Annotated in this window: 54 protein-coding genes (2 of these 54 cut by a window edge); 14 read left to right on the top strand and 40 right to left on the bottom strand. The window is 63.1% G+C overall.

The window, feature by feature from the left end:
• The 37 genes from AB5Y47_RS16110 to AB5Y47_RS16290 form a co-directional block, all read right to left on the bottom strand.
• A protein-coding gene (locus AB5Y47_RS16110) for a heme ABC transporter permease (protein ID WP_010673946.1) crosses the window boundary here: on the bottom strand, positions 1 to 66 show its beginning. Its footprint begins 675 nt before the window's first position; only the first 66 of its 741 coding nucleotides appear in the window; its start codon is at positions 64 to 66; the stop codon falls past the left edge of the window.
• 166 nt (positions 67 to 232) lie between these two features.
• Entirely contained in the window at positions 233 to 901 is a 669-nt protein-coding gene (ccmB, locus tag AB5Y47_RS16115) for a heme exporter protein CcmB (RefSeq protein WP_010673945.1), read from the bottom strand.
• Between the two features lie 3 nt (positions 902 to 904).
• A complete protein-coding gene (gene ccmA / locus AB5Y47_RS16120; RefSeq protein WP_323913343.1) occupies positions 905 to 1,540 on the bottom strand; it encodes a cytochrome c biogenesis heme-transporting ATPase CcmA in 636 nt (211 codons plus the stop codon).
• A 218-nt stretch (positions 1,541 to 1,758) separates the two neighbouring features.
• Positions 1,759 to 2,145 carry a DUF2802 domain-containing protein gene (locus AB5Y47_RS16125; protein WP_010673943.1) on the bottom strand — a complete coding sequence of 129 codons (387 nt, stop codon included), beginning with the start codon at positions 2,143 to 2,145 and terminating at the stop codon, positions 1,759 to 1,761.
• A 71-nt stretch (positions 2,146 to 2,216) separates the two neighbouring features.
• Complete coding sequence (locus tag AB5Y47_RS16130; protein ID WP_010673942.1) at positions 2,217 to 2,705, bottom strand: chemotaxis protein CheW; 489 nt, start codon at positions 2,703 to 2,705, stop codon at positions 2,217 to 2,219.
• A gap of 69 nt (positions 2,706 to 2,774) precedes the next feature.
• Entirely contained in the window at positions 2,775 to 3,641 is an 867-nt protein-coding gene (locus AB5Y47_RS16135) for a chemotaxis protein CheW (protein WP_134996663.1), read from the bottom strand.
• Positions 3,638 to 4,432, bottom strand: coding sequence for a ParA family protein (locus AB5Y47_RS16140; protein ID WP_010673940.1), 795 nt, complete (start codon positions 4,430 to 4,432; stop codon positions 3,638 to 3,640). The genes AB5Y47_RS16135 and AB5Y47_RS16140 overlap by 4 nt, the downstream gene beginning before the upstream one ends.
• A 4-nt stretch (positions 4,433 to 4,436) precedes the next feature.
• On the bottom strand, positions 4,437 to 5,345 hold the full coding sequence (locus AB5Y47_RS16145; RefSeq protein WP_368220385.1) for an OmpA family protein: 909 nt from the start codon (positions 5,343 to 5,345) through the stop codon (positions 4,437 to 4,439).
• Positions 5,346 to 5,347: 2 nt separating this feature from the next.
• Entirely contained in the window at positions 5,348 to 6,085 is a 738-nt protein-coding gene (locus AB5Y47_RS16150) for a flagellar motor protein (protein WP_042016381.1), read from the bottom strand.
• A 2-nt stretch (positions 6,086 to 6,087) separates the two neighbouring features.
• A complete protein-coding gene (locus tag AB5Y47_RS16155; protein ID WP_041215583.1) occupies positions 6,088 to 7,203 on the bottom strand; it encodes a chemotaxis response regulator protein-glutamate methylesterase in 1,116 nt (371 codons plus the stop codon).
• A 31-nt stretch (positions 7,204 to 7,234) separates the two neighbouring features.
• A complete protein-coding gene (locus AB5Y47_RS16160) occupies positions 7,235 to 9,385 on the bottom strand; it encodes a chemotaxis protein CheA (RefSeq protein ID WP_368220386.1) in 2,151 nt (716 codons plus the stop codon).
• Positions 9,386 to 9,396: 11 nt separating this feature from the next.
• A complete protein-coding gene (locus AB5Y47_RS16165) occupies positions 9,397 to 10,137 on the bottom strand; it encodes a protein phosphatase CheZ (RefSeq protein ID WP_010673935.1) in 741 nt (246 codons plus the stop codon).
• 12 nt (positions 10,138 to 10,149) lie between these two features.
• Positions 10,150 to 10,533 (bottom strand): chemotaxis response regulator CheY, encoded by a 384-nt coding sequence (cheY, locus tag AB5Y47_RS16170; RefSeq protein WP_010673934.1) that lies wholly within the window; start codon positions 10,531 to 10,533, stop codon positions 10,150 to 10,152.
• Between the two features lie 110 nt (positions 10,534 to 10,643).
• On the bottom strand, positions 10,644 to 11,363 hold the full coding sequence (locus AB5Y47_RS16175) for an RNA polymerase sigma factor FliA (protein ID WP_041212632.1): 720 nt from the start codon (positions 11,361 to 11,363) through the stop codon (positions 10,644 to 10,646).
• Complete coding sequence (locus tag AB5Y47_RS16180; protein WP_041212631.1) at positions 11,356 to 12,231, bottom strand: MinD/ParA family protein; 876 nt, start codon at positions 12,229 to 12,231, stop codon at positions 11,356 to 11,358. Before AB5Y47_RS16180 ends, AB5Y47_RS16175 begins: the two co-directional genes overlap by 8 nt.
• A gap of 1 nt (position 12,232) precedes the next feature.
• A complete protein-coding gene (gene flhF / locus AB5Y47_RS16185) occupies positions 12,233 to 13,732 on the bottom strand; it encodes a flagellar biosynthesis protein FlhF (RefSeq protein ID WP_045525209.1) in 1,500 nt (499 codons plus the stop codon).
• Positions 13,733 to 13,748: 16 nt separating this feature from the next.
• Positions 13,749 to 15,851 (bottom strand): flagellar biosynthesis protein FlhA, encoded by a 2,103-nt coding sequence (gene flhA, locus AB5Y47_RS16190; protein ID WP_010673930.1) that lies wholly within the window; start codon positions 15,849 to 15,851, stop codon positions 13,749 to 13,751.
• Between the two features lie 330 nt (positions 15,852 to 16,181).
• Entirely contained in the window at positions 16,182 to 17,312 is a 1,131-nt protein-coding gene (gene flhB, locus AB5Y47_RS16195; RefSeq protein ID WP_010673929.1) for a flagellar biosynthesis protein FlhB, read from the bottom strand.
• 74 nt (positions 17,313 to 17,386) lie between these two features.
• Complete coding sequence (gene fliR, locus AB5Y47_RS16200; protein WP_010673928.1) at positions 17,387 to 18,184, bottom strand: flagellar biosynthetic protein FliR; 798 nt, start codon at positions 18,182 to 18,184, stop codon at positions 17,387 to 17,389.
• A 91-nt stretch (positions 18,185 to 18,275) separates the two neighbouring features.
• On the bottom strand, positions 18,276 to 18,545 hold the full coding sequence (gene fliQ / locus AB5Y47_RS16205) for a flagellar biosynthesis protein FliQ (RefSeq protein WP_010673927.1): 270 nt from the start codon (positions 18,543 to 18,545) through the stop codon (positions 18,276 to 18,278).
• A gap of 123 nt (positions 18,546 to 18,668) precedes the next feature.
• On the bottom strand, positions 18,669 to 19,427 hold the full coding sequence (gene fliP, locus AB5Y47_RS16210; RefSeq protein WP_010673926.1) for a flagellar type III secretion system pore protein FliP: 759 nt from the start codon (positions 19,425 to 19,427) through the stop codon (positions 18,669 to 18,671).
• Entirely contained in the window at positions 19,414 to 19,797 is a 384-nt protein-coding gene (gene fliO / locus AB5Y47_RS16215; RefSeq protein ID WP_010673925.1) for a flagellar biosynthetic protein FliO, read from the bottom strand. Before fliO ends, fliP begins: the two co-directional genes overlap by 14 nt.
• Positions 19,794 to 20,189, bottom strand: coding sequence for a flagellar motor switch protein FliN (gene fliN / locus AB5Y47_RS16220; RefSeq protein ID WP_010673924.1), 396 nt, complete (start codon positions 20,187 to 20,189; stop codon positions 19,794 to 19,796). Before fliN ends, fliO begins: the two co-directional genes overlap by 4 nt.
• 41 nt (positions 20,190 to 20,230) lie before the next feature.
• Positions 20,231 to 21,304, bottom strand: a complete 1,074-nt coding sequence (gene fliM / locus AB5Y47_RS16225) for a flagellar motor switch protein FliM (protein ID WP_010673923.1) — start codon at positions 21,302 to 21,304, stop codon at positions 20,231 to 20,233.
• Between the two features lie 10 nt (positions 21,305 to 21,314).
• Complete coding sequence (fliL, locus tag AB5Y47_RS16230; protein WP_010673922.1) at positions 21,315 to 21,821, bottom strand: flagellar basal body-associated protein FliL; 507 nt, start codon at positions 21,819 to 21,821, stop codon at positions 21,315 to 21,317.
• Positions 21,822 to 21,878: 57 nt separating this feature from the next.
• Positions 21,879 to 23,780: a flagellar hook-length control protein FliK gene (locus tag AB5Y47_RS16235; RefSeq protein WP_368220387.1), complete on the bottom strand. Its 1,902-nt coding sequence runs from the start codon at positions 23,778 to 23,780 to the stop codon at positions 21,879 to 21,881.
• 87 nt (positions 23,781 to 23,867) lie between these two features.
• Positions 23,868 to 24,308, bottom strand: a complete 441-nt coding sequence (fliJ, locus tag AB5Y47_RS16240) for a flagellar export protein FliJ (protein WP_039039911.1) — start codon at positions 24,306 to 24,308, stop codon at positions 23,868 to 23,870.
• A gap of 16 nt (positions 24,309 to 24,324) precedes the next feature.
• Entirely contained in the window at positions 24,325 to 25,656 is a 1,332-nt protein-coding gene (fliI, locus tag AB5Y47_RS16245; protein ID WP_069652849.1) for a flagellar protein export ATPase FliI, read from the bottom strand.
• 74 nt (positions 25,657 to 25,730) lie between these two features.
• Complete coding sequence (fliH, locus tag AB5Y47_RS16250) at positions 25,731 to 26,534, bottom strand: flagellar assembly protein FliH (RefSeq protein ID WP_069652850.1); 804 nt, start codon at positions 26,532 to 26,534, stop codon at positions 25,731 to 25,733.
• A gap of 70 nt (positions 26,535 to 26,604) precedes the next feature.
• Positions 26,605 to 27,666, bottom strand: coding sequence for a flagellar motor switch protein FliG (gene fliG / locus AB5Y47_RS16255; RefSeq protein WP_010673917.1), 1,062 nt, complete (start codon positions 27,664 to 27,666; stop codon positions 26,605 to 26,607).
• Complete coding sequence (gene fliF, locus AB5Y47_RS16260) at positions 27,659 to 29,359, bottom strand: flagellar basal-body MS-ring/collar protein FliF (RefSeq protein WP_041212623.1); 1,701 nt, start codon at positions 29,357 to 29,359, stop codon at positions 27,659 to 27,661. Before fliF ends, fliG begins: the two co-directional genes overlap by 8 nt.
• Before the next feature lie 55 nt (positions 29,360 to 29,414).
• Positions 29,415 to 29,732 (bottom strand): flagellar hook-basal body complex protein FliE, encoded by a 318-nt coding sequence (gene fliE, locus AB5Y47_RS16265; protein ID WP_029314161.1) that lies wholly within the window; start codon positions 29,730 to 29,732, stop codon positions 29,415 to 29,417.
• A 378-nt stretch (positions 29,733 to 30,110) separates the two neighbouring features.
• Positions 30,111 to 30,887, bottom strand: a complete 777-nt coding sequence (locus AB5Y47_RS16270; protein WP_041212621.1) for a lipoprotein — start codon at positions 30,885 to 30,887, stop codon at positions 30,111 to 30,113.
• Between the two features lie 103 nt (positions 30,888 to 30,990).
• Positions 30,991 to 31,416, bottom strand: coding sequence for a glutaredoxin-dependent arsenate reductase (gene arsC, locus AB5Y47_RS16275; protein WP_368220388.1), 426 nt, complete (start codon positions 31,414 to 31,416; stop codon positions 30,991 to 30,993).
• A 51-nt stretch (positions 31,417 to 31,467) separates the two neighbouring features.
• A complete protein-coding gene (gene arsB, locus AB5Y47_RS16280) occupies positions 31,468 to 32,532 on the bottom strand; it encodes an ACR3 family arsenite efflux transporter (protein ID WP_368220389.1) in 1,065 nt (354 codons plus the stop codon).
• Between the two features lie 88 nt (positions 32,533 to 32,620).
• Positions 32,621 to 32,989, bottom strand: a complete 369-nt coding sequence (locus tag AB5Y47_RS16285; protein ID WP_151027467.1) for a helix-turn-helix transcriptional regulator — start codon at positions 32,987 to 32,989, stop codon at positions 32,621 to 32,623.
• A 395-nt stretch (positions 32,990 to 33,384) separates the two neighbouring features.
• Positions 33,385 to 34,476, bottom strand: coding sequence for an HD domain-containing phosphohydrolase (locus AB5Y47_RS16290; protein ID WP_039039918.1), 1,092 nt, complete (start codon positions 34,474 to 34,476; stop codon positions 33,385 to 33,387).
• Positions 34,477 to 34,743: 267 nt separating this feature from the next.
• Here AB5Y47_RS16290 and rimO point away from each other — a divergent pair, with 267 nt between their 5' ends.
• The 11 genes from rimO to AB5Y47_RS16345 all read left to right on the top strand — a co-directional run bounded on the left by rimO (position 34,744) and on the right by AB5Y47_RS16345 (position 49,236).
• Positions 34,744 to 36,072, top strand: a complete 1,329-nt coding sequence (rimO, locus tag AB5Y47_RS16295) for a 30S ribosomal protein S12 methylthiotransferase RimO (protein WP_010673908.1) — start codon at positions 34,744 to 34,746, stop codon at positions 36,070 to 36,072.
• A 545-nt stretch (positions 36,073 to 36,617) separates the two neighbouring features.
• Positions 36,618 to 38,300: an ABC transporter substrate-binding protein gene (locus AB5Y47_RS16300; RefSeq protein WP_039040531.1), complete on the top strand. Its 1,683-nt coding sequence runs from the start codon at positions 36,618 to 36,620 to the stop codon at positions 38,298 to 38,300.
• A gap of 117 nt (positions 38,301 to 38,417) precedes the next feature.
• Positions 38,418 to 39,401: an ABC transporter permease gene (locus tag AB5Y47_RS16305; protein ID WP_010673905.1), complete on the top strand. Its 984-nt coding sequence runs from the start codon at positions 38,418 to 38,420 to the stop codon at positions 39,399 to 39,401.
• A 1-nt stretch (position 39,402) separates the two neighbouring features.
• A complete protein-coding gene (locus AB5Y47_RS16310; protein ID WP_368220391.1) occupies positions 39,403 to 40,308 on the top strand; it encodes an ABC transporter permease in 906 nt (301 codons plus the stop codon).
• The gene (locus tag AB5Y47_RS16315; protein ID WP_109422553.1) at positions 40,305 to 41,327 is read left to right on the top strand and encodes an ABC transporter ATP-binding protein; all 1,023 of its coding nucleotides are present in this window, start codon (positions 40,305 to 40,307) and stop codon (positions 41,325 to 41,327) included. Before AB5Y47_RS16310 ends, AB5Y47_RS16315 begins: the two co-directional genes overlap by 4 nt.
• 11 nt (positions 41,328 to 41,338) lie before the next feature.
• Positions 41,339 to 42,337, top strand: a complete 999-nt coding sequence (locus AB5Y47_RS16320) for an ABC transporter ATP-binding protein (RefSeq protein ID WP_039040529.1) — start codon at positions 41,339 to 41,341, stop codon at positions 42,335 to 42,337.
• Between the two features lie 107 nt (positions 42,338 to 42,444).
• Positions 42,445 to 44,172: a glycoside hydrolase family 9 protein gene (locus AB5Y47_RS16325; protein WP_368220393.1), complete on the top strand. Its 1,728-nt coding sequence runs from the start codon at positions 42,445 to 42,447 to the stop codon at positions 44,170 to 44,172.
• Positions 44,173 to 44,276: 104 nt separating this feature from the next.
• Positions 44,277 to 45,149, top strand: coding sequence for a BadF/BadG/BcrA/BcrD ATPase family protein (locus tag AB5Y47_RS16330; RefSeq protein WP_010673900.1), 873 nt, complete (start codon positions 44,277 to 44,279; stop codon positions 45,147 to 45,149).
• A 67-nt stretch (positions 45,150 to 45,216) separates the two neighbouring features.
• The gene (locus AB5Y47_RS16335; protein WP_368220394.1) at positions 45,217 to 47,073 is read left to right on the top strand and encodes a beta-N-acetylhexosaminidase; all 1,857 of its coding nucleotides are present in this window, start codon (positions 45,217 to 45,219) and stop codon (positions 47,071 to 47,073) included.
• Positions 47,074 to 47,265: 192 nt separating this feature from the next.
• A complete protein-coding gene (locus AB5Y47_RS16340; RefSeq protein WP_368220396.1) occupies positions 47,266 to 48,819 on the top strand; it encodes a methyl-accepting chemotaxis protein in 1,554 nt (517 codons plus the stop codon).
• A 66-nt stretch (positions 48,820 to 48,885) separates the two neighbouring features.
• The gene (locus AB5Y47_RS16345; protein ID WP_368178986.1) at positions 48,886 to 49,236 is read left to right on the top strand and encodes an MGMT family protein; all 351 of its coding nucleotides are present in this window, start codon (positions 48,886 to 48,888) and stop codon (positions 49,234 to 49,236) included.
• Positions 49,237 to 49,318: 82 nt separating this feature from the next.
• Here the strand turns inward: AB5Y47_RS16345 and AB5Y47_RS16350 are convergent, their stop codons facing one another.
• Positions 49,319 to 49,489 carry a hypothetical protein gene (locus tag AB5Y47_RS16350; RefSeq protein WP_164882955.1) on the bottom strand — a complete coding sequence of 57 codons (171 nt, stop codon included), beginning with the start codon at positions 49,487 to 49,489 and terminating at the stop codon, positions 49,319 to 49,321.
• A 115-nt stretch (positions 49,490 to 49,604) separates the two neighbouring features.
• Positions 49,605 to 52,226, bottom strand: coding sequence for a type I DNA topoisomerase (gene topA, locus AB5Y47_RS16355; RefSeq protein ID WP_010673895.1), 2,622 nt, complete (start codon positions 52,224 to 52,226; stop codon positions 49,605 to 49,607).
• 360 nt (positions 52,227 to 52,586) lie between these two features.
• Between topA and astB the strand changes: the two genes are divergently transcribed.
• Positions 52,587 to 53,924 (top strand): N-succinylarginine dihydrolase, encoded by a 1,338-nt coding sequence (gene astB, locus AB5Y47_RS16360; RefSeq protein ID WP_049637263.1) that lies wholly within the window; start codon positions 52,587 to 52,589, stop codon positions 53,922 to 53,924.
• Positions 53,925 to 54,154: 230 nt separating this feature from the next.
• On the opposite strand, the gene sohB is transcribed toward astB, so the two are convergent.
• Complete coding sequence (gene sohB, locus AB5Y47_RS16365; RefSeq protein WP_279976054.1) at positions 54,155 to 55,162, bottom strand: protease SohB; 1,008 nt, start codon at positions 55,160 to 55,162, stop codon at positions 54,155 to 54,157.
• 224 nt (positions 55,163 to 55,386) lie between these two features.
• Here sohB and AB5Y47_RS16370 point away from each other — a divergent pair, with 224 nt between their 5' ends.
• Positions 55,387 to 56,142 carry a YciK family oxidoreductase gene (locus AB5Y47_RS16370; protein ID WP_049637265.1) on the top strand — a complete coding sequence of 252 codons (756 nt, stop codon included), beginning with the start codon at positions 55,387 to 55,389 and terminating at the stop codon, positions 56,140 to 56,142.
• Positions 56,143 to 56,231: 89 nt separating this feature from the next.
• Positions 56,232 to 57,053: the 5' portion of a LysR family transcriptional regulator gene (locus AB5Y47_RS16375; protein WP_049637266.1), read on the top strand. The gene runs 63 nt beyond the window's last position; the window shows 822 of its 885 coding nt (coding positions 1-822); it begins with the start codon at positions 56,232 to 56,234; its stop codon lies beyond the right edge, outside the window.

Below are 57,053 nucleotides of genomic sequence, written 5' to 3' on the forward strand. Positions count from 1 at the left end.
CAGCAGGGTGCCGGCCAGCCCATAGGCGCGCTCGGGTTTGGCATAAGGGTGCAACCATTTCCACATAGCTCACGAAACCTTTCAGTTATTAATTTTTAAGTGGCGAGGGCTACCATACCCATGGGGGAAAAACATCATATCCCCCGAAAGCAATAAGCAGCCATCCCCTTGATCTATCTCAACTATCTCGCCCCTAACAAGGCTTCAAACGAAAATCTTTTCGCCAAATCAATCAGTTGACACTCACCCGCAGCGCCGCCGAGATGGCCAGGGGCGTCAGGGTCAATGCCCCCACCAGCATGGCCCCCAGGATGGCGAGCTGACCGGCATAGGGCAGTCCCATGCTGGCCGCGTCGATGGCGGACGTGGCGAAGATAAGCACCGGAATATAGAGCGGCAGCAGCAGCAGGCTGAGCAGCACGCCCCCCTTGCGCAGCCCTGCGGTCAGCGCTACTCCGACCGCCCCGAGCAGGCTCAGCACCGGTGTACCGAGCGCCAGGGTGGCCACCACGGCCAGATAGGTCTTCAGCTCCAGGGAGAGCAGGATGGCGAGCAAGGGGGAGACCAGCAACAGCGGCAGACCGGTCAGCAACCAGTGAGCGATCACTTTGGCCAGGGCCAGCAACCCCAAGGGATGGGGCATCAGCATCATCTGCTCAAGGGCGCCGTCACTGAAGTCGTCACGAAACAGCCGCTCCAGGGAGAGCATGGCTGCCAGCAGGGCCGCCACCCAGATAATGCCGGGAGCGATGCGGGCCAGCAACTGGGGCTCGGGCCCGATCCCTAACGGAAACAGGGTGATGACGATGAGGAAGAACCAGAGCGGGTTGAAGATGTCGGCGCGCTGGCGCAGGGCCATCAGCAACTCGCGGTGAATAAGGTGTATGACGGCGCGCAGCATGGGCTACTCCTGCAACAGCGAGGTCAGAGAGAGGGTCTTGAGCCGTCCCTGCATCAGGGTCAGATCCTGGTGGGTCGTAAGGACCACCATGCCCCCCCTGTCCGCGTGGGCGAGGAACAACTGCTCCAGCACCCTGACCCCCTGCTTGTCGATGGCGGTGAAGGGCTCGTCCAGGATCCAGAGCGCCGGTCGCTCGCTCAGCCACAGCCTGGCCAGCGCCACCCGTCGCTGCTGCCCGGCGGAGAGCTGCCCCGCGGGATAGTCTTCGAAACCGGCGAGGCCGACCTGGGCCAGCACCCGCCAGAGATCCATGCCGTCCCCGGCAGGGCCATGAAGCTTCTGGTAGAAGGAGAGATGCTCAAGGGGGGTCAGGGTCGCCTTGACGCCGGGCTGATGGCCCAGGTAAAGCAGGCTGGCGTGGTATTCATCCCGGCAATGGCGGATATTCTCCCCATTCCAGCACACCTCGCCAGCAAAGGGCTGGGAGAGGCCGGTGAGCAGGCGCAACAGGCTGGTCTTGCCCACCCCGTTGGGACCCTCAATCTGCATCAAATCCCCGGCACGCACCGCGAAGGAGAGATGTTCAAACAGGGTGCGATCTTCACGCACGCAGCTCAGATTGTTCGCTTGAAGCAGCATGGGGATGTAATCGTTGAAAATGAGGCGGCCTGCATCTTAACACAGGATCCGGAGGCGTCTTTTCAAAGATGCCAATAATCAACAGGATTTGTGGGGAAGATCGCGCCCCCACCAAAGAGATTGATGCCAAAGGATTATCACCGTCCCGGCATCGAAAAAGAGGTGGCCACGGGTCGAACAGAAAGCGGGGAGGCACCGGCCTCCCCGCGACACATCCGTCAGCTGCGTCCTTTTCGCAGGGAAATAAGCAGCTCCGCTTCCGCCTGGGGCAATTCGCACTCGCTCATCACCTCGTCCAGATCGGCACCAAGCTCCACCATCTTGGCGGCGCGGCTGTAGAGGCGGCGCTCCGGATCCTGCAACGTCAGCTCCTGCTGGCTGTCGTGGATCTTCTGCATGGCCCCTTCTGCGGCTTGCAGACGCTGACCCATGCCGATGGCGCCCGTGTGCAACTCCATCATCTGCTTGCGCAGACTCTCGAGCTGCCCCTGCAGCGCTTCCACCCTGGCCTCGGACTCTCGCTGGCGACGACGGTGCCCCAGGATCCCGTAAAGGGCCAGCACCAGTGCGAGCAAGGACAACCCCAAGGCTGCAAATTCAATCATCAAACCATCACCTTACCGTCACAGGGAGGCGGACAGGTGCCATCGCCCCCGTCCGCACGTTCCCGTCCCTGTTACAGGGAACCAATGTCTTCCCACTCTTCGTCGGAGAGCAGCTTGTTGAGATCCACCAGGATCAGCAGTTGGCCGTCACGGTTGCTGACGCCCTGGATGAACTTGGCGCTCTCCTCGGTGCCCACCGCCGGGGCGGCATCGATCTCGGAGGAGCGCAGATAGACCACCTCGGCCACGCTGTCCACCATGATGCCGATCACCTGCTTCTCCGCCTCGATGATGACGATGCGGGAGTTCTCGCTCACGTCCCCGGCCGGCAGGCCGAAACGGGAGCGGGTATCGATGACGGTCACCACGTTGCCACGCAGGTTGATGATGCCCAGCACGTAGTCAGGTGCACCCGGGACCGGAGCGATCTCGGTGTAGCGCAACACTTCCTGAACCTGCATCACGTTGATGCCATAGGTCTCGTTTTCCAACTGGAAGGTCACCCACTGCAGCACTTCGTCTTCGGCCAGATTCTGTGCAATATTGCGCTTCTCTGTCATCTTCTTGATCCTTGTATGAACCCGTCAACGGGTAAAATTAGCAATAAAACCATGGCGATGCCGATGTTGTCAGCGGCCTTCGATGTTCACGCCCCGGCCAAGCAGCAGCAAGAGCTCCCTGACGTGCAGCAGGGCACACATCTTCTCCTTGACCATGCCGGCCAGCCAGGGGCGCTTGCCCTCCTGATGGCGCCACTTCACCTGGTCCCGGTGCAGCAGTTCTGTGCCCTTCAACTGGTGACAGGCCAATCCCCAGGGTGATTCTCCCAGCATAATCAGATATTTGTAATCGTCCATCTCCAGATGCTGGCCCGGCATGACCCACTGGGCCGTGTCCACCACGTTCATCTTCTGCTCGCGGGAGGTCATGATCCCCTTGTACCAGCCCGGTTGGCCGAAGAGAGAGGTCACCTCCCCCAGTTGATGGATGCCCCCCAACTCGGTCAGAGGCACCGCAAACGTCACCCCGGCCACATCGAAGAAGAGCGCCTGAAACTCGTTGCCGGTATCCAGGTTCTCCCAGGTCGACGGTGCGGGCGCCGCTTCGAGGGCGGGCGCAGGTTCCGCCACCGCGAGGGCGACGGGCTCGACCTCCTCCGCCACGGCTTCCACCACCGGCTCTGCCAGGGCGACCAGAGGCTCACTGTCAACTACCTCCGCCTCGAGCTGGAATGGCTCGACATGCACCTCTTCGTGGCTCAGGGCATCCATCTCGAACTGGACCTGTCCCACCTGGGCAAGCAGCTCGCTCAGCTGGGCCAGTCGGGTATCGGCTTCAAGATAGGGGGTGGCAGCCACCTCCGGCACGGCGACGGTCTGACGTTGCAACGCTGGGGCCGGTGCTTCGTCTTCGGGATCTTCCCGCAGCAGGGCATCGTCCAGCAGCAGGGAGTGGAAATAGTCGTCCATGGCCCGAACCTGGGTGGTCTCTCTCACGGCATCACCTCCTGGGTCCGTTGACGCTCCAGCGCGTCGAGATGGTTGAGCAGGGTCTCATAGGCATAGGTGCCCCGGCTGCCCGGTGCATAGATGGAGGGAGGAATGTGCACCAGACTGGCATCCCTGAATTTGGTGTCGATGGGAATGACCGCATTCCACACCGCCTCCCCATACTGCTCCTTGATGGACTGCAATGTCATCAGGGAGGCGCGGGTACGCTTGTCAAACATGGTCGGAATGATGGTGTAGCGGAACTTCTCCCGCTTGGAGCGCTGCATGATCTCGAAGGTCTTCATCATCCGCTCCAGCCCCTTGAGGGCCAGGAATTCGGTCTGCACCGGCACCAGGATGCGATCGCAGGCCGCCAGCGCGTTCACCATCATGACCCCCAGCACCGGCGGACAGTCGATGAGCACGTAGTCGAACTGATCCTGCACCCGCAGCAGAGCGCGCTTGAGCACCAGCCCCATCCCTTCCCGGTTGCCCATCACCCGATCCAGCGTGGCCAGGGTAATCGAGGCAGGCAGCAGGCTGATGTTCTCGAATCGGGTCTTGAGGGTCATCCGGTTGACCAGCTCGGCGCTGGGTTTGGCCGCCTGGAACAACTCGTACAGGGTGCCTTCCAGCCTGTCCGAGTCGAAATCGAGATAGGAGGTCAGGGAGGCGTGGGGGTCGGTGTCGATCAGCAGTACCCGCTGGCCACGCTGGGCCAGAATGCCCGCCAGGGAGACGACCGTGGTGGTTTTACCGACTCCACCTTTCTGATTGGCAACCGTCCAAACAATCACTGTATCAATCCTGCCTTGTTGTTATGCGTATGCCCCCACCGGGCAGCGCGATCACCCTGATCTTTTCACTGTCGACACTCTGCGGTGCGTCCTGCACCGGTTCCCCCGTCAGCGGTTTGACGGGGGCTGGCGGCACCCAGGCGAACCTGGATATGGCGACCACCACCTTGCGATTCTGTAATCGTCCCTGCTCGGTGCCATTGTCGACGAAGGGGGAGAACTCTCCGTACGCCTCGTAGGCGAGCCGACCGGGAGCCACCCCCTTGCCCACCAGGGCATTGAGCACTGCCTCGGCGCGGGCCGCTGACAATGTCCAGTTGGAGCGGAAAATTTCGTTGTTTATCGGTTGGTTATCCGTGTAGCCCCGCACCCTGACATAGTTATCGACCGGTTTGAGAATACCTGAAAGCGTATCGAGCACGGGTGCGGCATTGCTCCCCAGAAAAGCGCTGCCACTGTTGAACAGGAGACCTGAACTCAGCTCCACCGTCAGCCAGTTGTCATCCTGCGCAAGCTTCACCACCCCCGCATCGACCAGGGCGCCCATGGACTCCTGGATCTGCATGTCGATCTGCGCAAGAGCCGTGCCATCTTGCGAGACGGGCGTACCCGTGATGGGGGCCCGCGAAGGGGACGCAGAGGCCTGGCTCTCCAGCAGGCTGGGGGCGGCCGAGACCGGGTTGTCCAGCAAGGAATTGCCCCGCCCTTCCAGCAGACCATCGCTGCGCGGCGCCTGGTTGAAGGCCTGGGTCATGCCCTCGATGACGGCGCGGTACTCCTCCTTGTTGACGATGGCAACGGAGTAGAGCACCACGAAAAGGGCGAAGATGAGCGTCATGTAATCGGCATAGGAGACCAGCCAGCGATCGAGATGCTCTCGCCCTTGCAGGTGCAAACGATAGCGCTTGCGCATGGCTACTCCCCTTTCAGATAAGCCCGTAACCGCCTTTCAACCTGCGGGCCGTTCTCCCCGTGGGCGATGGCCAGAAGCCCCTCCAGGGTCATCTCCTGATAGAGGCCGTAATGGTAGTGGAAGGCGCGCAGCCGATTCGCAATCGGCAGATAGAGCAAGTTGGCAAAGCCCACCCCGTAGATGGTGGCGACGAAGGCCACGGCAATGCCCGCCCCCAGGGTGCCTGGCTCCTCCAGATGAAACATGGCCTGGATGAGGCCAATCACGGCCCCGATGATGCCGATGGTGGGGCTGTACCCCCCCATGGACTCGAACACCCTGGCCGAGTGCTCGTTGCGCTCCTGCTCGATGTCGATGTCCGCCTCCAGCAGGCTGCGGATATCCTCGATGGAGACGCCATCCACAATCATGGAAAGCCCCTGGCGGGTGAAGGGATCGGGCTCGGCCTCGGCCTGGTTTTCCAGCGCCAGCAAGCCTTGCTGGCGGGCGAACTGGGCCCACGCCTTCAGGCGCTCGGCCTGCTCCGCAAGATCCAGCTGCGGCGGAAACAGCATCCAGGTTGCCTGCCTCAGGGCACTGAGCAGGTACCTGCGGGGAGTCTGCAAGATCACCGCCCCCCAGGTTCCCCCGACGACGATGACAAAGGCCGGGCCATCCAGCAGGGTCAGCAGGCTCCCGCCATGCCACCACTGGGCGATGGCGACGGCCCCCAGCGCCAGCACCAGGCCGAGCATGCCCATGGTCAGCGACCCAACTCGACCAGAATGCGCTGGGCCACCCGATCCAGCGGCAGGGATTCGCTTGCTATGCCCGCCTTGGCAACGGCCTGGGGCATGCCATAGACCACGCAGGAGGCTTCATCCTGCGCCCAGATGGTCGCCCCCTGCTCCTTGAGCAGACGGGCACCGTCGCGGCCATCCGCACCCATGCCGGTCAGGACGATGGCCAGCACCTTGTCGCCATAGGTCTTGGCAGCGGAGGCGAAGGTGATGTCCACGCAGGGTTTGTAGTTGACCTTGTCATTGCCATCGATGATGCGAAGACGGGCACCGGGCCCGCGCCCTTCCAGCAACATCTGCTTGCCACCGGGGGCAAGATAGGCCTGACCCGGCTTGAGCACGTCGCCGTCCTGCGCCTCCTTGACCCCTATCTGGCACAGCCCGTTGAGGCGGGCGGCAAAGGCAGCGGTGAAGGTGGCTGGCATGTGCTGGATCAGCAGAATGGGATGAGGGAAATCCCCCGGCAGCTTGGTCAGCACGTTCTGCAGTGCCACCGGCCCGCCGGTGGAGGTACCGATGGCAACCAGCTGGTAACTCTTGCCACTGCGCTTGAACGCGGCGGGAGCCGCCGCTGCCCGCGCAGGCTCGGGCTGGCGTTCGGCCAAGGGACGATTCAGGGTCCCCGTGACGGCGGGCCGGACGGCAGGCTCGGGGGCACGGGGCCGGGTCGCCATCAGGAAGCGTTTGCGAGCGATCTCCTTGACCCGCTGCTGCAGCAGGTTGACGGCTTCGTCCTTGTCCCGGGCGATGTCTTCAAACTTCTTGGGCAGAAAATCGAGGGCGCCCGCATCCAGCGCATCCAGTGTTGCCTTGGCTCCCTCGTGGGTCAGGGAGGAGAACATCAGGATGGGGGTCGGACACTTGGCCATGATCTCGCGCACGGCGCTGATGCCGTCGAGCACCGGCATTTCAATGTCCATGGTAATGACGTCGGGCCGCAACTGCTGCGCCTTGTCTACCGCCTCCCGCCCGTTCTGGGCCGTGTCGATCACCGTCATCAGGGGATCCTGATTGATGATTTCGCTGACCCGACGGCGGAAGAAACTCGAATCGTCGACCACTAATACCTTGACTGCCATTGTTATTCTTTTAACTCCTTGAGCCTGGCGCTCAGTGGCGACGGGCATAGGCCTTGAGCAGGCTGGGCACATCCAGAATGAGGGCGATGCCGCCGTCGCTGGTAATCGTGGCGCCGGCCATGCCGGGGGTACCTTGCAGCAGGTTGTCCAGGGGCTTTATCACCACCTCTTCCTGACCGATGAGGTTGTCTACCACGAAGCCGACCTGCTGGGTCCCTATCTGGACGATGACCACGTGGCCCTGGTCCTGGCGGGCCGTCTTGCCGGCACCGCGTACCAGCCACTTGTGCAGGTAGAACAGCGGAATCGCCTTGTCACGGACGATGATGGTGAGCTGGCCATCCACCACGTTGGCCTTTTTCAGATCCAGGTGGAAAATTTCATTCACGCAACCGAGGGGCAGGGCGAAGGTCTGCTGACCCACCTCCACCATCAGGGTCGGCAGAATGGCCAGGGTCAGGGGAACCTTGATCTCGAGACGGGTGCCCTTGCCCCAGGTGGAATCGATGTGCACCGAGCCATTGAGGCTGACGATGCTGGTCTTCACCACGTCCATGCCCACTCCACGGCCTGAGATGTCGGAGATCTCCGACTTGGTGGAGAAGCCGGGGGCGAAGATCAGGTTGTAGGCATCGTTGTCGCTCATGCGCGCCGCGCTGTCAGCATCGAGCACGCCACGGCTGATGGCGATGGACTTGAGCTTCTCCGGGTCCATCCCTGCGCCGTCATCCTCGATGCAGAGCAGAATGTGGTCCCCTTGCTGGGAGGCGCTCAGGGTGATGGTACCCTGACGGGGTTTGCCCGCTTTCTCGCGCACGTCCGGCATCTCGACGCCATGGTCGCAGGAGTTGCGCACCAGGTGAACCAGGGGGTCGGCCAGGGCCTCCACCAGGTTCTTGTCCAGATCCGTGTCCTCACCCACCATCACCAGCTCGATCTCCTTCTTGAGGGTACGAGCCAGATCGCGCACCACGCGCGGGAAGCGGCCGAATACTTTCTTGATAGGCTGCATGCGGGTCTTCATGACCGCGCCCTGCAGATCGGCGGTCACGACGTCGAGGTTCGCGACAGCCTTGGACATCTCTTCGTCATTGCTGGCGATGCCGAGGCTCACCAGGCGGTTTCTCACCAGCACCAGTTCGCCCACCATGTTCATGATGACGTCCAGGGTCTTGGTATCCACCCGCACCGTGGTATCGCTCTGTACCGCACTGCTCTCGGCGGGAGCGGCCTGCTTGGCAGGGGCGGCCCTGGCTGGCGCTGTGGGCTCTGCCGGCGCAGGTTTGGCGGCCACTGGCGCCTTGGGCGGCGTCACCGGGGCTGCGGGGGCAGCGGGTGCCGGGGCCTTGGGTTCGGGCGCAGGAGCAGGTGCCAGACTGTGCTGGGGCGCCTGGCCACGGCCGTGCAGTTCATCCAGCAGGCGCTCGAACTCATCGTCGTCGATGAGCTCGTCCACCTCTTTCTGGACCGACTGCAGGGGGGCCAGATCGGGGGCACCACCGTGCTGGCCCTGACCATGGAGCTGGTCGAGCAGAGCCTCGAATTCGTCGTCTGTGATGTCACCTGAACCGCTCAGCACGGGGGCGGCAGAGACCGTCGGCGCTTTGCCGACACCGTGCAGCTCATCGAGCAGGCGTTCAAATTCGTCGGCGGAGATCTCGTCGATGGAGCCACCGCCATTGACGGCGACAGGCGCCACCTCGGCGATGACCTCGGGTTCTGGTACGGGTTCGGGCTCAGGCTCGGGTGCTGGCTGGGCCGCCACGCTGGCGGTACGCAGCTGCTCCTGCCCTTCCGGCTTGCACAGCTCGTGCAGATCGTGCAGCAGATCGGGAGAAGCGGGGCTTATCTCTTCGCGGTTCTGGACCTGGGCAAACATGACGTTGATGGCATCCAGCGCCTGCAAGATGACATCCATCAGCTCGGCACTGAGGGTCCGCTTGCCGTTGCGCAGCATGTCGAACAGGTTCTCGGCACCGTGACAGACATCCACCAGTTCGGTGAGGGAGAGGAAGCCCGCTCCCCCCTTGACGGTGTGGAAGCCGCGGAAGATGGCGTTCAACAGGTTCTTGTCATCGGGCCGCTTTTCCAAGTCGACCAGTTGTTCAGACAACTGTTCCAATATTTCTGATGCTTCGACCAAAAAGTCTTGCAGTATGTCTTCATCAACTTCGAAGGCCATGCGTCACTCCATTAGAATCCCAGGCTAGACAGCAGATCGTCCACATCATCTTGACCATTGACCACATCTGAGCGGGTCTGCGGGTTCATGATGGGGCCTTCCGCCTCGATGCCGCTCGCTGGCAGGCTACGTGCCGAATTGTCGCTAACGCCCTCACCGAACATGGTCAGCATCTCTATCAACTTCGTTTCAACTTCCTGCACCAGTTTGATCACCTTGCGGATCATCTGACCGGTCAGGTCCTGGAAATCCTGAGCCATCAGAATTTCCGTCAGCAGTTGTCGTAACTTATCGGCATCCGTCTCAGAAGCCTTAATAAAATCATTCAGTTGATGGCACAGCGCCTTGAATTGACCCAGCTCGAGATCCCGGCTCATCAGGGCATTCCAGTTGGGCATGACCAGCTGAATGTTGTCGTTGAGTCGATCGGCGATGGGAAGGCTTGCCTCGACCGCATCCATGGTGCGATTGGCCGCCTTGTCCGTCATGTCGATGACATAGCTCAGACGCTCCCGGGCATCCGGGATCTCATGGGTGGCCAGGTCGGGGATCCTGGGATCCAGGCGAAAATCCTGCAATGAGTTGTGCAATTGGCGGGTCAGCTGCCCCACCTTGTCAAACAGGGCCGCCGCATTGGGGGCGCACACATCGGCGAGGATGGTATCGGCCTGTTCAAACTCTTCCCGCTCCAGGTGGGCAACCAGCATCCTTGCCTGGTCAAGCGAGATCATGGCACTCGTTTTGGCCTTCATCCCTGCCGCTCCTTAGCCGATACGTTCAAAGATTTTGTCGAGCTTCTCTTTGAGGGTGGCAGCGGTGAACGGCTTGACGATATAGCCATTGACCCCGGCCTGGGCGGCTTCGATGATCTGCTCGCGTTTGGCTTCGGCAGTGACCATCAGAACCGGCAGGTGCTTGAGCTTGTCGTCGAGGCGAATCGCCTTGAGCAGGTCGATGCCCTGCATGCCGGGCATGTTCCAGTCGGTGACCACGAACTGGAAGTCGCCATTTTTCAGCATCGGCAACGCCGTGTTGCCATCGTCTGCTTCATGGGTATTGTTGTATCCCAGGTCACGCAGCAAGTTCTTGATAATCCGGCGCATCGTTGAAAAGTCATCGACGATGAGGATTTTCATGTTCTTGTCCAAAGTTCCTCCTAAATAGCCGCCAAGACGGCTCACTTACATGATGCAGATCGCAGGTTTTATGGTGCGGATTATGCCTTAGAGTTGTGCTCCAGTGTAGCCAGTACAACCACTTATAAATTCCAATCTCGCAAACGGGCGCGCAGCCTGTGCATGGCCTGACTATGAATCTGGCTCACCCGAGACTCACTCACACTCAATACTTCACCGATCTCGCGCAGATTCAGCTCTTCATCGTAATAAAGGGACAGCACCAGCGCCTCCCGCTCCGGCAGGCGGGCGATGTGCTCCGCCAGGGCCCCCTGGAAGCGCTCGGCCGCCAGATCGTCGAATCCTCCCTGACCGTTGCCGTCATCGGGATGACCGATGACATCTTCGCTGACGCCCAGATCCTCGATGCCGATGATCTTGCCGCAGGAAACATCCTGCAGCATGGCATGGTACTCCCCGAGGGACACCCCCATATTGGCGGCCACCTCGGTGTCTCTGGCATCCCGGCCATGGGCCTGCTCCACGTTCTCGATCGCTTCTGCGATGGCACGGCTGTTGCGGTGCACCGAACGGGGCACCCAGTCCCCACGGCGGATCTCGTCGAGCATGGCACCACGGATGCGGATGCCGGCATAGGTTTCAAAGCTGGCGCCCTTGCTGCCGTCAAAGTTGCGGGAAGCTTCGAGCAGCCCAATCATACCTGCCTGGATCAGGTCATCCAGCAAGACACTGCTTGGCAGGCGAGCCAATAAATGCTGGGCAATCCGCTTGACCAGCGGAGCGTGTCGCTCAACCAGCACGTAGGAATCCTGATGACGCAAGTATGCTTGGGCTTTATTCACGGGAGTCTTCCTGTGTTATGACCGGCTTTTGCAACAAGTTTTCCAGGAAAAATTCGAGGTGGCCGCCCGGCTGATTCGGGATGGGCCAGCTCGCCGCCTTGTTCGCCAGGGCACGAAATGCCAGGGCGGCAGGGGATTTTGGAAACGCTTCAACTATCAGTTTCTGCTTGCGCACCGCGGCCCGCAGGTTGGTGTCGTAAGGCACGCAGGCCACCAGTTCCAGGGAGGTATCCAGGAAGCGGTCGGTGACCCGGGTCAGCTTGGCGAACAACTCCTGCCCCTCGCGCAGGGAGCGGACCATGTTGGCCACCACCTTGAAGCGGAACACACCGTGATCCTTGGAGAGGATCTTGATGAGCGCGTAGGCATCCGTGATGGAGGTGGGTTCATCGCACACCACCACCATGATGTCCTGGGCGGCACGGGTGAAACTCAGCACCATGTCGGAAATCCCCGCCGCCGTGTCCACCAGCAACACGTCCACCTGGGTCTTCATCTCGCTGAAGGCGCGGATGAGCTCGGCATGTTGTACCGGGGAGAGCTCGACCATGGACTGAGTGCCCGAGGTGGCCGGCACTATCATCATGCCGTAGGGCCCCTCGACGATGATGTCGTCTATGGTGCACTCCCCGGCCAGCACATGGGAGAGGTTGCGATGCACCCTCAGCCCCAGCATGACGTCGACGTTGGCCAGACCAAGGTCGGCGTCCAGCACCAACACCCGCTTGCCCTGGGCGGCCATGGCTCCCGCCACGTTCAGGGTCACGTTGGTCTTGCCGACGCCCCCCTTGCCTCCGGACACGGCGATCACTTTCACTCGATTGTTTTGACGCATTTTGCGCAGACCACTCGCCTGATCCATATACATGTTACTCATAAAACTCCGAATCTTCGGATTCGCCAAAACCCGATCCCCAGAAATAGGGATCTTCTGCTTCCCGTTCCAGCGACCCCATGGCGGCACCGACCAGCAGCGCCGCGTTGGCAACTTGAATATCTTCCGGCACCCGTTGCCCGTCGGTGATGTAACTGATGGGCAGGGCGTTTTGAATGCACACGTTGATCACTTCACCCAGATTCAGGCTCTCGTCGAGCTTGGTCAGAATGCAGCCAGAGAGCGGAATGCGCCGGAAGTGATCCACCGCCTCCTGCATCACCCGTCGCTGGGAGGTGGCCGACATGACCAGATAACTGCGGATGCGCACCTTGGCATTCTTCACCAGGGTGTCGAGCTGTTCGGTCAGGCGGATATCCCGCTGACCCACCCCGGCGGTGTCGATGAGCACCAGCCGGCGATGGCGGAACTGATAGAGGGCACTGGCCAGCTCTTCGGCGTCCCGCACCTGACGCACCGGGCAACCCATGATGCGACCATAGGTCTGCAGCTGTTCGTGGGCCCCGATCCGGTAGTTGTCCGTGGTAATGAGCGCCACCTGCTCGGCGCCATACTTCATGGCAAAGCGGGCCGCCAGCTTGGCGATGGTGGTAGTCTTGCCCACCCCGGTCGGTCCGAGCAGGGCCACCGCCCCCCCCTGACGCAGGATCTCGTCCTCGCTGATCTTGAGCTGGGCCGTCAGCACCTCGGCCAGCTGGGCCATGGCCTGATGGATCGGCATGTCTTCAGGGATGAGGCCCGCCAGTTGATCGGCGAAGGCATCGTCGAACCCCATCTTCTTGAGTTCTTTGATGAGCAGGGCGCGCATGGGTTCGCGGCGCTCCACCTCCTGCCACATCAGGCCGGAGATCTGGTGCTCCAGCAGCTTGCGGATGCTGGCCATCTCCTTGCGCATCCCCTCCATCTCCTGATCCCGCTGGGCGGACTGGGCCTGGCGCGGGGCGGCGGCAGGACGGGCCTTGGGCTTGGCGGGCTCGGGAGCGGCGCCCCACTGGCCCTGTTCGGCCAGGGTTCTGGGAGCACTGGCCGCGCCCGCCAGTCCGGCGGACTGGGTGCCGGCAGCGCCATTGGCGGGCCAGGAGGCCGAGGCTGGCTGACCGTTGCCCGCTCCGCTGCCAGACCATGATCCCGGGGCGCCATTGCCACCCGCCGGGTTGGCCGGATTGAGCTTCTGCTGGCGTGCCAGCAGGGCCGCCAGGGTATCGGCGTAGTATTCGTTCTGTTCCTTGGGTGGCGCCGACCTCGTCATCTGTTTGCCCGCAGACGAGATATTGACGCTCTCTTCATTCAACTGACGGCGAACCGGCGCGTCTTTGGGCCCCGGTACCTGGGATTGATAATCGACGGCCGCGACTATCTCCACCCCACCGGTGACCTTTTTGTTGGACATGATGACGGCATCGGGTCCGAGAGTCTCCTTGACCTCGGCCAGCGCCGTGCGCATGTCTTTGGCAAAAAACCGCTTAATCTTCACCCGTCATCTCCGCTAACTAGCCCTGTCCCACCGCACTGACGATGCGGATCTGCTTGTCGTCAGGCACTTCCTGATAGGACAGCACGCGTAATCCAGGAATGGCATTCTTGACAAATTTCGCCAGGGTATTGCGCAATATCCCCGATGTCAGAAGCACGGCCGGCTGGCCTTCCAGTTCTTGTCGTTGAGTGGCTTCCACCAGGGAGCGTTGCATCCGCTCCGCCAGTCCCGGTTCGATACCGGCGCCATCTCCCCCACCTGCTTGCAGGGATTGATGCAATATACGTTCCAGTTCTGGTGACAAGGTGATCACCGGCAGCTCGGGCTCGGGGCCGGCAATCTCCTGCACAATCAATCTGCGCAGGGCGATCCGGCAGGCTGCGGTCAGCACTTCCGGGTCCGGGCTGCGGGGCGCATATTCCACGAGGGTCTGCAGGATAGTGCGCATATCGCGAATTGGCACGCCTTCATTGAGCAAATTCTGCAATACCTTCACCAGGTTGCCCATGCTGATCACCTCGGGAACCAGTCCTTCCACCAGCTTGCTCTGATGCTTCCCTATCATGTCGAGCAGTTGTTGCACCTCGTCATGACCCAGCAGCAGCGCCGCATGGTTGGAGAGGATCTGGCTCAGGTGGGTAGCCACCACGGTGGCCGCATCGACCACGGTGTAGCCAAGGGTCTGGGCCTGGGAGACCTGCTCCTTGGCGACCCAGACCGCCTCCAGCCCGAACGCCGGGTCCTGGGTGGCGATACCGTGGATCTGGCCGAACACCTGCCCCGGGTTGATGGCCATCTCCTTGTCGTGATAGACGGTGGCTTCCCCCGTGCTCACGCCCATCAGGGTGATGCGGTACTGGTTGGGGGCAAGATCCAGGTTGTCGCGAATGTGGACGGCAGGCACCAGAAAGCCCAGCTCCTGGGAGAGCTTCTTGCGCACCCCCTTGATCCGGTTGAGCAGCTCGCCCCCCTGATTCTTGTCCACCAGAGGTATCAGCTGATAACCCACCTCCAGGCCGATGATGTCCACCGGCATGACGTCGTCCCAGCTGAGATCCTTCTGCTCCACCGGGGCATCCCCCTGGGCCGGCATGAGTTCGCCGCTCGCCGCCTTCGCCTTGTTCTGCTTCTCGCGGCGCAGCAGCCACCAGGCGCCCGCCGCCGCCACCGCCCCCAGGCTCAGGAAAGCCAGGTGCGGCATGCCGGGTACGCTGCCCATCATCAGCAGGATGCCGGCGGAGATCACCAGCGCCTTGGGATTTTCGAACAGTTGGCCGAGTACCGCTGTCCCCATGTCCTGGTCGGTATTCTGACGGGTAACGATGATGGCCGCGGCAATGGAGAGCAGGAGCGAGGGGATCTGGGCGACCAGACCGTCACCGATGGCGAGCAGGGTATAGACCTGGGCCGCTTCGCCGAAGGTGAGCTGGTGCTGCATCATGCCGATGATGAAGCCGCCGATGATGTTGATGAAGAGGATCATGATGCCGGCGATGGCATCCCCCTTCACGAATTTGGAGGCACCGTCCATGGAGCCGTAGAAGTCCGCTTCCTGAGTCACGTCCTGACGGCGCTTCTTGGCCTCTTCCTGGTTGATGAGACCGGCGTTCAGGTCCGCATCGATGGCCATCTGCTTGCCGGGCATGGCGTCAAGGGTGAAGCGGGCGCTCACCTCGGAGATCCGGCCCGCACCCTTGGTGACCACCACGAAGTTGATGATCACCAGGATCATGAAGACGATGATGCCCACGGCATAGTTGCCGCCGATCACCACGTTGCCGAACGCCTCGATCACATGGCCTGCCGCCGCGCTGCCGTTGTGGCCTTCCAGCAACACCACCCGGGTGGAGGCGACGTTGAGGGCGAGCCGCAGCAGGGTCGCTATCAGCAGGACTGTGGGGAAGGCGGCAAACTCCAGCGGCCGACGGGTATAGACCGCCACCAGCAGCACCACGATGGAGAGGGCGATGTTGAAGGAGAACAGAATGTCCAGCATCAGGGGCGGAATGGGGAGTACCACCATCCCCAGAGAGGCCAATACCAGCAGCGGCGTCCCTACCCCTCTGCTGAGCAGCCACTTGTACTCTTTGAAACGGCCCAGTCCCGCTTTGAATCCCATCGTGCATCTCAATGATAAACTGCCAATAGCGGATTAAAGCAAATATCAAGCCAAGGATTCAATGTATTGATTTATATGGCTTTTATTTTAACGCTGTCAGAAGTCCGTCGTTGGCGTCACGGGGAATGGTGACAGAGGGAAGCTGCCTTCACCAAGCAGGCCAAAGGCCAGCCCAGGCCATGGGGCGAGGCGACGCGCCTCGACAGGGAGATTGCGGCCTTGTTTGCGACACAAGGGAGAGATCGGATGGTGGGGCCATCCTACCGCTTTATTTGCGAAACGCGGGGGGGCACAAGGGAGAGCACCCGGGATCAGGCTGCCTCCACTGCGTTATTTGCGAAACTCGGGTGGAATGGGCAGATCCGTGGCGATGGGGGTCGGGCGCCGGCCGCGGCCACGGCGGAACTTCTTGAGCTGATAGACATAGGCCAGCACCTGGGCGACGGCGGCGAAGAGCCCCTCCGGGATCTCCTGGCCAATCTCGGTGGCGTGGTAAAGGGCCCGGGTGAGCGGCGGGGAGGACATGACGGGGATGTCGTATTCGCGCCCGATCTCCCGGATCTTCATCGCCACCTCGTCGACCCCCTTGGCCAGTACCTTGGGCGCTGCCCCCGGCTTGCCCGCATCGTATTTGAGCGCCACCGAGTAGTGGGTCGGGTTGGTGATGATCACATCGGCCTTGGGGACATCCCCCATCATGCGGCGCATGGCCATCTGCATCTGCAACTGGCGTATCCGCCCCTTGACCTCGGGCTTGCCTTCGCTGTCCTTGAACTCGTCCTTGATCTCCTGCTTGGTCATCTTGAGCTGGCGATTGTGGTTCCAACTCTGGAACGGCACGTCGATGGCGACAATGGGGATCAGGGCGCAGCAGAGGATGATCAGCATCCAGAGCAGAAGGTCCAGGGCATCGACGATGCCGCCGGGAAAGCCCTCGAGAGAGAGATTCAGCAGATGGTTGAACTGGCTTGATAGCATCCACCAGGCGAACAGACTGATAAACACCACTTTCGCGATGGATTTGACAAGTTCCACCAGGGATTGCACCCCGAACATCCTTTTGATGCCGCTCAGGGGGCTCAGCTTGCTCCACTTGGGCAGCATGGCCTCGGAGGAGAAGTTCATCCCGCCGAGCAGGGTGTTGCCGACGAAGGCGGCGATGATCACCAGCATGAACAGCAGCCCCAGAGGCTGGATCAGCTCCCCCAGCAGGGCGGGCACCATGGCCCCCATGGCATTGGGGTCGAACGCCTGATCCCGGTCCAGGGTAAAGCCCATGGTGAGCACCTTGATCATGGCCCCTGCCAGACTCTCCTTGATCATCAGGAGGCCGAACACGGTCGCCAGCAGGACGCTGGCGGTACCCAACTCCTTGGAACGTGCAATCTGCCCTTTTTCCCGGGCCTGTTGCAGTCGTTTGCCCGTGGGTTGTTCTGTGCGTTCCTGATCGGTATCAGCCATGCTGGCCTCCTGCCGGCATCAGCCGGCTGGCGGCCCGCCAGACTGGCGGCAAAAGGGCCGCAACCCGGAGGGCCTCAGTCATGCTGGCCCCCGAAGCACTGGACGTTGATGAGCTCGCAGCTGGTCTCCTGCACCCGCTCCCAGAGCGCGTCGAAGTGCCCCATGAAGCCACCTATGGTGAGCCAGAGGATGAACAGGCCCGACATCATGCTGACCGCAAAGCCGATGCTGAAGATGTTGAGCTGGGGGGCCGCACGGGTCATCACCCCGAACGCGAAGTTGATCAGCAGCAGGGCGATGATGGCCGAAAGCGCCATCACCAGAGAAGCCTGATACATGACCCCGAGAAAGCTCACCAGGCTGCGGATGGCAGGCAGGGTGAGCCCGCTGTCAGATACCGGCAGGGTTTCGAAACTCAGCACCACCATGCGCAGCATCAGCAGGTGGCCGTCCACCGCGAGAAACACCAGGGTCGCCAGCATCAGGTAGAACTGGCCCACCACGGGAGCCGACTGGCCGTTCATGGGATCCACCAGGGTGGCAAAGCCCAGGCTGGTCTGCATGGCGATGACCTGACCCGCCATCACGAAGGTCTCCAGCAGGAACTGGGTCATGAGGCCGAGCGCGATGCCGATGAGCAGTTGCTGCCCCAGCACCAGGAAGCTGCCGAGGGAGAAGAGCTCGATCTTCGGCATGGGGGGCAGCAGGGGGGCGATGATGAGGGTGATCGCCAGCGCCAGGCCGATACGGATATGGGCGGGGGCGAGCCGACTGCCAAAGACCGCCATCACCATCAGGAGACTGCTCACCCGGGCCAGGGGCCAGAGGATGGAGGAGAGCCACTCCATGATGAGCGCCGTGGTGTAGGTCATGACAGCGGCACTCCCGGCAGGGGCAAGCCAACGGGAGGACGCAGGCCCCGGTCTGCCTCGGCCAGAGCGAAAGGGTGGCCCTTGGCTGGCATCAGCCCACCACCTCGGGGATCTGGCTCACCATCAGCTGGAAGAAGTCCATCAGACTCTGCAATCCCCAGTGAGCACCCGCTCCCAGGGCCAGCAGGGTGACCACCAGACGGGGCAGGAAGCTCAAGGTCTGTTCGTTGATGGAGGTGGCGGCCTGGAAGATGGCGACCACCAACCCCACCATCAGGCTCGGCAGGATCACGGCGCACACCATGATGGTCACCAGCCAAAGCGCCTCGCGAAAGACGTCGACGAAGGTTTCAGGACTCATTGCTCGCTCCTTTTGATGGGTTTGCCCAGGGCCGCATCCTCCTGGCCTCCTCCTTCGAGAGGAAGAGAGGCCTCGCGCCCTCCCCGAGTGAAGGGGAGAGCCGGGGGGAGGGTCTGCCCTCCCCTAACCACCCGAGCCCAGCCCGAAGCTGGTGGCCAGGGAGCCCAGAATGAGGTTCCAGCCATCCACCATGACGAACAGCATCAGCTTGAACGGCAGGGAGACCAGCATGGGGGAGAGCATCATCATCCCCATGGCCATCAGGATACTGGCGACCACCAGATCGATGACCAGGAAGGGCAGAAACAACATGAAGCCTATCTGGAAGGCGGTCTTGAGCTCGCTGGTGACAAAGGCCGGGATCAGCACCCGCAGCGGCACGTCCGCAGGCTCGGCCACCTGCACGTTCGCTATCTCCATGAAAGTATTGAGATCCTTGACCCGGGTCTGGGCCAGCATGAACTGGTGAATGGGCAGCTCCGCCTTCTCCAGGGCCTCCTTGGCCCCGATGGTCTCGGCCAGATAGGGCTGCAGCGCCTCGTTGTTGATGCGATCCAGCACCGGCGACATGATGAAAAACGACATGAAGAGGGCGATGCCGATCAGCACCTGGTTGGAGGGGCTCTGCTGCAGACCGATGGCCTGGCGCAGGATGCCGAGCACCACGATGATCCGGGTGAAGGAGGTCATCATGATCACCATGGCCGGCAGGAAGGAGAGCGCGGTCATCAGCGCCAGCACCTGCAGGGTCAGGCTGTACTCCTGACTGCCATCCGCCATGGTCTTGACGGTGAGTGCCGACATGCCGTCCTGGGCCATCGCCAGGGGCGAGAGCACCAGGGAGAGCAGTGCCAGCCACCGGGTCCAGTTAACGTTTTTCATGCTTGCCCATCAGTTTGCCCAGTTGCTCGGAGAACGCCTGAGGCTGGCTCTCGTCCAGCGGCTCCTCCAGGCGATAGAGGAAGTTGACCTGCTGCGGCGTCACCCCGACCAGCAGCTGCTGGCCGCCCACCTTGACCACCATCAGCTTCTCCTTGTAGCCAAGGGGCAGGGTGGCGATGACCTTCATCTGGCCCCCTCCCATCACCTGGGAAAGCTTGCTCTTCTTGAGCAGGAAGCCGAGCACCAGGATGAGGCCGATCACCATCAGGCTGGAGAGCAGCCAGGAGGTGAGGCTGGGGGGATTCGCCCCTACCCCCGGGTTGGCCAGGGCTGGCAGGGAAAACAGCCACAACGGGAGCACACGGATCATTTGAGCTTCTTGATCCTTTCAATCTGGCTGATGACGTCGGTGAGACGGATACCGAACTTGTCGTTCACCACCACCACCTCGCCGTGGGCGATCAGGGTGCCGTTGACCAGCACGTCCAGGGGTTCACCCGCCACCCGATCCAGCTCCACCACCGAGCCCTGGTTCAGTTGCAGCAGGTTGCGAATGCTGATCTGGCTGCGGCCCACTTCCATGGCGATGGTCACCGGGATGTCCAGAATGGTGTCCAGCTTGCGCCGCTCTTCGGCACTGATGGGGGCTTCGTCCTTCAACTCCTCCAGGGGGGCAGGCTTGGCTTCGGCCGTGACCTGCTCCTCCAGTGCGGCCGCCCAGGCGTCAGCCATCAAATCCTGCTCGTCATCGGTTCCGCTCATCTTCAATTCCTCAGTGTTGCAACACCTCCCCGGGGGGAGGATCAATCAGGGTGTTTGTCAGAGATGCTTCGTTCGAGCTCTTCCAGCTCGGCTTCGCCATCAATGCGCACGCCCCCGCGGGTCACCAGATGCATCTCTGTCTTGACCCCGTCAGGGCGCTTGATTTTGTCGGTGATCTTGAGCGCCACGTTCTCCTTGGTGCGCCCCATCTTGGCGTGGAAGGTGGGCAGATCCTCCACAAAGACCAGCAGGTTCTCCGGCATCTCCACCGGGATGATGTCCCCGGGTCTGAGCTCCATCAGCTCACGCAAGGAGAGCTCGGTCTCCAGCAGCTTGGCCTTGAGCTCCACCTTGACGTCCATGATCTCGTCGCGCAGGGCCTTGCTCCAGCGCACGTCGGTATCCCCCTTGTCGCTCTGCACCCCCGCATCCAGCAGTTCGCGGATGGGTTCCAGCATGGAGTAGGGCATGGCCACGTGGAAGTCACCGCCGCCGCCGTCCAGCTCGATGTGGAAGGAGCTCACCACGATCACCTCGGTGGGGCTGACGATGTTCGCCATGGCCGGGTTCACTTCGGAGTCGAGGTATTCAAAGCCCACGTCCATCACCGGCGCCCAGGCATCTTTGTAGTCCTCGAACACCAGCTTGAGCAGCATCTGGATGATGCGCCGCTCGGTGGGGGTGAATTCCCGCCCCTCGATCTTGGCGTGGTAGCGGCCATCACCGCCAAAGAAGTTCTCCACCAGGATGAAGACGAGCCGCGCCTCCATGGTGATGAGCGCCGTCCCCTTGAGGGGGCGGAAACGCACCATGTTCAGGCTGGTGGGCACGAACAGGGTGTGGACATATTCGCCAAACTTGAGCATCTGCACGCCGTTGATGGAGACCTCGGCGGTGCGTCGCATCATGTTGAACAGGCTGATGCGCATGTGGCGGGCAAACCGTTCGTTCACCAGCTCCAGGGTCGGCATGCGGCCGCGGACGATGCGGTCCTGGGAGGAGAAGTCGAACTGGGCGATACCGGGATCCCCGGCAGCTCCCAGCTCCTCCTCCTCGACATCGTCGACGCCGTGCAGCAGGGCATCAATCTCGTCCTGACTTAACAGATCGCTCACGCTTCACCTTTCATTGCATGACAAAGCCGGTAAACAGCACTTGTTCGATTACGGGAGAAGAGACCAGGTCGTTCAGCACCCGGCGGCACTCTTCCAGCGAATCCTGACGCAGCTTCTCCTTGCCCTCGAAGGTCATCAGCTGTTCGGCGGTCGCCGAGCTGAAGACCCGCAGCAAGGTGCCTTCGATCAGGGGAATGTTCTGTTTGGCCAGGGTTTCGTCGGCGGTGCCGCGCACCATCAGCTGGATCTTGATCTGCACCAGTCGATCCCGCTGGCCTCCCGCCACGTTGAACACGAAGGGACGGGGCATGCCCACATAGAGCGAGGGCTGGGGCGTGTTCGCCTCCGGCTTGGCCTCGCTCTTTTCGGCGGCGGGCTCATCCCCACCGGCGAGCATGAACCAGGCGCCGGCGCCGCCCCCGCCAAGGAGCACGACGGCCAGGGCGACTATCATGATCAGCTTCTTTTTCTTGCCTGCCGCCGGATCCTTCAGCGTCAGTTCGTTATCGTCTGCCATCCCTTGTCCACCCTAGTCTCAAACTTGTTCGGTATCATAAACTTACTTAAGAATGCATCAAGCATAGAAATCGATTCCGGCATCGTTTGCCGATTCCACCAGCAGCGTGAGGTTGCGAGCGCTCCCCTCGGCCTCTCTGCCATCGCTGCCGCCGCCATTTCCCCCCTGTCGCCCCTGGTCACCGAAACCGGACTGCCCCTGGGAGGATGAGTGCCCCTGCTGCTGGAAGGCTTGCTGCTGCGCCTGTTGTTGCACCACGGTCTGGCCGAGCTGGATCCCCTGCCCTGCCAGCATGTCGCGCAGGCGCGGCATGGCCTGCTCCAGCATCTCACGGGTCTGGCCATGCTGCACCACGAAGTGCACGCTGGCCTGGCTGGAGGCATCCATCTGGATTTGGATCTTCATCTTGCCAAGCCCCAGGGGGTCTAGCTGGATCTCCGCCTGTTGCAGCTTGTCCGCCAGCATCAGGTTCACCTTGTGGTGCAGCTGCTCGGGGGCCTCAGGGGTCGCCAGCTTGAGGTGGGGCAGGCTCTGGGGCTCCCGTCTGACGGCCGACTCGGCCAGCGGTCTGTTCTCGCCGACCTGGCTCTGTGCCTGATGCAAAGGCTGGCTCCCCTCGGCGGGTTCACTGCCATTGACCTCCATCCCCGACTGTTTGCCCAGCTCTTCGAGCCGAGACTTGTCCACCGCGGGCTTCACCGACACGGCAACGCCGGCGGCCACCACGGGGGCGCTCTCCATCTGGTCCAGGCCCGCCGAGAGAGCCGTCAGGGGGGCCTGTGCCCCCTGGGATTCATGACGAGCCAGGATCTGCGGCGCCGCCTGCACGGGGGCCGGGTCCTCCGTCGTCACGGGCTGGCTGCTCCCTGCATTCACCGCAGGCTCGGCCCCTGCACGGGCTCCCTGCCCGCTCGCGGCCTCAGCCTGTCTGGCCTCACCGACGACAGGGGCCTCCTTCTCTGCCCCTGCCGCCGTCGCGGGCGGAGCGGACTCCGGTGTGGCCGCAGGGGCAGGCCCCTGCGCCACCGTCCGGATCACGCCATCGCCATAGGCGCTGGTGGCACGGGAAGTGGTTGTCCCCTGTCCGGCCGACGCCAGGGGATCGGTCATCTGTGCCTCTTGCGATGAGTCAGCCCGGGTGACAGTGGGAGCCTGGGCGTTTTCTCCTGCCACCACTTTGGCGAGCAGGGCGGCACGCTCCTGACCCGAGAGAGGGGGCTCAACCCCCTTGGCATCCGGCTCCGCTCCCTTGCCTGCCATGGGCTGGCGGGTCGCTCCGCCCTGGTCGGCCACGGCGGTGTCATCGGCCAAGGGGGGCTCTTCGGCCCCCAGCGGCAGAGCCCCCTGACCGCTCGGCACGGCGCTGGCGCCTTGGGCCGCACCGGGAGCTGCTTTCGTTTTGTTCCCTTCATGCTGACGCTCTGGCGCCATCTGCGGCAGGGAGGCGCTCCCCTCTGCCGCCTCCACGCTCTCTGCCATTCCCACCCCCTCTGCCACCCTAGGCGCAGCGGCGCCAGGCGGCAAGGGGTTGCCGTCCACAGGCACCGCCGCCTCACCGGCCATGGCGGGCGATGTCGGGGGCACCACCAGGCTCACATCCTGGCGCAGGGAGGCTTGCAACTGTTGCAGGAAGTCGTCGGGAGGCTGCTCGCCCTCGTCGTCCGCCCCCTTCGAGGAAGACGCGGACTCGGTGGCGGGCTCGTCAGACGCCAAAGATTTGGCAGCCGGGGCAAGCCCCTCCCGGGCGCCCTCGGCGGGCCCCTGGAGCGCTGGATTTCCCTGGCTGACTGGCGCCTTGCCCATCAGCTGGGCCATGGCCATGGCTTGCGAGAAGGCGGCCTTGCCCTCGCCTGACGGCTGCACGCCCCCTTCGCCCCCGACGGTGGGAGCCAGCAGGGTGGCGCTGCCATCGACAGAAGGCGCCTGGGGGAGAGTGCTAATCAAGGGGGTCTGTATCATGCTGGGATCCCTGACGACGATTCGGTGACGGCCGCACGTGCGGTCATGGCTTGGCCCATCGGCCTCGCATGACCGGAAGAAAGCAAATTACAGGCCAGATTGGTGATAACGACGCAGGATGGCGTAGTCATCCAGCATCTTCTGCTCCTGGCGCTGGGCCTTCTGGCGCACCTTGTCCGCCTTCTTCTCCAGCAGCAGCTCGACCGCCTTGCGCCGCTGCTGGGCTTCGAGCCACTGGGTGCGGCACTCGGCCAGTGCTTCGCGCACCTGCAACACCCCTTGGTACTGCTGGGTCGCCGCGTTTTCGAGCTTGTTGATGAAGGCGTGATACTGGCTGTTCTGCTGGGGGCTGATCCCCTGCAGACCGCGCTCCGTCCACTGCTGGTGGTAGATCTGGCGGTACTGGTTGAGGGCGTTTTGCTGATCCATGAACAGCTTGAGATCCTGCTGGGCCTTGGCCAGCGCCATGGCGGCCTGCTGTTCGGCCTCCTCCAGCCGACTCGCCAGCAACGTCAATCCTTTACTCATAAGGGCTCTCCACCGGTCAACGCATCAGGGGCATGGCCACCAGTTGCAGGGATTGCAGGCCTTCATCGTAGTGAATGACCTCGCGCATTTTCTGCTGCAAGAACTGATCCAGATAGGGTTTCTGGATGATGGCCCGGTCGATGCGCGGATCCGATCCCTGACTGTAGGCGCCGATGGTGATGAGGTCCCGGTTCTGCTGGTAGAGGGAGTAGAACTGCTTGAAGGTGCGCGCCAGCTCCATGTGCTCCGGTGAGGTCACCATGGGCATGACCCGGCTGATGGATTTTTCGATGTCGATGGCAGGATAGTGCCCCGCATCCGCCAGCTCCCGCGCCAGCACGATGTGGCCGTCAAGGATGGCCCGGGCCGCGTCGGCGATGGGATCCTGCAGATCGTCCCCCTCCGTCAGCACGGTGAAAAAGGCGGTGATGGAGCCCTGGCCGTCGCTGCCGTTGCCGGCCCGCTCCACCAGCGCCGGCAATTTGGCAAACACCGAGGGGGGATAGCCCTTGGTGGCCGGCGGCTCCCCCACCGCCAGTGCAATTTCCCGCTGTGCCTGGGCGTAGCGGGTGAGGGAGTCCATCAGCAGCAGCACGTTGAGCCCCTGCTCGCGGAAATACTCGGCGATGGCGAGCGCCGTCTCGCACCCCTTGAGGCGCATCAGCGGCGAGGCATCCGCAGGGGCGGCCACCACCACGGCGCGCTCGCGTCCCTCGGCGCCGAGGATCTCCTCGATGAACTCCTTCACCTCCCGGCCCCGCTCGCCGATGAGGCCCACCACGACGACATCCGCCACCGAGCCCCGGGTCATCATGCCAAGCAGCACGGATTTGCCGACACCGGAGCCGGCGAACAGCCCCATTCGCTGACCCCGGCCCACGGTGAGCACGGCATTGATGGCCCGTACCCCCACGTCCATGGGTTGATGGATGGGGCGACGGGCCAGGGGATTGATGCGGTGCTGGGCGAACTGCACCGTCTGGGACGAGAGGATGGGGCCGAGCCCGTCCAGGGGCTGGCCGATGCCATCGATGACCCGGCCAAGCAGACTCATGCCCACCGGAATGCCGTGATCTTCGGTGACGGGCACCACCCGGGCGCCGGGAATAACCCCCTTGAGCTGCTCGCTCGGCATCAAGAACAGGCGATCCCCGGCAAACCCCACCACCTCGGCCTCCAGGGCCCCATCCTGGGTATCGATGCGGCACAGGGAGCCGATGGCGGCGCGGCAGCCAATGGCTTCCAGGGTCAACCCCACCACCCGGGTGAGCTTGCCTGCCACCGGTGGTATGGGGGCCTGCTCGCGAACCCGGTAGCCTTTAAGCCGCTCAAGAAGGGGTGCCGTCATGTCGCCTCCGACGATGAGTGCCTGATGATGCCGTCAGCAGGGCGCTGCACGACGGGTTCGAACCGGGCCATGGCTCAGCTCGCGTTGTCACGCAGGAAATTGCGCAGCAGCTGATCGATGCGCCCGGAGAGGGTAAGATCGATGCTGGAAAGCTCGGTGGCCAGTTGCAGATCGCCGGGGGAGAAGGTGGGCTCGCTTTGCAGCCGCCAGTGGCGCCTGGCGCACTCCTCGGCGCCAAAAGCGGCCTCTACCCGGGTCACATCCTCCGGGTGCAGCATCAGGGTGACCCCCTGCTCGGCGGCTGGGAGCAGGGCCAACCCCTGCTTGAGGGCCTCCAGCAGCAGCGTGGGGGAGGTTTGCGCCTCATGGCGGATGAGGGCGCGGGCGAGCTGTTGTACCAGGGCGATGAGCTGCTGCTCCACCGCCTCGTCCATCTCGCCAAGGGGAGTGGCCAGGCGTGAGACCAGGGCTTGCCAGCGGGCTATCTCCAGCTCCACCTGCTCCCGCCCCATGGCGAGGCCCTCTTCCTTGCCCTGCTCCAGCCCGGCCTGGTGGCCCTGCTGCAAGCCTTCAAGCTTGCCCTCTTCCAGCCCCTTGGCAAAACCGGCCTCGCGCCCATCGCGCATCCCCTCTTCCCAGGCGGCCTGACGAATCGCCTCCACCTCTTCGGCGGTGATGCTGGGGGCGGGTTCTTCGGGTTGTTCTTCCGGCAGGGCCGCATCGGCCTGCTCCTGACGATACCAGTCAGGAGCCAGCCCCAGGGCATTGGTCTCGACCTCGGCTTCGGTCTCCATCTCTGGCCAGCCCCAGGTCTCAATCTGCGCCGTGTCGGACTCGGGCCTCAGATAGCCGCGCAGTTTGCTGTTCTTGTCATTCATGTGCCGAAGAGACTCCTATCGAGGGCCGGGTACAGGGGCCGACATCATCGCACATTCCATGGCCCATGGCTTAGAGGAACTCTTCGCCACCACCCGCCCCCAGCATGATCTCGCCCGCATCCGCCAGGCGGCGCGCCGTGGAGAGGATCTCCTTCTGGGCGGCCTCCACCTCGGAGACCCGGATCGGCCCCATGGCCTCGAGGTCGTCCGCCAGCATCTCGGCGGCCCGCTTGGACATGTTCTTGAATACTTTTTCCCGCATCTGGTCGTCCGACCCCTTGAGGGCCCGTTGCAGCAGATCCCCGGGCACTTCCCGCAACAGGGTCTGGATGCCCCGATCGTCCACGTCGATGAGGTTTTCGAACACGAACATCAGATCCTGGATCTGTTGGCTCATCTCCTCGTCCGACTCGCGGATGGAGTCCATCAGCTGCCCTTCGATGTTGGTGTCCAGGTAGTTCATGATGTTGGCCGCCGCCTTCAGGCCGCCCATCTTGGCCGCCTGGGCACCGGCCGCACCGGCGAACTGTTTCTCCATGATGTCGTTGAGCTCCTGCAGCGCCGCCGGTTGCACCTCTTCGAGGTTGGCGATGCGCATCACCAGATCCAGGCGCACCTGCTCCGGGAACTGGCTCAGGATCTCGGCGGACTGCTCCGGCTCCAGATAGGAGAGGACGATGGTCTGGATCTGCGGGTGCTCGTTCTGGATGATGCTGGCCACCTGGCGGGCATCCATCCATTTGAGGGAGTCGAGGCCGCGGGCGCCTGATCCCAGGATGATCTGATCCACCAGGTTGCTGGCCTTGTCCTCCCCGAGCGCCGCCACCAGGGCCTTGCGCACGAAGTCTTCACTGCCGATGCCGATGTTGGTGTACTTCTGGATGTCGTCGATAAATTGACGATGCACCGCCGCCACCCGATCGTGGCTGAAATCCGACATGGAGGCCATGGACATGCCGAGCCGCTGCACCTGCTTGGGCTCGAGGTGACGGAAAATCTGGGCCGCGTCCTCCTCGTTGAGGCTCAGCATCAGCACCGCCGCCATCTCCATGCCGCCCATCTGATCCAGGATCAGGCGCTGGCTTTCGGTGATGTCGTTGCCGGTGACCTGGCTTTTATTCTCTTCAGGCATCTTTGGTTACCCATTCTTTGATGACCTGGGCGGCCAGGTCAGGTTCGTTCGCTACCAGGGCTCGCACGGCCTTGAGCAGATCCTCGTCACGGTGCAGGTCAGGCAGCTTGAGCTGACCATCCCGCAGACCGAATACCGGTTCGGCCTCGGCCTGGGCGGCCAGCAGGCTCAGTTCGTCGTCGCCACCCAGCACGGTGTGGTTGTCGAAGTCCAGCTCCCCTTCCGGCTTGGCGTCCGGGTAGAGCAGGCGCTTGAGCATGGGCCGCACCACGGTGACGATGAGCACTATGATGACCAGCACGGAGGCGGCGATGCGCACCGCGCGCCAGAACCAGGGCTGCTCGTAGAGGGGAATGTCGGCCACGGTCTCGAGTTCCGGGCGGTTGAACGGAATGGCGACCACCTCCAGGGTATCCCCCCGGGTCACATCAAAGCCCAGACCGCCGCTCAGCAGACGGCGCAGGGTATCGAGCTCGGCCTGGCTGCGGGCTTCCCGGGTCACGGCACCGTCGGCGCCGGGGATGGCCTTGTAATCCACCGCCACCGACACCGTCATGCGGCGAATGCCGCCCTGCTGGCGCCGGATGTGGCTGACGGTGGTGTCCAGTTCGAAGTTGCGGGTCGCTTCCTTGCGGGAACGGCCGGAAGAGGCGGTTCCTTCCCCGCCGGCTGCCTGCTCGGGAATGTTGGACGCGGCGGGCGGCTGGTTGGAGAGGGCGCCGGGCACCCCGCCGTTGCTGCCGCTGGCGCTGTTCTCTTCCATGGTCATTTCGGAGCGCACCGCCGGCAGGTCCGGGTTGTAGGTCTTGCGGGTCTGCTCCTGCTGGGAGAAGTCGAGGGAGAGATCCACCTCCGCCGTATAGTTGTCGGCCCCCAGCACCGGGATCAGGATGGCGTCAATTTTTTGTTTGTATTCGAGCTCCTGCTTCTGCTGCATCGCAAACTCCTTGCGGGTCTGGGCAGAGAGGGGATCCTGGGAGCCGGAGTTGAGCAGGCGACCGTTCTGGTCGGTCACGGTGACGCGGGTCGGCTCCAGACCGTGAACGGCGGAGGCGACCATGTCGACGATGGAGTCCACCTCACCCTGGCCCAGAGCGTTACCCTTGAGGCTCAGGACCACGGTGGCGCTGGGCTTGCGTTCGTTGCGAGCGAACACGTTGTCTTTCGGGATGGCCAGCAGCACCTGGGCCTTGGCGACGTTCTGGAACTGCTCGATGGCGCTCGCCAGCTGGCGCTCGCGGCTCAGTTTCAGGCGCTCGCTCTCCATGCGCTGGCTGACGCCGAAGCTGGAGTCCTTGAGCAGGATGGCTTCGCCGTCGTTGCTGGCGTCGCTGTTGTTGGCCAGACCGGCGCGGGTCAGGCGCAACCGGATGTCCGCATAGTTTTCGGCACTGACCAGCACGCTCTTGCCATCCACCTGATAGGGGATCTTCTGCTGATCCAGGTAATCCAGGGTGGAGACCAGCTCCTGGGTGGTGAAGGTGCCGAGGGGACGCATCTCCGGCTCCTTGCCCCACAAGAGGATGAAGACAGCGATGGCCAGACAGATGGTCAGCCCCAGGATCAGGGTGATCTGGCGCAACACATCGGTGTTGGACAGGAAGCCCAGCGCCGAGCTCTTCTGCTCGTGCTCGTCGAGGGCGGCCGCCCCCTCGTTGTTGATCAGCAGATCGCCGTTTTGATCAGTTGCCACGGTTTATGTCCTTGTTGCTGACATCTTCATGATGCTCGGTCGCCATGGGCCCGAGTTACACCGGCATGTTCATGATGGTCTTGTAGGCATCGACCATCTTGTTGCGCACCTGTACCGTCGCCTCGAAGGCGATGGAGGATTTCTGGCCGGCGATCATCACCTGGGAGAGATCCACCGACTTGTCGCCGAGATCGAAGCGGGTACGCAGATCGTTGGCGGTGCCCTGCAACTCGTTGACGTTGTCCAGGGCCTGTTGCAGCATCTGGCCGAAATCCGAGCTGACCGGACGACCGGGCTGGGTCAACGGCGTGGCACCGGCTTCCACCTTGAGGGCCTGCATCTCTTGCATCAGGCTGCTTGCGCTAATTTCCATCTTCCCTTCCCAGACAAATCATTGACACTGACTGGCTTGAAGCAATAAAGGTGCCAACCAGAGCGAGATCTCGAGATCAGGGATAAAAGCGGGGCGCGATCAGGCCGGCGGGCACCGGCCATCCGGGGATCAGGTCGCAGATCCGGGGGGATCGCCCAGCAGCAGCCGCAGGTAGATGCTCTGCTTGTCCCACTCCCGGCGCTGGGCAGCCATCCGATCCTGCTCGGCCTCATGGGTCATCTTGCTCTCCTGGTCGCCGGACTCTGTGCGGCGCCCATGAAAAAGAGGGCCTTGGGCCCTCTTTTTACTGCAAATCCCGACAAGTAAACAGGGTGCATCTCTAGCCATCCATGAAATGCCGGGTCAGATTGGCAGGGATCACTTGTTCAGGTCATCATCCAGCCAGTACTTGGAGCCCGAGATGTTGGCGTCAAGCAACAGCCCCTTCTCGCCAATCTGATAGATGGCCATGCCGCCATTGTACTTGGCGGTGAGCTCGGCGCTCTCCTTGCCCGCCACGGCGCCCACCTCGGAGGTGGCTTCCCACCCCTTGCTGACGAAGGCATCGAACCTCGCCTTGTCCTCGAACAGGATCACCTGCTGGTAGAACTTGCCGCCGATCCCGGCCGCAAGACCGGCACCGAACATCTTCATGTAGGTGTGCTTGCCACTGGTGCGATTGACGGCCACCCCGGCCCCCTGATTGGTATGGATCATCAGGGAGAACTTGCGCGAGTCGAACACCGCATAGCCATAAGCCTTGTCAAACAGCAACTTGGCCGAGGGCTGCTCGTTGAACAGCCGCACCAGGGCGGTATCGGCCATGGTATCGAGGGCGGTTCTCGCCTCCTCCGGGGTCTTGGGCTCGAGCATGGTGTCGAGCTTCTTGTCGGCGGCGGTCAGCCACTCCTTGCCGGTGGCCGCGCTCTCTGCCGTCCAGGCCCCCGCCTTGTTGTAGGCCTCGGCCCCCCAGCTGGACACCGACTCCCAGGTCTCCTTGGAAAAATCGGTGATCCCCTTCCACGCCTCCTTGCTGGTATCGCTCACCGCGGTACCGAGTTCGGAGGCGGCCTCCTTCAGCTTTGCCCAGTCGGCCAGACCGGGGGTTGAGGCCAGCGCCAGTGCCGTGGCTATCACCAGGAATCGAATCTTCATTGTTTCCACCCTCTGTGATGAGTCGAAGGTCACAGTAGCAGATCTGGCGACTGCCCGTTAAGGGCATCCCCCCGGCGCGGGTCAGACGCTGACGCGCAGGGTCTCAACGAAGCCGTTTGCCCTGGCCGTCCACCACCTGCTCGCCATCCTCCTTGGCAAACGCCCCTTGCTGCGGGTCGGGCAGGATATCGAGCACCACCTCCGACGGGCGGCACAGCCGGGTGCCGAGGGGGGTGACCACGATGGGCCGGTTGATGAGGATGGGATGGGCCAGCATGGCGTCGATAAGCTCATCGTCGCTGAAGCGATCTTCTGCCAGCCCCAGCGCCTCGTAGGGGGGCACGTTCTTGCGCAGCAGATCGCGCACTGGCATCCCCATGGCGGCGATCAGGGCCACCAGCTCGTCGCGGGAGGGGGGCGTCTCCAGATAGTAAATGATGGTGGGCTCCACGCCGCTGTTGCGAATAAGCTCCAGGGTGTTGCGGGAGGTGCCGCACTCCGGGTTGTGATAGAGGGTGATTGCACTCATTTGCCTGTCTCTCATGACTCAAGTGAATAGAAATGGGTTCGCGGCCATCCGTTAGCGCCTTAGTCCCGCCTCGTACCAGGGTTTGCTGGCGTTGACCACGCGCACCACCAGCAGCATGACCGGCACCTCGATGAGCACCCCGACCACGGTGGCGAGCGCCGCACCGGAATGAAAGCCGAACAGGCTGATGGCGGCGGCCACCGCCAGCTCGAAGAAGTTGGAGGCCCCGATCAGGGCGGAAGGGCAGGCCACCGAGTGCTTCTCCCCCACCTTGCGGTTGAGCCAGTAGGCGAGCCCGGAGTTGAACAGCACCTGGATCAGGATGGGCACCGCCAGAAGGACGATGACCAGCGGCTGCTCGATGATGGCGTTGCCCTGGAAGGCGAACAGCAGCACCAGGGTGAGCAGCAGGGCCGCCACCGACCAGGGCTGGATGCACGTCATGACGCCTTCAAAATGGGCCTGCCCCTTTCTCAGCAAGGCCTTGCGCAGCAGCTGGGCGAGGATGACAGGGATGACGATGTAGAGCACCACCGAGGTGAGCAGGGTATCCCAGGGCACGACTATGCTGGAGACCCCGAGCAGCAGCGCCACCAGCGGGACAAAGGCAAACACCATGATGAGGTCGTTCACCGCCACCTGCGACAGGGTGAAGTAGGGATCGCCGTTGGTGAGGCGACTCCAGACAAACACCATGGCGGTGCAGGGGGCTGCCGCCAGCAGGATGAGGCCCGCCACGTAGCTGTCCAGCTGATCCGCCGGCAGCCAGTCGGCAAACAGCACGCGGATGAAGAGCCAACCGAGGAAGGCCATGGAGAAGGGCTTGACCAGCCAGTTGATGAAGAGGGTGACCCCGATTCCCTTGAGGTGCCCCTTCACCTGGTGCAGGGCGCCAAAATCTATCTTGAGCAGCATGGGGATGATCATCACCCAGATAAGCAGCCCCACCGGCAGGTTGACCCTGGCCACCTCCATGGCGCCGATGGCCTTGAAGAGACTCGGCAACCCCTGCCCCAGACCAATGCCCACCAGGATGCAGAGGGCGACCCAGGCGGTCAGATAACGTTCAAAAAAGCCGATGGCAGGGGCTGCCTTGGCCTCACAGCTTGCAGACATGATGACTCCCGGTGCGATCCACGCTCGCACCCCAGGTTGAATAGATGAATGGCACGGCACATGGGCATAGACAGCCCGGCATGGCCCGTTACGACTCGCCGCAGCAGGGCGACGACGCCTCGGCGCGGGAAGCGCTGCCGGGCCCGGCGGGCAGCAGGCCGCACGCCTCGGGATGACCGGCGCAGCACTCCTCGGTGAGGTAGGCGATCACCCCCAGCATCAGGGGGATGTTGGCGCGATAGCGCAGAAAGCGCCCCTCCTGCTCCACCGACAGCAACCCGGCATTGAGCATCCCCTTGAGGTGAAACGAGAGGGTATTGGGGGCGATGTCGAGCTCGCCAGCCAGCTCCCCCGCGACCCGCCCCTCCAGCCCGGCCTTGACCAGCAGCCGCCACACCTCGAGCCGGATGCCGGAAGCCAGCGATTCAAAGACCTTGGTAGCCATCTCTTTGTTCATGGGTCTCCCCCCTTGGATGCTTCATTTCAACTATACAGGAATTATTGAAATGATCATAACACCACCACCGAGCCGGCATCGCGACAGGACGGGCCGCCAGAGGCGCCGCTCCGGCCATGTCGTGCCCGCCAGCGGCCTCATGCCAGTCATACGGCTAATATCCAGCCTCTCTATATAAGACACTCTTATGACCATAACCCGGATAATCCCCCCGTTGGCCGCCCCGCCCACCGCAGCGCCCTGCCTCGCCGCAAAGCCGCAATACCGCAGAGCCCCCCCCCCGGCGCCGGATGCACCTCAAGGCGATGAAACGAGAGAGGGCCCCAGGGCCCCGCCATCAGATGACGGGGCCTGGGGAATCCGGGAGAAGCCGGGAAGGAGAGAGGGGGGCGCAATCAGGTGATCACGGGATCCCGATATTGCCGATGGATGGCACAAAACGCCTCCCGGCTTTGCAGCGCCGCCGCGACGCAGACAGGGTCGAACTGGCTGCCGGCATGGGTCTTGAGGTATTCGAAGGCCGTTTCGAGGGGCCAGGCCTGCTTGTAGGGGCGCTCGCTGGTGAGGGCGTCAAACACATCCGCCACCGCGACGATGCGGGCTTCCAGGGGGATCGCCTCCCCCGCCAGGCCTTCCGGGTAGCCCTGACCGTCGAAACGCTCGTGGTGGTAGGCGATGATGTTCTTCAGCATGTCGGTGTGATGGATGCCGTCGAGGCCGAACTCGCGGATCATCAGGGCGATCATCTCCCGCCCCTTGAAGGGGTGGGTCTTCATCACCCCGTACTCCTCGGCCGTGAGCTTGCCCGGCTTGAGCAGGATGGCGTCGGGCACCGCAATCTTGCCGATATCGTGCAGCTCGGAAAAAAGGTGAATGAACTCCACCTCCTCGTCACTCAAGGGGTAATGGGCCGCCACCTCCCGGGCGATGAGCCGCGAATAGGCCGACATGCGGTGCAGGTGATTAGCGGTCTCCTCGTCCCGGTAGCGGCTGAACTCCCGCACCGTGGTCAGGGCCCCGTTCAGGGTCTGGATGGAGAAGAACTCCACCGCGATGATGGCCGCCAGGATCTGGGCATAGGCCGCCAGCTCACCGCAAATGGCGCCATCGAAGTAACCGGGCTCTTTGGCATCGCAAAACAGAAAGCCGAACAAGCGACTGTTGAGCAGCAGCGGCTCGGTATAGCTCGACGCGTACCCGGCAGCCAGCACTTTGCGGCTGTGCTCGGAGGGGGAGCCCAGCAGGGAATCCAGGGTGTCGAGCACCCTGGGCTGCTGGTGCTCGGCCAGGTAGCGCAGGGAAGGCACCTCGCTCAGCCTGACCTCGTACTGCAACAGCGGCGAGCCCCCGTCCGTGCTGTGGGCAAAGGTCTTGAGCTGGTCCGTCTGCGGGTCGTAGATGGCGATCGCCACCCGGCTCAACTTGTCAAACCGCTGCCTGAGGGTGGCGTGCACATTCTGCACTTTCTCACCAAATGAACTCTCCATCCCGCACATCCTTCTGATAGGCCTGTTGGGAGTATAGTGACACCCGTTTTGCCCCTCCTGCCAAATGGTGACGGCGCACAGGGATCGTGATCCCGCCCGCACCGGCGACGGCCCCCTCCCTGCCCGTGGTCATGTCACGCCCGCCCCACCCCGCGTCCCCGGGCAAAGAGATTGTTCGCTTCCGACGTGTCGGCTGTATAGTTTTTGGTTAGCCATTCCGGTAAAATCCGCGCCCTTGAATAAGAGCCACCTAAGAGTGATTGAGCGATGTCCAACACAAAACAGGCCCCCAAAGTAGGATTCGTCTCCTTGGGTTGCCCCAAAAACCTGGTTGATTCCGAACGCATCCTGACCCAGCTGCGTACCGAAGGGTACGACGTGGTGCCCAGCTATGACGATGCGGAGCTGGTGGTGGTCAACACCTGCGGCTTCATCGACAGCGCGGTGCAGGAGTCCCTGGAAGCCATCGGTGAGGCCCTGGCCGAGAACGGCAAGGTGATCGTCACCGGCTGTCTGGGTGCCAAAGAGAACCAGATCCGCGAGATCCACCCCAAGGTGCTCGAAATAACCGGTCCCCACGCCTATGAAGAGGTGCTGGGCCACGTCCACAAATACGTGGAAAAACCCACCCACAACCCCTTCACCAGCCTGGTGCCGGCCCAGGGCGTCAAGCTGACCCCGCGCCACTACGCCTATCTCAAGATTTCCGAAGGCTGCAACCACCGCTGCACCTTCTGCATCATTCCCTCCATGCGCGGGGATCTGGTGAGCCGCCCCATCGGCGAAGTACTGGCCGAGGCCAAGCGCCTGAAAGAGGCTGGCGTGAAGGAGATCCTGGTGATCTCCCAGGACACCTCCGCCTACGGCGTGGACGTCAAGCACCGCACCGGTTTCTACGACGGCATGCCGGTCAAGACCAGCATGGTGGCCCTGTGCGAAGAGCTGGCCAAGCTCGGCATGTGGGTGCGCCTGCACTACGTCTACCCGTACCCGCACGTAGATGACGTCATCCCCCTGATGCGCGACGGCAAGATCCTCCCCTACCTCGACATCCCGCTGCAGCACGCCAGCCCGCGCATCCTCAAATTGATGAAGCGCCCCGGCTCCGTCGAGCGCACCCTGGAGCGCATCCAGAAGTGGCGCGAGATCTGCCCCGAGATCACCCTGCGCTCCACCTTCATCGTCGGCTTCCCCGGCGAGACCGAGGAAGAGTTCCAGATGCTGCTGGACTTCATCGACAAGGCGGAACTGGACAGGGTTGGCTGCTTCAAATACAGCCCGGTCGAGGGTGCCAAGGCCAACGAGCTGCCGGATCCGGTGCCGGCCGAGGTGCAGGAAGAGCGCTTCCAGCGCTTCATGGAACTGCAACAGCAGGTCTCCATCCGCAAGCTGGCCCGTAAAGTGGGCAAAGAGATGCTGGTGCTGATCGACGAGGTGGACGAAGAGGGTGCCACCGGCCGCTCCGCCGCCGATGCCCCCGAGATCGACGGACTGGTCTACCTGAACGGTGAAACCGGCCTCAAGCCCGGCGACATGGTCAAGGTCCGCATCGACGAAGCGGACGAGTACGACCTCTGGGCCAGCCTGGTGGAATAATCACGCCACTCCCCCTCAAAGCCAGTCGGTCTCACCGACTGGCTTTTTTAATGTCCGCCGCCCGTCAGGCTCTTGCATGCCCCCCTGTCATCCCCTGTGCCGCCCCTCGTCACCGGTCTCCCTCTCCTTGCTCTTTTCGCACGTGCCCGTGAACCAGCGCACACTTCTCTCCGCCCACATGAGCCGCTTGTTTCCTGCACAAAAATAAGCCATGTCAACGGGGAAAAAACGAGCACGATCCAGCTCACATTATCGTTGCCACAGGGAGTGGCAAGGTGACTTTTTACTTTGTGAGAATTAACGCAACTTTATAATTTAAAAGGATTTAAAATGCATTTTGACGATAATGACGTGCGCCGTGCAATTTTTACGATATCGACGAAATGAAGAGTTGTTGTTTTCCTGTTAATTCTGCTTTTCTAAGGGCGTTGGACGACACAACTACAAGGGTGCAAAACCTGACCAACAGCGAGGGCCGGTATCCAAGCATGCGATATCGGTGCTCCATTCCAAAACCATGGAAGACCAATAAGAAAGGAAAAAATATGCTTGCCAAAGTATCCAAAATCGCAACCTCAGTCATGCTGGGAACTCTGCTTGCCGGTGCCACCGGCACAGCCATGGCCGCCGACAACAAGACGGTGCTGACCCTGGTTGCCCAGCAGGAAACCGCATGGGTCAAGAACTTCAACCCCTTCCTGCAAGCGGGTCTGCTCCACACCACCCGTCACTTCATCTATGAGCCGCTGGTGATCTTCAACGATATGCAGGGTGGCAAACCCGTCTATCGTCTGGCCACCCACTACGCCTTCAGCGATGATCTGAAATCCGTCACCTTCGACCTGCGCGAAGGGGTCAAGTGGTCCGATGGTGAAGCCTTCACCGCCGACGACATCCTTTTCTCCTTCAACCTGGTCAAGGCCAACAAGGCGCTGGACGAGCGCTCCATCTGGACTCAGATCAAGGGTGTCGAGAAGCTGGGTGACCACAAGGTCAAATTCGACCTGGCCGAGGTCAACACCAACGTGGTGAACGACCTGGTGCTGGTGCCCATCGTGCCGGAGCATCAGTGGAAGTCGGTGAAAGACCCGGTGGCCTTCACCAACGACAAGCCGGTCGGGACCGGTCCCTTCACCGAAGTGGACAACTTCTCCGCCCAGCTCTACACCCAGTGCCGCAACCCGCACTACTGGGACAACGCCAGCCTCTCCATCGACTGCCTGCGCATGCCGCAGATGGCCACCAACGATCAGGTTCTGGCCGCCGTGATGAAGGGTGACGTGGACTGGTTCGGCTCCTTCGTGCCGGACATCGAGCGCCTCTACGTCGGCAACGATCCGAAGAACAACAAGTACTGGTTCCCCGCCTCCGGCACAGTGGCGTTCAACGTCAACTTCCAGAGCAAGAACCCGGGCAACCACGAAGCCTTCAACGACATCAACTTCCGCCGCGCCTTCTCCATGGCCATGGACCGCCAGTCCATGGTGGACATCGCGGGCTACGGCTACCCCACCGTCAACGAGTACCCGTCAGGGCTTGGCAAGGCATTCGCCTCCTGGGACAACCCGGACGTCGAGAAGAAGTACGGCAAGTACAACAAGTTCGACCTGGAAGGGGCCAAGGCCCTGCTGAAACAGGCGGGCTACAAGGACTGTGACGGCGACAAGTTCCTCGACACCCCGAGCTGCAAGAAGATCGAGTTCAAGGTGCTGGTACCGAACGGCTGGACCGACTGGGTCAACACCGTCCAGATCGGGGTCGAAGGCCTGCAAGCCCTGGGCCTGAACGCCAAGACCGCCACCCCGGAAGCCACCGTCTGGACCGAGTCCCTGATCACCGGTGACTTCGACGTCGCCCTGCAGGGTTACTTTGCCGGTGCCAACCCGCACAAGTACTTCGAGACCGCCTTCCACTCCCGCAACATGGGTGAGCGCGGCAACCGCTTCGCGGCGCCCCGCTACAAGGATCCCGAGCTCGACAAGCTGATCGACGACTTCACCCAGACCGCCGATGCGGCCAAGCAGAAGGAGATCATGTTCGCCATCCAGGAGCGTGTCGGGGCCAACCAGACCATCATCCCGGTGTTCAACAACCCGACCTGGTACGAATACAGCACCAAGCGCTTCAACGGCTGGTTCAGTGCCGACAACCCGGTCGCCAAGCCGCAGGTTCACCCGGACACCCCGGAGCGTCTGCTGCACGTGCTGTCACTCAAGCCAAACAGCTAATCACCCCGGCCCCCTGCGGGGGGCCCTCTTCCCCGCCATGTCTTCCATCCCCCGCACCTGCCGGGGTTGGGGGAGCTTTGCCCGGCGCGGGGCAGGCTTGCAGTAAAAGGTATCACCATGGGATTTATACTTAGACGCTTCTCCTTCTATCTGGTCGCCTTCCTGGTGGCCGCCACCATCAACTTCCTGCTACCCAGAGCCATGCCGGGGGACCCCGTCTCCGTCATGTTTGCCCGGGCCGGCGCCATGATGGAACCCGCCGCGCTGGAAGCCCTCAAAGCCACCTTCGGTTTCGTGGACGGCCCCATCGGCACCCAGTTTCTCACCTATGTGAAGAGCGTCTTCACCTGGGATCTCGGCACCTCGGTGCGCTACTACCCCCAACCGGTTGCCGACGTCCTCGGCCGCGCCATCGGCTGGACCCTGTTCCTGGTGGGCACCTCCACCATTCTGAGCTTCTCCATCGGCTCCATCGTCGGCATCTTCGCCGCCTGGTACCGGGGCGGACGCATGGACAGCATCCTCTCCCCGCTCACCCTGGTGATGCAGGCCATCCCCCCCGTGGTAGTCTCCCTGCTCGCCCTCTTCCTGTTCGGAGTGAGCCTCGGCTGGCTGCCCATCGGCTACGCCTACAGCCCCGAGATCCCCGCCGATTTTGGCTGGGAACACATCAAGAGCATCCTGCTGCACGCCATCATGCCGGTGGGCACCCTGGCCGCGGTGCAGGTAGGGGGTTTTCTCATCACCATGCGCAACAACATGATCAACCTGCTGGGCGAGGACTACATCACCATGGCCAAGGCCAAGGGGCTCTCCAGCAACCGGGTGATCTTCAACTACGGCGCCCGCAACGCCGTGCTGCCCAGCGTCACCGCCCTCTCCATGGCACTCGGTTTCGTCATCGGCGGATCCCTCATCACCGAGGTGATCTTCAACTACCCCGGCCTGGGACTGACCCTCTATCAGGGCATCCTGGCCCGTGACTACCCCCTCATCCAGGGGCAACTGCTCATCATGACCATCACCATGCTCAGCTTCAATTTTCTGGCGGACGTGCTCTACGTCTTCCTGGATCCCCGTCTGCGTACAGGAGGCAAATAAGATGCGTATGCCGACTATCTTTAAAATCCTGCTGGGCAACAAGAAGGCCGCCTTCGGCCTCGCCATCGTGGTCACCTTCGTGCTGATGGCCCTGTTCGCCCCGCTGCTCGCCAGCAACGAACCCACCAAGCGGGTCGCCCGCCCCCACCAGCCCCCCAGCGTGGAGCTGGTGATGGGTTCCAACCGCATGGGCCACGATCTCTGGGCCCAGTTCACCAACGGCGCCCGCATCTCCCTGATGGTGGGCTTCGGGGCAGGCCTGCTGGTGTGCGCCCTGGCCATCACGGTGGGCATCACCGCCGGCTACTTCGGCGGCGTGGTGGACGAGTGCCTCACCTTCCTGATGAACGTGGTGCTGGTGATCCCGAACCTCCCCCTGTTGCTGGTGCTGGCAAGCTTCATCGGAGAGGCCTCCCCCATGGTGATCGCCCTCATCATAGGGTTGACCTCCTGGGCCTATGGCGCCCGGGTCATCCGCGCCCAGACCCTGGCCCTGCGGGAGAAGGAGTTCGTCATCGCCGCCGAGGTGCTGGGTGAACCGGCCTGGCGCATCATCCTGGTGGAGATACTGCCCAACCTCATCTCCATCATCGGGGTGAGCTTCATCGGGTCCATCATCTACGCCATCGTCACCGAGGCGACCCTGGAGTTCCTGGGCCTTGGCGACCCGACCGTGGTCAGCTGGGGCATCATGCTCTACAACGCCCAGACCTCGAGCGCCATCCTGGTGGGCGCCTGGTGGGAGATCCTGGCCCCCTGCTTCGCCATCGCCACCCTGGGGGCGGGCCTGGCCATGCTCAACTTCGCCATCGACGAAATCGCCAACCCGCAGCTTCGTTCCCACAAGGGCCTGCGTCGCTGGAAGCAGCTTGCCACTCCCATCACTGCTCAGGAGAAGACAGCATGAAGCCGCAACAACCCCTGCTGTCGGTGCGCCAGCTCTGCGTCGACTACATCACCGAGAGCGGCGACGTGCGCGCCGTCAATTCGGTCAGTTTTGACATCATGCCGGGTGAGGTGTTCGGCCTCGCCGGCGAGTCCGGCTGCGGCAAGTCCACGGTCGCCTTCTCGGTAGCTAGGCTGCACAAGCCGCCCGCCTACATCAGCGGCGGCGAGATCCTGTTCAAGGGAGAGAACATCCTCGCCTTCGACGACGAGCGGTTGCGCAGCTACCGCTGGCGCCAGGCGAGCGTGGTATTCCAGTCCGCCATGAATGCGCTCAACCCCGTGCTGCGCATGGAGGAGCAGTTCTGCGACGTGCTCTTGGCCCACAACCCCGGCATGACACGCTATGAGGCGATCAAGCGCGCCCAGGAGCTGCTGGAGATCGTCGACATCCACCCGAGCCGGCTCAAGGACTACCCGCACCAGTTCTCCGGCGGCATGCGCCAGCGGCTGGTGATCGCCATCGCCATGGCCCTCAACCCCGAGCTCTTGATCATGGACGAGCCCACCACGGCGCTGGACGTGGTGGTGCAGCGGGAGATTTTGCAGAAGGTCTATGCGCTCAAGGCGAAGTTCAACTTCTCCATCCTCTTCATCACCCATGACCTCTCGCTCATGGTCGAGTTCTGCGATCGCATCGGCATCATGTACGCGGGGGAACTGGTGGAGGTGGCGCCGGCCAAGGCGATCCTGACCGCGCCCCTGCACCCCTACACCCGGGGCCTTGGCAACTCCTTCCCCCCCCTGCATGGGCCCAAGACCGTGCTGGAGGGGATCCCTGGCAGCCCCCTCAACCTGCTGGAGGTGCCGGTCGGCTGCCGCTTCCAGGCACGCTGCGCCAAGGTGCACGCGCGCTGCCGCCAGGAATACACCCGGCTGGCCGAGATCCGGCCCGGCCAACAGGCTGCCTGCCACCTTCATGAGGCAGCAGAGGAACAACCGGATCTTCCGATCCATCTGGACAAGGCCGCTGGCTGTTAAGGATGTCTGTCATGCAAATCGCCCAAACCGACGCGCCCATCATCGAGGTCCAGCACCTCTACAAGGACTTCGCCGTCAACTCCAACGCCATCAAGAGCGGCAAGATGCGGGCGCTGTCCGACATCACCTTCAACCTGCACCGGGGCCGCGCCCTGGCAGTGGTGGGGGAATCCGGCTCCGGCAAGAGCACCATCGCCAAGATCATCGCCAAGATGTACAAGCTCTCCAACGGCCGCATCCTCTACCGTGGCCGCGACCTCGAGGAGTTCAACAAGGGCACCGCCCTGCTGGACTATCGCCAGAGCGTGCAGATGGTGTGGCAAGATCCGTTCGGTTCATTGAATCCGACCCACACCATCTACCACCACATCGCCCGCCCCCTGCTGCTGCACAGCAAGGTGAGCGACAAGCGGGATCTGCCCGACATGGTCTATGGCCTCCTTGAAAAGGTGGGGCTGACTCCCGCCAAGGCGACCGCGGCCAAGTACCCGCACCAGCTCTCCGGCGGCCAGCGCCAGCGGGTCAACATCGCCCGCAACCTGGCGGTGGAGGCGGAAGTGGTGCTGGCGGACGAACCCACCTCCATGCTCGACGTCTCCATTCGCATCGGTATCCTCAACCTGATGGAGCAGATGAAGAACGAGCTCGGCGTCTCCATGCTCTACATCACCCACGACATCGCCACCGCCCGCTACGTGGCAGAAGATCTGGCGGTGATGTACGTGGGTCACATGGTGGAGTGGGGAGAAGTGGACGAGATCCTGCACCACCCCCAGCACCCCTACACCCAGTTGCTCATCTCGGCGGTGCCGGACCCCGAGAAGAGCATCCACGCCGAGCTGGAGGGAGGCCGCAAGGGGGAAATCCCGCTCTGGACCCCGGAATCCCGCGGCTGTCCCTTCGCCGGGCGCTGCCATCAGGCCATGCCCCGTTGCAAGGAGAGCCTGCCGCCGGTGACCCGGCTCGCCGACAACCACTTCGTGCGCTGCTACCTCCACGAACAGGGGTAAGCAGGCCCGCGGCCGGGCGCCGTCGCCCGGCCATGCCTCGCGTCGGGGCCGCAAGGCCCCGCAATGAGCTTCGCCCGCCAGGGGCGAGCCTTCGGAGTAAGACCTTGATGGAACTTTTGATCAACCAGGTGGGTTACGAATGTGACGGGGAGAAGAGCGCCCTGCTGCAGTGCGGCGCCGACCTCGATATCCGCGGCCACGTCAGGTTGCTGCGCCAGGAGGACGACCACCTTTTGCTGGAGACGCCGCTGGTGGCAGCGGGATGCGTCCCCGGCTGGCAGGGGCGCCACTACTGGCGGGCCGATTTCTCCGCCTTCACCGAGCCCGGCCACTACCGGCTGGAGGCCGTCGTGACCACGGGAGCGCAGGAGCGCCTGGTGCGCTCCCCCCCCTTTGCCATCGGCCGGGGGCTGCTGGCGCGCCGCTGCCTCTCCGATGTCATCCACTACTTCAAGGGACAACGCGCCAGCGGCACCTTCGACCGGGCGGACCGCAGGGCACGCCTGTTTGGCACCGATCAGCGCCGGGACGTACATGGCGGCTGGTTCGACGCCAGCGGCGACATGAGCAAGTACCTGAGTCACCTCTCCTACGCCAACTACCTCAATCCCCAGCAGACCCCCATGGTGGTCTGGTCCCTGCTCAAGTGCAGGGAACTCCTGGCGACACGTCGCGACATCGACGGGATGAACCTGTGTAAACGGCTCAATGACGAGGGGCTGCACGGGGCAGATTTTCTCTGCCGGATGCAGGACGAGAGCGGCTTTTTCTACATGACCCTGTTCGACAAGTGGAGCAAGGATCCCGAGCAGCGGGAGCTGTGCGCCTATGCGACCCAGCAGGGGATCAAGTCCGCCCACTGGCAGGCGGGCTTTCGCCAGGGGGGTGGCATGGCCATCGCCGCCCTGGCCCGCGCCGCCCGGGAACCGAGTGGCGGCGACCTTGACACAAGCCAGTACGCCGACGCGGCCAGACGCGGCTACCTGCACCTGCGCGAGCACAACCTCGCCTACCTGGACGACGGGGTCGAGAACATCATCGACGACTACTGCGCCCTGCTGGCGGCGGTCGAGCTCACCAGAACGCTGGGCGCCGAGTGGCTCGCCGAGGCACGGGATCGAGCCGGCCGGCTGTGCGCCCGCCAGCGCGCCCACCCCGATCTCGGCCACCATTGGGCCTCCAACGACGATGGCTCTCGCCCCTACTACCACGCCGCCGAGGCGGGCCTGCCGGTGCTGGCGCTGCTGGAGTATCTCGCCATCGAGCCGGATCCGGCGCGCCAGTGGGCGGCCCGGACCGTCGCCGAGCAGGCCCTGGCGGCCGAGCTGGCCCTCGCGGCCCGGGCAGGCAATCCCTTCGCCCTCGCCCGCCAGTATGTGAAAGGGGTCGATGAGGCGCCCCGGGTGAGCTTTTTCATGCCCCACCACAACGAATCCGGTTACTGGTGGCAGGGGGAGAACGCCCGGCTGGCATCACTCGCCACCATAGCATTTGCTGCCGCACAGCACCTGCCCGGGCAGAGCGCACTGCTCTGCACCTTCGGCCAGCAGCAGCTCGACTGGATCCTGGGGAGAAACCCCTTCAACGCCTGCATGCTGGCGGGTCAGGGCATCAACAACCCGGAATACACCGCCGGCTACCCCAATGCGCAGGGGGGGATCTGCAACGGCATCACCGCAGGCTTCGATGACGAAAATGACGTGGCCTTTATTCCAGAGGCGTACAAGGATCGGCTGGATCAGAACTGGCGCTGGGGGGAGCAATGGATCCCGCACGCCGCCTGGTTCGCCCTGGCCATCACCTGGCAGAGCGCACAAGGAGGCCACCATGATTGAGAGTGGTTCACACATCACTGGCACCGGGGAGAGCCCTGGCTCCTCCATACCGCCAGCCAGGTTTACCCTGGCCATCACCTGGCAAAGCGCGCAGGGAGGCCCCCATGATTGAGTTCTGGGTCGGGGTGGATGGCGGCGGCACCCACACCCGGGCCCGCATTCGCAACAACGCAGGCAAGCTGCTCGGCGAGGGGCGCGCCGCCGGCTCCAACCTGGAGCTGGGCATCGCCCTCGCCCACGGCCATGTGCTGGCTGCCATCGATCAGGCCCGCATCGACGCGGGTCTGCCCAGGGAGAGCGAACAGCGGATGGGAGTCGGGCTCGCACTCGCCTCCGCCGAGCTCGCCGACTGCTACCACGCCATGCTGACCATGCCCTTCCCGTTTGCGCGGGTGAAGCTCACCTCCGATGCCTTTGGTGCCTGCCTCGGCGCCTTCGACGGCCAGGAGGGGGCCATCCTGATCGCGGGCACCGGCTCGGCGGGGCTCATCTACCGGGAGGGACGCCTTCGCACCTGCTCGGGCCGCGGATTCCCCGTCTCGGATCTCGGCAGCGGCGCCTGGCTCGGGCTGCGCGCCATCCAGCAATCCCTGCTCTGCCACGACGGCATCCTGCCCCCCAGCACCCTGGCGGTGCGCCTGATGGATCACTTCAAGCGGGATCAGGCCGAGGTGGTGCGCTGGGCTGCGCGCGCCATCCCGGCCGACTATGGCCGCTTCGCCCCCTGGGTGTTCGATGCCGCGAGCGACGGGGACGATCTCGCCACCGCCCTGCTGGATGAGACCTGTGCCCAGCTCGGCATGCTGCTGGAGGGCATGACCCAGCTCGGGGCAGACCGGATCGCCCTGCTGGGCGGCATCGGCACGCGCCTCGCCCCCCGTCTGGGCCACTTCCATCTGGTCGCCCCCAAGCGCGACGCGCTGGAGGGGGCCATCCTGTTTGCCAGGACGGAGGCGCTGCCATGTCTGCATCCCTGAGCCTTGCCGGGCCGACAACACCTACGGGACAGGCTCCCGTTTCCTTCACCCCATCAGAGGAATTCCCATGTCCGCACCCCTGATCCACACCCGGGTCGATCACCGTGACGGTGACGATGTCTGGTTTCGCTTCACCCTGAGCCAACTGCCAGCAGCCCCCTGGAAACTCCACTTCTGCCTCGCCCGCCAGATCGATCCCCACTCGATCGAAGGGGGCTCCCTGGAGCGCCAGAGCGGCAGTTACAAGGTCATGGTGCCCCATGAGGGGGTGAGCGAGCTGCGCTTCTGTTGTCGCAACACCCCGCTCAAGCATGACTCCGATATGCCCAAGGGTTTCTTCCTGAGCCTGGAGAGCAAGGGACAGCTGCAACCCCTGGTGCTGGAGGGGGAAGACCTTGGCCTGACCAACCCGCCCTCCCCGGGCCCCGACCTGCCACAGGTGGAGGCCGTCAACGGCCTCGTGCCCCAGCCCGCCCACCTGATTTATACAGAAGGCAACTTCCGGCTGGCCGAGCGGGCCCACGTCGACGGCCCCGTACCCCTCGCCTCCCTGCTCGCCCATTTCAACGAGCTGACGGGCCTGGCCCTGACCCAGGATCACGATGCGGAGATCCACCTCGTCGAGGCGACACTTCCCCCCGAGGGGTATGAGCTCACCATCACCCCTGAGGAGATCGTCATCCGGGCCGCCGGCGAGGCGGGCTGGCGCCACGGGCTGGTCAGCCTGGCCCAGTGGGCGCTCCAACACGGAGAGAGCCTGCCCTGCCTGACGGTGCGGGATGCACCGCGCTTCGGTTTTCGCGGCATCTTCCTCGACTGTGCCCGCCACTTCCACTCCATCGCCACCCTCAAGCGCCTGCTCAAGCAGATGAGCCTCTACAAGTTCAACCGCTTCCACTGGCACCTGACCGACGACGAGGGGTGGCGCCTGGAGATCAAGGCCTTCCCCCAGCTGACCGCCGTGGGAGCCTGGCGCGGCCATGGCCTGGCGGTGGGGCCCCAGCTGAGCGGCGGCCCCGACCCTTATGGCGGTTACTACACCCAGAGCGAGGTGCGCGAGCTGGTCACCTACGCGGCCGGGCTTGGCATCACCATCATTCCGGAAATAGACATCCCGGGGCACTGTCACGCCGCCATCAAGGTGCTACCCGAGCTGCTGGTGGAAGAGGCAGACCGCTCCCGCTACCTCTCGGTGCAATATTTCGACGACAACGTGCTTAACCCGGCACTGCCCGGCACCTACCGGTTCCTGGACGCCGTGATGGACGAGGTGTGCGATCTCTTCCCCGGGAGTCAGGTTCACATGGGGGGGGACGAAGTGCCCACCGGCGTCTGGACCGACAGTCCCGCCTGCCAGCAGCTGATGGCCGAGCAAGGGTATCAGGATTGCCGCGAGCTGCAGGGCCACCTGCTGCGCCACTGCCAGCACTACCTGGCTGGCAAGGGCAAGCAGATGCTGGGGTGGGAGGAGATACTTCACGGTGACAAGGTGAGCCGGGAGGCCACCGTCTTCGCCTGGACCAGCTTCCAGGCCGGCCTGGATGCCGCCGCATCCGGTTACCCCGTGGTGATGGCGCCTGCCCAGCACCTCTATCTGGATCTCGCCTGGAGTCAGGACATCCACGAGCCGGGACTCTACTGGGCGGGTACCCTCAACCTGGCGCAGGTGCATGCATGCGATCCTGCCCCGGCCGATTTCCATGCCAACGATAACATCCTGGGGGTGCTGAGCCCCTTGTGGTCGGAACTGATCACCTCTCGCGATCGTCTCGACTACATGTTGTTCCCGCGCATGCTGGCCACGGCAGAGGTGGCCTGGAGCACTCCCGCCCGCAAGGTGTGGGAGCACTTCGTCGCCCGTCTGCCCGGCCAGCTGCACATCCTCGACCAGTTGCAAGTGCGTTACCGGGTGCCACAGAGGTAGTGTTATCTTTTTCTTTTCGGCGACCTTTTGGTCGCCGTTTTTTTACCCATCGACAACAAAAACCCAACCTAGCCCCTACTTTTCATCTGCCTTTGTTGGCAAAATAAGGCCCCCGATGAAACCAGACAGGGGATGCACCTCCCTGCGGTTCCGCCACAATAACAATCAGCAAACAGATCGGAGCTTACCCTTATGGCCCGCAAACACGCCCAGGTCGTGGACAGTGAAGTGGAATTTCCCGCCGACGTGCAACTCGTTTCCACCACGGATCTGCGCGGCGTCATTACCTACGCCAACCCCGCCTTCTGCCGCATCGCCGGTTACCAGGTCGATGAACTGGTCGGCCACAACCACAACCTGGTTCGCCACCCCGACATGCCCAAGGCCGCCTTCGCCGACCTCTGGGATCGCCTCAAGGAAGGCAACCCCTGGCGGGGAGTGGTGAAAAACCGCTGCAAGGATGGCCGCTATTACTGGGTCGACGCCTACGTCACCCCCATCTACGAGCACGGCAAGATAAGCGGCTACCAGTCGGTGCGCTGCAAGCCCGACCCCCAGCTCAAGCAGGCAGCCGCCCAGGCCTATCGGGCCCTGCTTTCGGCCGAGCAACGGGGCACCCCGGCCCGCCCCTCGCTGTGCCGTTTCAGGCCGCTGATGCTCGGCCTGCCGCTGCTGGCGCTGCTGGTCTGGGCCGCCCTCACCCAGGGCCCCCTCACCGCGCTGCTGATGCTGCTTCCCCCCCTCGCCATTGCGGGCGCCTACTGGCGCGAACTCATCGCCCTGCCCCGCTATCTCAGGCAGCTCGGTCAGCAATATGACAGCCTGACCCGGCTGGTCTATTCGGGGGATGCCCCGGGTGCCATCGCCGATTTTCACCTGAAGATGCTGCAGGCCCGGATCCGCACCGTGCTGGGGCGGGTCGACGATGCCACCCATCCGCTTCAGGCCCTGGCAACCGATCTGCAGGACTCCTCACACCGCGCCTTCCTCGACATCAACGAGCAGGATGCCCAGACCCAGCAGATGGCGGCCGCCATGACCCAGATGGCCAGCACCGCCCACGAGATTGCCCGCAACATCCAGGACACCAACGGCCAGGTGACCGAGGCACGCAGCAGTTGCCAGAGCACGGTGGAACAGCTGGACCAGACCCAGCAGCAGATGACCAGGCTGGCCAGCCAGGCGGAGCAGGCCTTCCACTCCGCGGTGGAGCTCGCCAGCGAGTCGGAGCGCATTGGCAGCGTGATGGGTGAAATCCAGGGCATCGCCGAGCAGACCAACCTGCTAGCCCTCAACGCCGCCATCGAAGCCGCCCGTGCCGGCGAGCAGGGGCGCGGCTTTGCGGTGGTGGCGGACGAGGTGCGCACCCTGTCGACCCGTACCCACAAGGCGACCGAGCAGATCCAGGGCAGCATCAGCCAGATCCAGCACACCCTGGAGCGCTGGCAGGGCATGATGCAGGACAACCTGGCCCAGACCCGCGAATGCGTCGAGATGACCCGCCAGGGATCAGGCAACCTGCACCTGGTGCTGGGTGAAATCGATCAGGTGACCGAATTCTCCACCCAGATCGCCGCCGCCGCGGAGCAGCAGCAGGTGGTGGTGGAGGAGATCAGCCGCAACATCCACCAGATCTCCGAATACTCCCGCGCCAACAGCCAGAAGATCCAGGCGGTGGACGACTCCAGCCAGGAGCTGCTCAGGCGGGCCCGCGAGCTCAGGGGACTGAGCCAGACCTTCGGCTGACAGATTGCAAGCCCCATGACAGAAGCGCCACAATGGCGCTTCTGTTGTTTTTGACGAGCCATCATCATGAGAACGAACGCGCCCCCCCTGGACAAGACGGCCCGCATCGAGGCGATCCTGGCCCTGATCCCCCCCGGCCGCGTGGTGAGCTACGGCCAGGTGGCGGATCTCGCGGGCCTGCCCGGACGGGCACGACTGGTGGGAAAAGTCTTGCGGGAGACCGACAAGATGCTGCCCTGGCACCGGGTGCTGGGGGCGGCAGGCACCATTTCGCTGCCAAAAGGATCCGCAGGCTTTGACAAGCAAGCGGGGCTGCTGCAGGAAGAGGGGGTGCCCGTGATTGGCGGGCGGGTCAGGATGCGGGAGTGGCAGTGGCAGCCCGACCTGGCCGAGCTGCTCTTTCTGGTTCCCTTCTGACGAGGCTGGCACGCCCGAAGGGATGGGGGCTCTTGCAACAAAGGGAGGGCCTCTGTGGTCGCCCTCCGTCACGTTCTCTTCCCTAGTCGCCGGCAATGGGCCCCAGAATGTCATCGCTGCGCACCTGTACCGGGATGGTCTCATCCTCCCGTTGCAAGAGCACCAGCAGACTCTGTCTGTCCACCTCCAGCACATAGGCTGTCCCTTCACGGGTCAGGCAGGTCATGCCCGGCCGTATTTCATGTATCTCCATGACAACTCCCTGTCTTGCGCTGCCATCCATGCAGCCATTCCAGTATATCGCCATCCACCAACAAAGAAGCCCCTCGCAAGGGGCCTCTTTCATCATGCCGTGAGCGGCGTCGCCATCAGGCTTTCTTCGCCTTGGGCAGGCTCTCCTGCCATTTTCCGTTGTCGTAATGGGCTGTCCAGCCGGTCGCCTTGCCGTTGACCTCGGTCATCACGTACTGCTCCTTGGTCTTGCGGCTGAAGCGCACCACGGAGGCGTTTCCGTCAGGATCTGACGCCGGGGCGTCCGCCAGGTACTGGTGCTTGGGGGAGAGGCGATCACGGAAGCGCTTGAGCTCCTCCACCAGGGGCGCACGGGTCTCGCGGGATTTGGGGAAGTTGCTGGCGGCCAGGAAGAGGCCGGCGGCGCCGTCCCGCAGCACGAAGTGGGCGTCGGACTGGGTGCATTTCAGCTCGGGCAGGGGTACCGGATCCTCTTTCGGCGGCGCAATGTCGCCATTTTTCAGGATCTTGCGGGTGTTCTTGCAGCTCTCGTTGGTGCAACCCATGTATTTGCCGAAACGGCCGTTCTTGAGCTGCATCTCGGAGCCGCAGCGATCGCACTCGATGCTCGGCCCTTCGTAGCCCTTGAGCTTGAACTGCCCTTGCTCCACCTCGTAGCCATCGCAATCCGGGTTGCGACCGCAGACGTGCAGCTTGCGGCTGTCGTCGATGATGTAGGCGTCCATGGCGGTGCCGCAGATCCCGCAACGATGCTTGGCTCGCAGGGCATCGGTTTCCGCCTCGTCCCCGTCGGTGGCGGAGACGAACTCGTCCGCACTGACCAGGTTGATGGTCTTCTTGCAACGCTCCTTGGGCGGCAGGGCATAGCCGGAGCAGCCGAGGAAGACGCCGGTGGTGGCGGTACGGATACCCATCTTGCGGCCACAATCCGGGCAGTCGATGTCGGTCAGCACCATCTGGTTGGCACGCATGCCTCCCTCTTCATGGGGCTTGTCGGCCTGCTCCAGCTCCTGGGTGAACTCGGCGTAGAAGGCGTCGAGCACCTTCTTCCACTCCAGGCTCCCCTCGGCGATGCCGTCGAGCTTGTCTTCCATCTTGGCGGTGAACTCGTAGTTCATCAGCTCGACGAAGTTTTCCACCAGGCGGTCGGTGACGATCTCCCCCATCTTCTCGGCGAAGAAGCGGCGGCTCTCGACCCGCACATACCCACGGTCGACGATGGTGGAGATGATAGAGGCGTAAGTGGACGGACGGCCGATGCCGCGCTTTTCCAGCTCGCGTACCAGGGCCGCTTCGGTGAAGCGGGCGGGCGGCTTGGTGAAGTGCTGGCGCGGATCCAGCTTGACCAGTTTCAGCACCTCGCCAACGGTCACCGCCGGCAGCTGGCTGTCTTCACCCTTGCGGCCCATGGGCGGCAGGGCCTTGGTCCAGCCGGCGAAGCGCAAGGTGCGACCACGGGCCTTGAGCTCGAACTCCCCTGCCTTGACGGTCAGGGTCGAGGAGTCGTACTGGGCCGGGGTCATCTGGCAGGCGACAAATTGGCGCCAGATGAGGTCATAGAGCCGCATGGCATCGGGCTCCATCCCTTCCAGCATCTCGGCAGTCACCTGGACGCTGGAGGGGCGGATCGCCTCGTGGGCCTCCTGGGCATTGGCCTTGGCGCCGTAGAGGTTCGGCTCGCTCGGCAGGTAGGCGGCACCATACTGCTCGCCGATGTATTCCCGCACCGCGTCCACCGCCTCTTTGCTGAGGTTGGTGGAGTCGGTACGCATATAGGTGATGTAACCCGCTTCATAGAGACGCTGGGCCATCATCATGGTCTTCTTGACCCCGAAGCTCAGACGAGTAGAAGCGGCCTGCTGCAAGGTGGACGTGATGAAGGGAGCGGACGGCTTGGAGCCGGTCGGCTTGTCTTCCCGGTTGACCACCTTGTAGTCGACCCCTTCCAGGGCCGCTACGGCGGCGAAGGTCTCGGCCTGGGTCACCGGCTTGAAGTCGGCACCGTTGCGGCTGACCACCTCCATGCGCAGCTCGCTCTTCTCGGCTGTGAGCAGGTCGGCGTTGAGATCCCAGAACTCCACCGGCACGAACGCCTTGATCTCGCGCTCCTTGTCGACGATGAGGCGCACCGCGACGGATTGCACCCGACCGGCGGAGAGGCCGCGGGCCAGCTTCTTCCACAAGAGCGGGGAGACCATGTAACCCACCACCCGGTCGAGGAAACGACGGGCCTGCTGGGCGTTGACGCGATGAATGTTCAACTCGGACGGCTGGGCGAACGCCTCCTGGATGGCGCTCTTGGTGATCTCGTTGAACACCACGCGCTTGTAGCGGCTGTCGTCGCCACCGATGATCTCGCGCAGGTGCCAGGCGATCGCTTCCCCCTCTCTATCCAAGTCGGTTGCGAGATAGATGGTGTCGGCCTTGGCGGCCAGACTTTGCAACTCGCTGACCACTTTTTCCTTGCCGGGCAAAATCTGGTAGTTGGCCTGCCAGCCTGCGGTCGGGTTGATGCCCATCCTTGAGAACAGGGCGTTGCGATCCTTGGCCGCCTTCTCGGATTCGCTGAGCTTGATGCCGCGAATGACAGGTTTTTTGGGCTCGGTGCTGGCGCTGCCGCTGGTCGGCAGATCGCGCACGTGGCCTACGCTGGATTTCACCACGTAGTCCTTGCCCAAATATTTGTTGATGGTCTTGGCCTTGGCCGGAGACTCCACGATGACCAGTGATTTGCCCATGCTGTAACTATTATCCTCATTGCACCCGACGGGGTTGGCGTGCGGTTTTGTGGGGCTGTATAAGAGATTTGACGGGAAAAAGCAATCTTGCGGGTCAATTTGCCCGACAGCCCGAACCGCCCTGCTTCTTTATTTATTAATGCGAAGCCGGGGCGCGGGAAGCAACCGCTTTTTTGTTTTTATGCTATATCCCCCCCTTTTTTAGATTGGAAATGACATATCCAGCCACCCTTGTGACATAAAAACCCATTCTGGTTATCAGCTTGTTACAAAGGATGAAATCTCTTTATAATGGCCGCACACCGCAGCTTTGTGCGCGGAAGGAACCGCTCCCCATATAAAAATCGAAAGGATGTGATCATGAAGCACTTCGAGGTCAACTTCGACGGCCTGGTCGGCCCCACCCACAACTATGCCGGCCTCTCCTATGGCAACGTCGCCTCCCAGAGCAACGCCAAAGAGGCCTCCAACCCCAAGGAAGCGGCCAAGCAGGGGCTGCGCAAGATGAAGGCGCTGACCGACCTCGGCATGGTACAGGGCGTGCTGGCCCCTCAGGAGAGGCCGGATCTCGCGACCCTGCGCCGCCTGGGCTTCACCGGCAACGACGCCAGCGTCCTGACCCAGGCCGCCAGACAGGCCCCCGCCGTGCTGGCCGCCTGCTACTCCGCCTCCAGCATGTGGACCGCCAACGCCGCCACCGTCTCCCCGAGCGCCGACACCCAGGATGGCCGCATTCACTTCACCCCCGCCAACCTGACCAACAAGTTCCACCGCTCCCTGGAGCCCGAGGTGACCGGGCGCATCCTGCGGGCCGTGTTCAACAACGATCGCCACTTCTATCACCACCAGCATCTGCCGGAGAACGACCACTTCGGTGACGAAGGCGCCGCCAACCACACCCGGCTGTGCCGCGCCTATGGCGAAGCGGGGGTCGAGCTGTTCGTCTATGGCCGCAGCGCCTTCGACGTCTCCCAGCCCGCCCCCAAACGCTATCCGGCCCGCCAGACCCTGGAAGCGAGCCAGGCCATCGCCCGCCTGCATGGCCTGGGGGATGAGAGTGCGGTCTTCATCCAGCAGAACCCGGACGTGATCGATCAGGGGGTGTTCCACAACGACGTCATCGCGGTGGGCAACCAGAACGTGCTCTTCTTCCACCAGCAGGCGTTCCTCAATACCGAGGCTGCGCTGGCCGAGGTGCGTACCAAGTTCGGCGACGGGGAACTGCATTTCATCGAGGTGCCGACTGCAGAGGTGTCGGTGCAGGATGCGGTGAAGTCCTACCTGTTCAACACCCAGATCCTCACCCTGCCATCCGGCGAGATGGCGATCATCGCCCCCACCGAATGCCGCGACAACCCGGCGGTGTCCGCCTATCTGGCCAGGCTGGTGACCCTGGGCACCCCCATCAAGGACGTCCACTACATGGACGTGAAGCAGAGCATGAGAAACGGCGGCGGCCCCGCCTGTCTGCGCCTGCGGGTCGCCATGAACGACACCGAGCTCGCCGCGGTCAACCCGGCCTGCCTCATCACCGACAACCAGTTTGCCCGCCTGGATCAGTGGGTCGAGAAGCACTATCGCGACAGCCTGGCGCTGGACGATCTGCGCGACCCGTCCCTGGTGCTGGAGACCCGCACCGCCCTGGACGAGCTGACCCAGATCCTGAAACTGGGTTCCGTCTACCCCTTCCAACGCTGAGGTGCGCCATCGGCCTGCAGAGCCGACGCAATAAAAAAAGAGAGCCGGGCAATGCTCGGCTCTCTTTTTAGTCCTTTGCACTGAGCTATAAAACCTGTTCACGAGCTGTAGCGAGAGATCGTCAGCAAGGTGAAGAGCAGCGCAGGAACCGGAGTGTGTAGATACACATGAGGATTCCGAGCAGCACATGAGCCTTGATCACGACCTCGCAGTAAGCTCGAAACAGGTTCTCAGCGCCAGGGGCTCTGCTGCCACAGGCGGCCGAGGGCCCCCTCCAGCCCCAGTGCCGCCTGCTTGCCAAGCTTCTGGGTCAGGCTCCTGGGTTTGCTGTAGCGGATGCCGACCACCTTGTGATGGCTGGCCTGGGCCAGCAGGTAGTCATCGCTGGTGCAGAGGCTGTCCACCAACCCGAGCTGCTTGGCCTGGCTCGCCAGCCAATGCTCGCCGGTGGTCACCTTGTCGATGTCGAGACCGGGTCTGTGCTCGGCCACGAAGGCCTTGAACTGTTCGTGGATGGCCCCCAGCTCCTCGCGAAACTTCTCCCGCCCCTGATCGTCGTTCTCGCCGAACATGGTGATGGTGCGCTTGTACTGGCCTGCGGTGTGCATCTCGAATTCGATGTCGTGCTTCTTGAGCAGCTTGTTGAAGTTCGGCATCTGGGCAATGACACCGATGGAGCCGACGATGGCGAACGGCGCCGCCAGGATCTGATCGGCCACGCAGGCCATCATGTAGCCGCCGCTTGCCGCCACCTTGTCGATGGCCACGGTCAGCGTGATGTCCTTGTCCCGCAGCCGCTGCAACTGGGAGGCGGCCAGGCCGTAGCCATGCACCACGCCGCCGCCGGATTCGAGGCGCAGCAGCACCTCGTCCCCGGGCCGGGCCACGCCTATCACGGCACTCACCTCTTCCCGCAGGGAGGCCACTTCCTTGGCATCCATGCTGCCGTTGAAGTCGATGACGAACAGCCGGCTGCGCTCATCCTCCCCCTTGGCTTTGGCCTTGTGCTCGGCCTTGCGGGTCTTCTCCATCTGCTTGCGCTCGGCCTTGCCCGCCAGGGCTGCCTGCAGTTGATGGCGCCCTTGCTCCAGCTCGCCGGAGAGATCCGTCACCACCAGTTCCCCCTTGCGGGATTTGGGCTGGCGGCTGCTCGCCACCATCAGGATGACGGCGCCGATGGCCAGCAAGAAGGTGAGGGTCTTGGCCAGAAACAGGCCGTATTCGGTCAAAAATGCCACTTGATGCTCCGCTCAATGTCCGGTTTTTTCACATAGTAAGGAGTTTGCCCCCCTCGCGCAAAAACTCTGCCATCTCCCGTGCCAAGGGCGGAGGGATCGACGCTATCGCCCTGTTTTATTCACATTTTTGCCGTCTCATACTGGTCAACTGCCGGGCCGGATCAGTACACTTGCCCACTCGATTCGTTGCGCCAAGCCGCCAGGCATTGTTAACAGGAGTCCACATGCTCGACTATCAGGCCCCCCGTGATCTGCTCAAGGACAAGGTCATTCTGGTGACGGGTGCCGGTGACGGCATCGGCCGCGAAGCGGCCCTCACCTATGCGGCCCACGGTGCCACCGTGATCCTGCTCGGGCGTACCAGTGCCAAGCTGGAGGCGGTCTACGACCAGATTGAAGCGGCCGGTCACCCCCTGCCCGCCATCGTGCCGGTGGACTTGAAAGGAGCTACTGCCGCCCACTACCGCGGCATGGCGGAGACCTTCGCCCAGCAGTTCGGCCGCCTCGACGGCGTGCTGTTCAACGCCGGGCTGCTCGGCACCCTGTCGCCGTTCGAACACATTCAGGAGCAGGAGTGGGACGAGGTGATGCAGGTCAACGTCAAATCCGAATTCCTGCTGACCCAGGCGCTGCTGCCCCTCATTCGCCAGACCGCCAAGGAGCGCGGCGAGGCCTCCATCGTCTACACCTCCTCCAGCGTGGGCCGCAAAGGGCGCGCCTACTGGGGCACCTATGCCATTTCCAAGTTCGCCATCGAGGGGATGATGGAGGTGCTGGCGGACGAGCTGGAGAACACCAGGGTGCGGGTCAACACCCTGAACCCGGGCGGCACCCGCACCAGGATGCGAGCCAGCGCCTTCCCGGCGGAAGATCCGCAAACCCTCAAGACCCCGGCCGATCTGATGCCCCTCTATCTCTACCTGATGGGGCGTGACAGTCAGGGCCAGAGCGGCAAGACCTTCGTGGCCCAACCCAAATAAATCAACAAATCAACCGGATGGGATTACAGTGAAGAGGGGGTGCCAAGGCGCGCCCTGTTGAATCCCATCGGCCCCAGACAGGTTGCACTATGTTTCGTCCCAAGAGCACGTTTGAGCAATGGCGGATCTTTCAGGCGGTGGTGGACTGCGGCGGTTATGCCCAGGCTGCCGAGGCGCTGAACAAGAGCCAATCCTCCCTCAATCATGCGGTAGCCAAGCTGCAACAGAGTCTGGGGGTGGCCCTGCTGGAGGTGCGGGGACGCAAGGCGGTGCTGACGCCGGCGGGGGAGATCTTCCTCAAGCGGGCGCGCCAGCTCAGCCAGCAGGTGGAAGAGCTGGAGAACCTGGCCAACAACCTGGAGCGGCAGTGGGAGCCGCAGATCAACCTCTATGTGTCCGTGGTGCAGCCGCGGGAGCGCCTCTACCGGGCGCTGGCCCACTTCTACCCCCGCAGCCGCGGTTGCCGCATCAACCTGCACGAGCGGATCCACTGCCACTTCAATGCGCTGCAGGCGGGAGATCTGATGCTCTCCGAGCACCTGCCCCAGGATCGCACCGGCCTGCCGCTGGACGAAGTCTGTCTGCTTCCTCTGTGCGCAGCGGGCCACCCCCTTGCGGAGCAGGGAGAGCCCATCACCGCCGAGGTGCTGGCCAGCCACAACCAGATAAGCCTGCATCCCCCCATCCACCGCTCGGTGGACTGGAACGATGCGGACGACACCGGCTGGAAGGCGACCCACTATCATGAGGTGCTCAACATGGTGCGCCTTGGCATGGGTTACGCCTGGGTGCCCCGCCACCTGGTGCAGGAGGAGCTCGCCGAGGGCTCGCTGGTGCAGCTCGATCTCACCGGCGGCAGCGAGCGCTATCTCTACACCTACCTGCTCACCCCCTCGGTGGAGGCGCTGGGG

Origin of the sequence: Aeromonas sp. R7-2 (assembly GCF_040908105.1) — a bacterium.
Classification (GTDB): Bacteria; Pseudomonadota; Gammaproteobacteria; order Enterobacterales; family Aeromonadaceae; genus Aeromonas; species Aeromonas caviae.

What these genes read in the sequence shown, in the direction of transcription:
- ccmB (WP_010673945.1), bottom strand. Translation starts at nt 901, where the DNA reads ATGCTGCGCGCCGTCATACACCTTATTCACCGCGAGTTGCTGATGGCC.
- ccmA (WP_323913343.1), bottom strand. Translation starts at nt 1,540, where the DNA reads ATGCTGCTTCAAGCGAACAATCTGAGCTGCGTGCGTGAAGATCGCACC.
- AB5Y47_RS16125 (WP_010673943.1), bottom strand. Translation starts at nt 2,145, where the DNA reads ATGATTGAATTTGCAGCCTTGGGGTTGTCCTTGCTCGCACTGGTGCTG.
- AB5Y47_RS16130 (WP_010673942.1), bottom strand. Translation starts at nt 2,705, where the DNA reads ATGACAGAGAAGCGCAATATTGCACAGAATCTGGCCGAAGACGAAGTG.
- AB5Y47_RS16145 (WP_368220385.1), bottom strand. Translation starts at nt 5,345, where the DNA reads ATGCGCAAGCGCTATCGTTTGCACCTGCAAGGGCGAGAGCATCTCGAT.
- AB5Y47_RS16150 (WP_042016381.1), bottom strand. Translation starts at nt 6,085, where the DNA reads ATGGGCATGCTCGGCCTGGTGCTGGCGCTGGGGGCCGTCGCCATCGCC.
- AB5Y47_RS16155 (WP_041215583.1), bottom strand. Translation starts at nt 7,203, where the DNA reads ATGGCAGTCAAGGTATTAGTGGTCGACGATTCGAGTTTCTTCCGCCGT.
- AB5Y47_RS16160 (WP_368220386.1), bottom strand. Translation starts at nt 9,385, where the DNA reads ATGGCCTTCGAAGTTGATGAAGACATACTGCAAGACTTTTTGGTCGAA.
- AB5Y47_RS16165 (WP_010673935.1), bottom strand. Translation starts at nt 10,137, where the DNA reads ATGAAGGCCAAAACGAGTGCCATGATCTCGCTTGACCAGGCAAGGATG.
- AB5Y47_RS16180 (WP_041212631.1), bottom strand. Translation starts at nt 12,231, where the DNA reads ATGTATATGGATCAGGCGAGTGGTCTGCGCAAAATGCGTCAAAACAAT.
- flhA (WP_010673930.1), bottom strand. Translation starts at nt 15,851, where the DNA reads ATGGGATTCAAAGCGGGACTGGGCCGTTTCAAAGAGTACAAGTGGCTG.
- flhB (WP_010673929.1), bottom strand. Translation starts at nt 17,312, where the DNA reads ATGGCTGATACCGATCAGGAACGCACAGAACAACCCACGGGCAAACGA.
- fliR (WP_010673928.1), bottom strand. Translation starts at nt 18,184, where the DNA reads ATGACCTACACCACGGCGCTCATCATGGAGTGGCTCTCCTCCATCCTC.
- fliQ (WP_010673927.1), bottom strand. Translation starts at nt 18,545, where the DNA reads ATGAGTCCTGAAACCTTCGTCGACGTCTTTCGCGAGGCGCTTTGGCTG.
- fliP (WP_010673926.1), bottom strand. Translation starts at nt 19,427, where the DNA reads ATGAAAAACGTTAACTGGACCCGGTGGCTGGCACTGCTCTCCCTGGTG.
- fliO (WP_010673925.1), bottom strand. Translation starts at nt 19,797, where the DNA reads ATGATCCGTGTGCTCCCGTTGTGGCTGTTTTCCCTGCCAGCCCTGGCC.
- fliN (WP_010673924.1), bottom strand. Translation starts at nt 20,189, where the DNA reads ATGAGCGGAACCGATGACGAGCAGGATTTGATGGCTGACGCCTGGGCG.
- fliL (WP_010673922.1), bottom strand. Translation starts at nt 21,821, where the DNA reads ATGGCAGACGATAACGAACTGACGCTGAAGGATCCGGCGGCAGGCAAG.
- AB5Y47_RS16235 (WP_368220387.1), bottom strand. Translation starts at nt 23,780, where the DNA reads ATGATACAGACCCCCTTGATTAGCACTCTCCCCCAGGCGCCTTCTGTC.
- fliJ (WP_039039911.1), bottom strand. Translation starts at nt 24,308, where the DNA reads ATGAGTAAAGGATTGACGTTGCTGGCGAGTCGGCTGGAGGAGGCCGAA.
- fliI (WP_069652849.1), bottom strand. Translation starts at nt 25,656, where the DNA reads ATGACGGCACCCCTTCTTGAGCGGCTTAAAGGCTACCGGGTTCGCGAG.
- fliH (WP_069652850.1), bottom strand. Translation starts at nt 26,534, where the DNA reads ATGAATGACAAGAACAGCAAACTGCGCGGCTATCTGAGGCCCGAGTCC.
- fliG (WP_010673917.1), bottom strand. Translation starts at nt 27,666, where the DNA reads ATGCCTGAAGAGAATAAAAGCCAGGTCACCGGCAACGACATCACCGAA.
- fliE (WP_029314161.1), bottom strand. Translation starts at nt 29,732, where the DNA reads ATGGAAATTAGCGCAAGCAGCCTGATGCAAGAGATGCAGGCCCTCAAG.
- AB5Y47_RS16270 (WP_041212621.1), bottom strand. Translation starts at nt 30,887, where the DNA reads ATGAAGATTCGATTCCTGGTGATAGCCACGGCACTGGCGCTGGCCTCA.
- arsC (WP_368220388.1), bottom strand. Translation starts at nt 31,416, where the DNA reads ATGAGTGCAATCACCCTCTATCACAACCCGGAGTGCGGCACCTCCCGC.
- arsB (WP_368220389.1), bottom strand. Translation starts at nt 32,532, where the DNA reads ATGTCTGCAAGCTGTGAGGCCAAGGCAGCCCCTGCCATCGGCTTTTTT.
- AB5Y47_RS16285 (WP_151027467.1), bottom strand. Translation starts at nt 32,989, where the DNA reads ATGAACAAAGAGATGGCTACCAAGGTCTTTGAATCGCTGGCTTCCGGC.
- AB5Y47_RS16290 (WP_039039918.1), bottom strand. Translation starts at nt 34,476, where the DNA reads ATGGAGAGTTCATTTGGTGAGAAAGTGCAGAATGTGCACGCCACCCTC.
- rimO (WP_010673908.1), top strand. Translation starts at nt 34,744, where the DNA reads ATGTCCAACACAAAACAGGCCCCCAAAGTAGGATTCGTCTCCTTGGGT.
- AB5Y47_RS16300 (WP_039040531.1), top strand. Translation starts at nt 36,618, where the DNA reads ATGCTTGCCAAAGTATCCAAAATCGCAACCTCAGTCATGCTGGGAACT.
- AB5Y47_RS16305 (WP_010673905.1), top strand. Translation starts at nt 38,418, where the DNA reads ATGGGATTTATACTTAGACGCTTCTCCTTCTATCTGGTCGCCTTCCTG.
- AB5Y47_RS16310 (WP_368220391.1), top strand. Translation starts at nt 39,403, where the DNA reads ATGCGTATGCCGACTATCTTTAAAATCCTGCTGGGCAACAAGAAGGCC.
- AB5Y47_RS16315 (WP_109422553.1), top strand. Translation starts at nt 40,305, where the DNA reads ATGAAGCCGCAACAACCCCTGCTGTCGGTGCGCCAGCTCTGCGTCGAC.
- AB5Y47_RS16320 (WP_039040529.1), top strand. Translation starts at nt 41,339, where the DNA reads ATGCAAATCGCCCAAACCGACGCGCCCATCATCGAGGTCCAGCACCTC.
- AB5Y47_RS16325 (WP_368220393.1), top strand. Translation starts at nt 42,445, where the DNA reads ATGGAACTTTTGATCAACCAGGTGGGTTACGAATGTGACGGGGAGAAG.
- AB5Y47_RS16330 (WP_010673900.1), top strand. Translation starts at nt 44,277, where the DNA reads ATGATTGAGTTCTGGGTCGGGGTGGATGGCGGCGGCACCCACACCCGG.
- AB5Y47_RS16335 (WP_368220394.1), top strand. Translation starts at nt 45,217, where the DNA reads ATGTCCGCACCCCTGATCCACACCCGGGTCGATCACCGTGACGGTGAC.
- AB5Y47_RS16340 (WP_368220396.1), top strand. Translation starts at nt 47,266, where the DNA reads ATGGCCCGCAAACACGCCCAGGTCGTGGACAGTGAAGTGGAATTTCCC.
- AB5Y47_RS16345 (WP_368178986.1), top strand. Translation starts at nt 48,886, where the DNA reads ATGAGAACGAACGCGCCCCCCCTGGACAAGACGGCCCGCATCGAGGCG.
- AB5Y47_RS16350 (WP_164882955.1), bottom strand. Translation starts at nt 49,489, where the DNA reads ATGGAGATACATGAAATACGGCCGGGCATGACCTGCCTGACCCGTGAA.
- topA (WP_010673895.1), bottom strand. Translation starts at nt 52,226, where the DNA reads ATGGGCAAATCACTGGTCATCGTGGAGTCTCCGGCCAAGGCCAAGACC.
- astB (WP_049637263.1), top strand. Translation starts at nt 52,587, where the DNA reads ATGAAGCACTTCGAGGTCAACTTCGACGGCCTGGTCGGCCCCACCCAC.
- AB5Y47_RS16370 (WP_049637265.1), top strand. Translation starts at nt 55,387, where the DNA reads ATGCTCGACTATCAGGCCCCCCGTGATCTGCTCAAGGACAAGGTCATT.